Source organism: Chryseolinea lacunae (assembly GCF_016735595.1).
GTDB lineage: Bacteria > Bacteroidota > Bacteroidia > Cytophagales > Cyclobacteriaceae > Chryseolinea > Chryseolinea lacunae.
Genome location: NZ_JAERRB010000009.1, coordinates 1 through 57,671, shown reverse-complemented (window position 1 = coordinate 57,671; position 57,671 = coordinate 1). Strand labels below are relative to the sequence as shown.

Genomic DNA, 57,671 nt, shown 5'->3' with positions numbered 1-57,671 from the left:
AGTGAGGGGAGTGGTGGAGTAGTAAAGTTCAAAACGAATGGCGCGGCCATCGTCGCCGTCGGCGGGTACCGTCCACGTTAGTGTGGCAAGCTCTTGCGCCAGCGCAGTGATCTTCAGATCGCCAATGGTGGCGGGAGCAATTTTGCCGTCGTTCTGAATGGCGAGTTTAGCGTCGGTGAGGCCCGAGCCCAGCAAGCCTACAAAGTCAGGATTGTATTCTTCAATGTCGCGCACGCCGGTAACGATCTGATTGCGCAGCTCGTCGGCCGTCATCTGGTGCGTGCGGTTAGACAAGGCCAGTGCGGCAATACCCGACACGTGCGGGCAGGCCATGGATGTGCCTTGCATGTAGCCCACCTTGTTGTTGGGCAGCGTGCTCAACACACCGCTGGTGCCACCCAGGTCGGTGTTGCCACCCGTGGAGGTAATGTCTGTCCACACACCATAGTTGGAATAGTATGCTCGCTTATAGTCGGGACCAATCGAGTTCACGGCCACCACGCTGGGGTGGAAGGCCGGATAGAAAGGCTCGTCGGTGTTGCTGTTGCCCGAGGCAAAAATCACAAGGCCACCCCGCATGGGACTGCCGCTATAGTTTCCGGCTTCGGCAATGAAGTAGTCGATGGCATCGAGCACCGACTGATCGAAGGAACCGGGGTTGGTATAGCCCCAGCTGTTTTGCGAAATCACGGCACCGTTACTGGCCGCATACACATAGGAGTTTTCGAAGCTTCCGCCGCCCAGGGTCTGCATCGACATCACCTGCACGCCGTCGTTCTTGCCTGTGCCACCGGCCACGCCCGACACGGCAATGCCGTTGTTGTTCACCGCCGCGATGGTTCCCGCCACGTGTGTGCCGTGAAATTGCGGATCGATCTGGCCGTTGTTGTTGTCAAAGTTCCAGCCGTGAATGTCGTCCACATAGCCGTTGTTGTCGTCGTCCACTTTGGGCTTGCCGTTCAGCTCTGCCTCGTTGGTCCAGATGTTGGCCGCAAGGTCGTTGTGGGCCACGTCCACACCTTCGTCGTGAATAGACACAATCACACCGCGTTTGCCGGCCGTGATCTTCCAGGCTTCAAACAGGTTGATGTCCGAGCCGGGCGTGTAGCCCGACTGCCCGGTGTTGTTGTAGTGCCACTGCGAGGGCAGCATGGGGTCGTTGAAGGGCATTGTGCCACCCATAGGCGACACGGGGTTGCCCTTGAACTCCTGCACTTTGAAAGGGCTCACAATTTTGAGATGGTCGGTTTCCGCCAGCGTCACGCCGCTCACTTTTTTGTAGGCTGCCACCGCGTCGTTGGGGTCGGTGTTTTCGTCAAGCTCCACCACATACCAAAGGTCCAGCCCATGCTTGTGCAGCTTGGCTTCGATCTTGGGGTTGAAGGGAAACAGGCGATACATGTTTTTGGCACCCGTGCGCTTGGCCACGGCGTCGAGGGGCTGAATGCCCGTGCTCAGTTCTTTGCCGGGGCGCACACGCGCCTGGCTTAGGGTGGAGGCCATCTCCGCAGAGACTTTGACCTTTACCATACCCTTCCGGACGCTCTGCTGATACTCCTGCGCCCAGCCAGTGGCGGCACAGCAGAGGAGCATCCCCAGCAGGAGAATCCTTCTTTTCAGTGTTCGTAAATAATCAATCATAGAGTTTAGGTTAGTGATGTTCAGGTTAGCGTTTGTTTTTGTCGCCGCCGGTGAGGCGGTCCATGGCGCTCATAATTTTATGAAGGGCGTCCTGTTGCAGCTTGCGTTTGTTGATGAGGTCAAGAATGGCCTCGTCGTCGTGCGAAGACTGTGGCTCCGGGGCCGCGGGCGCGGCGTGGGGTTCTTCCGGAATTTTGTTCTTGCTCCGTTTCTTCATGGCGAAGGCGTTGGTTTAGGTTGGAGCAATTACGAATACAATGGTGGAAATGAAATGCGAGGCAATCGCTACAAAATCACTACAGGGGGCGATTTTTCATCCTAACAAAATCACTACAAGGCGAAAATGGCCGTTCTGAAACGGTTTTCGGAAGGGTGTGCGTTTGCACGTTTACTTTAAACGGACTTGTCTATTTGCGAAAGGAAGGTGACCAGGTTGTGTTCCGTGCCCGTCAGGTTCAACTTTTTGCGGAGCCGCGTGCGGGCCACGTCAATCGACTTGGCGTTCTGGTGGGTGATGGCCGAAATTTCTTTGGTGGTCATGTTCAGCTTCAGGAAGGCGCAGAGCCGGACTTCGTGCGGCGAGAGGTCGGGGAATTTTTCGTGCAATGTTTTATAGAACTGTTCGTGCACCTGCTGGAAGCGCACCTCAAATTCCTGCCACAGTTCAGGCTGGAGGTTGGATTGCAGGTCGAGCACCACCTTTTGCAACGGCCCTTGCAGGTCGGCCGCCACATGCTGTTTCAAGTCCAAAAGCTTTTCGGAAATGGCGTTGATGAGTTCGTTTTTGTTGAGCAGGTTCATGATGTTGGTGGTGAGCTCCTTGTCTTTGAGCACCAGGTCGTTTTGCAGGTTCACCTTTTCCAGCTTCAGGTGGGCCTGCTCCAGCTCCGACCGCCGCGTTTTGTTGCGCTGCAATATGAAGAGCAGCGACACAATCACCAGCAACAACACCAACCCGATCACGCCCGACCAAAAGTAGAGCTCCTTCTCTTTTTGACTGGCCTCCAGCTCGCGTTGTTGCTTGTCGAACTCAAACTGCATTTCCAGCTGGGCAATCTTGCGCGTGCTTTCTTCATTAAAAAGGCTGTCGCGCACCTGGCGGTGCAGCTCCAACGTTTCCAATGCTTCCTTGTATTTGCCGTGGCGTTTATACACACCATATAAAAGGTTAGACGAAGAGCTCACTACCTGCCACGCTGCAATGCTCTGCCCGATGGCGATGGCTTCTTTCAAATGGGGTTCGGCGTGGACATCGTCCTGATAGTGTTCGATATAAAAATTTCCGAGGTTGTTGTTGGAGCGGGCCAGGCCCAGCATGTCGTGGTTTTTCTTGCGTAGCTCAAGGGCTTCGTTGTAGCGCTTATAGGCCAGCGCGTTGTCGCCCTGGTCGCCGGCCAGGGTGCCCTGGTTGTTGAGCACGTTGGCCATCATTTCGAAGTCGTTCGTTTCTTTGCTGAGGGTATAGGCCTCGCTGTAGTAGCGGGTAGCCTTCTCGTATTCGCCGGTCTCGGAATAGATGATGCCGATGTTGTTGAGCAGGTTGCCCTTGTGCAAGGTCCGTTTGTCGTTGCCCGCCGACGTCATGGCAATGTATTGATCGAGCGACAACAAATAATATTTCAAAGCATTCTCATGATCGCGCTGGAAATAATAGACACTCCCCATGTTGCCATAGCCCACCGCCAGCCAATAAAGATCTTTACGCTCCCCCGCATCGTGAATCACCACCTGGTAGATTTCCAGCGCCCGCGAGTAGTTACCCAAATGCAAATAGGTTTTAGCCTGCGAAGAGTAGGCGGCAATAAGCGACGAATCGGCATTGAACTTCCTGGCCAGCCGCACCGCCTCCGCCGCATATTCCAACGCCTGAAACGGATCGCTGTTATAGATCTTATCTGCCAGCGCCAACGACACCCGCATGCGCTCCTCGTCACTTTTGGCATGCTGCAACGCCACACGCAGACTATCCGCCTGCGACGCGGCCTTCACCTGCAACGACAACAACAACAACAACAATAACAAAGCACAAACCAGCCGAACCATGAGGGCACCAAAGTTTATAGGAATGCCAAGTTGCGAAATATTTGGGATTTGTGAGAAGGAATTTGGGGAATCGTTGAGAGGGGTGAACCTGGGCGGTTGGGGGGTGTAGGATGTTTTTTTGTTTTTTGCAAGAGGTGTTGTAGGTGATTGGGAGATGGGTGTTTACAACGTTAAGGCTGTGCGCTGAGTGAGATAGAATGTTTATTGTGAGTGTTTTTTTTGTGCATTTCATAGCTCCGCTCATGGCCTCGCGGCCTCGGATCTAGCCCTGATGGGAACATGCGAGGCCAGCGGCCATGAGCGGCGGTATGAAATGTGAGCAACATTTCAATACACGTTCAGTATGAAAACACACAACACCCAGAATTTATTTTTCTCTCTATATTGCCCAACATGCTCACTTCTCCAACAAACACCACCATCAATCAACATCCACCAATACTATCTTGCCACGGCACGCGAAGGACAAAAAAATAAGCCTTCAGCTGTCCGACAATGGCGTAACGAAAGAGATTGATGTTGTTTCTATGCAAGCAGATGCAAGCATCGTTTGCCTTGAGTTTCCTGCCGAACCCGGATGCCTTGCAGGCTGCGATATTAAAAAGCTGGATTAGCAAGTGAGTTTGGCATGGCGTTATTCAGAGGCGATTGATTTCTTTGTTCCAATCGCATATATTCTGTCAACGTTAAATTCAAAATCATAGGGCTCACGAACATCAAACAAATCAACATCAAAATCATTATTCGAAAAGTAGTCCTTGATCTCATGCTCCATAAAATGCGTAAACTGAACCGGATTCCCTTCATACCACGCGTTATCAACAATGCCCTCATTCGTTCCCTTTTTCACAACAACCAACACTTTGCCACCGGGTTTTACCAACCGGTTAAATTCCGCGAAGATCTTGTCGACATAGTGTTTGGGCGTGTAGATGATCGAGTAGAAAGAAAGAATGGCGTCAAACGATTCGGCTTCAAATTCTGTCTTCATCATATCCATCACCCGAAACTCCATCTGTGGATTATAGGACGTGGCGATGCCAACACATCGTTCTGAAATGTCAATGCCCACAACGTTGTGTCCCTTATCTGCTAAATATTTTCCGATGTGTCCGCTGGGGCCGCAGCCGGCGTCGCAGATGCGGGAGGCGGGTGGGAGCAGGGCAGAGAACTTGTCAAGCAACAGTCTGTCGTATTCCTTTTGGGCTATTTCATTTTTGAAATGCTCATGATACTTATCGGCCGTTTTGTTGTAGGCAATTCTTGTTAATTCATTTATTTGTTCAAGGTTCATAAAATAAATCAGTCGGCCAATAAATGCAGTTGCGATCTATGCGACACCCGCACCAGTTTGTCGCGGCATCCAAAAATCAAAATCATTTCTTTCCACCAAATCCCACAAAAAACTCCATCGCCTCCGGGTTCCTCAACGCTCCTGCGTTCACCACATCCTTCACCTTCTTTCCCATCAGCACCTTCTTCACCGGCGTCTCCGTTTTCTTACCACTCATCGTATAAGGTATGTCCGGCACAGCAACAATTTCATCCGGCACATGCCGTGGACTGTAGTCCGTGCGAAGCGTCGTGTTGATTTTCTTTTTGATCTCGTCTGTGAGCGGCACACCCGGTTGCATCACCACAAACAAAGGCATCCAGAATTGGCCGCCGTCTTTCTCCAGGCAAATGATGAGGCTGTCTTTCACTTCGGCCACTTTGTCTACGGCGCGATAAATTTCGCTGGTGCCTATGCGCACGCCGCCACGGTTCAGGGTGGCGTCGCTGCGGCCGTAGATCACCACGCCCTGCCGCGGGGTGATGCGCACCCAGTCGCCGTGGCGCCACACACCGGGGTAGGTGTCGAAATAGCTTTCGGTGTAGCGTTTAAAGGTCTTGTCGTTCCAGAAAAAGATGGGCATGGAGGGCATGGGGGTGGTGATCACCATTTCGCCCACATCATCGTGCACAGGCTGCCCGTCTTCGTCGAAGGCCTGCAGGTTGCAGCCCAGCGCGCGACATTGAATCTCGCCGGCGTATACGGGCCACGTGGGGTTGCCACCCACAAAGGCGCTGCATACATCTGTGCCGCCACTCATCGACACCAGCCAGATGTCTTTTTTAAGTTTACCATACACCCACGCAAATCCCTCAGGTGGCAATGTGCTACCGGTGGAGCTTATGGAGCGCAGCGTAGACAACGAAAAATCTTTGCCGGGCGCGATGCCTTCTTTCAGGTTGGCCAGTATAAATCCCGCACTCGTGCCGAAGTGGTGTATGCCCGCGTCTTGCGCAAACTGCCACAGTGTTTTCAAATCGGGGTAGGCGGGGCTGCCGTCATAGAGCACCATGGTGGCACCGGCCAGCAGCGCGCCGTGTATGTAGTTCCACATCATCCAACCCGTGGTGGTGTACCAGAAGCAGCGCTCGCCCGCGTGGAAGTCGTTGTGAAAGGTGCCGTATTTCAATTGCTCCAACAAGATGCCGCCCTGCGAATGCACAATGGCTTTGGGCAACCCCGTTGTTCCAGACGAATACAACACCCACAACGGATGATTGAACGGCACCCGCCTGAACACCGGCGCATGCCCCTGCCGTTGCATCACCTCCTGCCACGACACAATGTTCACGGTGGGGTGGATAAAGGCCGTGTTCTTTTCCGAAATCACAATCACGGTTTCTACGGTGGGCAGCGCGCGTATCAGCTCTTGCACGGTGGTGGTTTTGTCAAACACTTTGCCGCCATAGCGATAGTGGTCCACGGCAATCAGCACCTTGGGTTCAATCTGGGCAAAGCGGTCAATCACGGCGGGGGTGCCAAAGTCGGGCGAGCAGCTCGACCACGTGGCGCCCAGTCCGCTGGCGGCCAGCAGGGCCACCGTGGCTTCGGGCACGCAGGGCAGGTAGGCCGCCACGCGGTCGCCCACGTTCAGGCCGCGTTCGAGCAAAAAGTTTTGCAGGGCGGCGGTTTGGTTCTTCAGTTCTTTCCAGCTCACCTCGCGCCCCAGGCCGGTCTCGTCTTTGAACACGATGGCCGGATAGACGGCGCTGGCCTTGCGAAAAATGTGTTCGGCATAGTTCAGGTGTGTGCCTTCAAACCAGCGTGTGTGGGGCATAGGCTCACCGTTGGTCACGGTGGCGAAGGTGCCGTCGTGCACAATGTCGAAATAGTGCCAGAGGTGTTCCCAGAATTCGTCGGGTTCGGTCACCGACCATTCCCACAGTTGGCCATAGTATTCAAAGTGCATGTGCTTCTTTTCGCGAAGCCATTGCATGAAGGCGGTCAGGTTGGTGTGGCGGTTCGCCGCAGCAGAAGGGGTCCAAAGGGGTGTGGGCTTCATAGGGCAGACGGTTCAGGGAACTTGCTATCGCAATATGTTCAAAGCTGCTACCTTATCAAGGTGCAGCTGCTGTTTTAATTCTTCCAGATCGTTGAACCGGATGTCGCCGCGGATGAGTTTGTGAAAGTGCACGGTGAGGGCTTCGCCATAGATGTCTTTTTGAAAATCGAAGAGGTTCACTTCAATTCTTCGCATCAGGCCGTTCACGGTGGGGCGGTTGCCAATGTAGAGCATGCCGTCGTAGCGTTGGTGTTCGTGGCTCACGGTGGCCGCATAAATGCCGTCGGCGGGAATGAGTTTGTAGGCCGTGTCCACTTCGATGTTGGCCGTGGGGTAGCCCAGCAGGCGGCCCAGTTTGTCGCCCATCACCACGCGGCCGGTCAGGCCATAGTAGCCGCCCAGAAAGTGGGTGGCCGTGTCGATGTCGCCTTCTTCGAGGGCCTTGCGTATTTTGGTGGAGCTCACGCCCACGTGGTCTATGTCCTGGCGCGGAATCTCTTCCACTTCAAAGCCATACTTGGGTCCGTTCAGCATCAGTTGCTCAAAGCTGCCTTCGCGGTTCTTGCCAAAGTGGTGGTCGTGGCCAATCACCAGCTTCTTGGTGCCAATGGTCTTCACGATAATTTCAGTGATGAATTCCTCGGAGGTGAGCTGCGAAAACTCTTTGGTAAACGGAATGCGCACCAGGTGGTCTATGCCCTGTGCCTTGAGCAACTCGGCTTTTTCTTCGAAGGTGTTGAGCAGCTTCAGGCTGGTGTCTTCGGGATGCAGCACCAGGCGGGGGTGAGGCCAAAAGGTGATCACCACCGTTTCGCCATTGCTCTTGGTTGCCGTTTCGCGCAGGCGCGACAGGATTTTCTGATGCCCCACGTGCACCCCGTCGAATGTTCCGCTTGTCACAACGGCGCAATCCAGCCGCGCAAAATCTTCAATCCCGTGATAAATCTTCATCCCATTCTGGTTTCGGCCCTAAAGGTATAAAAATTAGGAAATGGGAGGAGGGTCTGCGCTTGCCGCAAGGGTCTAACAATCGGCATGTCGGGAACCATCCATGCGGGCTGCCCGACGCGTCGGGGCACCGCGCTCTCCACTGCAAGTCCTCGCCCCACCCGCAATCCCCGCGGCTGTGGGCTTTCCGTTGCGATCGCTGCCCGGCCACGCACATGCCATCCGCAACCCAATTCCTTCAGGCCCCACATCGATGCACACCCTACAACAAAGACTAACTCAATCCATATAGTAATGACAGCCTTTTCAAACCGGCTTCGGCTTCGCTGAAAAAATATTTTCAAAAAAAACGGTGAGATCTCCCAAAGTGCCCCCTCTTAAGGCTTATTCACACCCAAACCGACCTTTACGACCTGTGATGAAGTATACTAATTTCTCGGTAAACGACTTTGTGACCGACGACTATTTCCACTATTGGGTGGCGCACCCGGGCGACCACAGCGCGCACGTGTTTTGGGAGGCCTGGCTCAAGCAGCATCCCGAAAAACGCGAAGACGTAGAAGAAGCCCGTGCCATCCTGGAAAGCATCCGGTTCTCGAACCACACGTTGTCAACCGAAGACCTGGCCCAGCTCTGGGACCGGGTGCGGCACATCGACACGGCCCGCGAGCAAGGCCGTTCGCTCATGGCCCCGGCCTACCGGTGGTATGGCGTGGCCGCAGCCGTCATCACCCTGCTGATGGTAACGGCCGTCTACTTCATGACCGGCACAAAACCCTGGAAGGAATACACCACCGCCTATGGCGAAACCAAAACCGTGGTGCTGCCCGACAATTCCAAAGTCATCCTCAACGCCAACTCCTCCCTCCGCATTCTGAACAACTGGACCGAAAAGCCCGAACGCGAAATCTGGCTCGAAGGCGAAGCGTTCTTCTCGGTGGTGCACACCAAAGATCACAAACCTTTCAAAGTCATGACCAGCGATGGCGTGAGCGTGGAAGTGTTGGGCACCACGTTCAACGTCTATAAGCGCACCCTCAAAACCACCGTCATCCTCAACTCGGGCCAGATTCGCCTCAACCTCCCGCTGGAAAAAACACGCGAAAAAATTCTGATGAAACCCGGCGACATGGTCGAGTTCAAAGGCAGCAAGTATAAGAAAGAAGAAGTGGACCCCAGGCTCTACACCGCGTGGACGCAAAACAAGATCATGCTCAACCACACCAGCCTCGGCGAAATGGTGCGCATGCTCACCGACAACTATGGACTCGATGTGAAGGTGACCGACACCACCTTGCTCGAACAAACCGTGTCGGGGTCCATGCCCCTGGGCGACGACGACGTGTTGCTGCAGCAGATGGCAAAAGCCTTTCAGCTGAAGATCACCCGCAACGGACAGACAATTTCAATTGAAGAATAAACAACGTATAGCCAAACCCGGATGCAGGGGCCTGCATCAGAAAACATGAAGACGTGAGACTGCCGATGTGATTTGTTTATTAACCCGGAAACGAACTACACAACTTAAAACCATAACCTATGAAAAATTGCTACCTACTACTCGGCTTGTTGCTGATGGTGCACGTTCAGGCAATGTCGCAACACGACCAAGTGTATGCGGCGGTGAGCCGACCCCTGCACGCACAGCAACGTTCCGGAGACGTGAGCTCTCTGAAGCAAGCGTTGAGTGAACTCGAGCGATCGTATTCCATCTCTATTGCCTACAAAGACGAATGGATTGAGAACAAGCAGGTTCACTTTTCGGCCGCCACCTTCAAAGGTGTGGAACAAGCCCTCGACAGTGTGTTGAAAGACACCGGCCTGTACTATGAAAAAGCCGGCGACAATTTTTATGTGATTTACAAAAAACAAATGCGCAGCGCCAACCAGCCCCAGAGCTCCACGCTCATGGTGCCTTCGCTGGCACTCGATAAAGCGGAAGACTTCAGCACGTTTGCAACCGCCGAACCCATTCAACGGGTTGATGTGCGCGCCGCCATTGCCGCCAAGACCATCACCGGTGTGGTGAAAGACGAATCGGGCGTGGGCTTCCCCGGTGTGAACGTGGTGGAAAAAGGAACGACTAACGGAACTACTACCGACTCCGATGGAAAGTTCTCCCTCACCGTGGCCGACGACAATGCCGTGCTGGTGTTCTCGTTCGTAGGCTATGCGTCACAGGAAACTCCTGTGGGCGGACGCACCGTAATAGACATTTCTTTAAACCCCGACCTGCAATCGTTGGATGAAGTAGTAGTGACGGCTTTGGGCATCGAGAAGTCGGCCAAGAGCTTGGGCTATGCCACATCGAAAGTAACCGGCGACCAGATCTCGGTGAACCGTGGTTCGAACGTGATGAGCACGTTGCAAGGCAAAGTGGCCGGTGTGAACGTGACGTCGCTGGGCACTGGCCCCGGTGGATCTTCAAAGATTCGTATCCGTGGCCAATCATCGTTTGGTGGTCAGAACACGCCGCTCATCGTGGTGAACGGTGTGCCCATTGACAACACCAGCTTCGGTACCAACCAAGGCAACACCGCCGGCGACAACTCGGTGGCCAACAAAGGCGGTGGAGCGTCGACCGACGGTGGCGACGGCTTGAACAGCATCAACCCCGACGACATCGAAAACATGACGGTGCTGAAAGGCGCCACAGCCGCAGCCCTCTACGGATCGCGTGCAAAAGACGGCGTGATCATGATCACCACCAAGTCGCGCACCATCGGCGCACGTGGCATCGGCGTGACCTACAACATGAACTACACCGACGAAAAGATTTTGGACTTCACCGACTATCAATACGAATATGGTCAGGGCGAAAACGGACTTGGCCCCGCGTCGGCAGGTGCACTTCCCAATCCCACCACAGGCCAATGGTCGTTTGGTCCCAAAATCGAGCCTGGCATGACACAGTTGTTATACAACAATGTGCAAGTGCCCTATGTGGCGCAGAAAGGCATCCTCAATAAATTTTATCGCCACGGTCAGAACTTCACCAATAGCGTGTCGCTTTCGGCCAACAGCGACAAGGGTGGCATGAACCTGTCGGTGTCCAACATGGACAGCAAGGGTGTTACGCCCAACAACTCCTACAAACGCAACACGCTTAACCTGGGCTTTAGCTACGACCTGTCGTCGAAATTCAGCTTCAAGGGCAACGTGAACTATGCCAACGAGGTCACGAAAAATCCTCCCGTAGTGTCGGACCAGGACAACTCCATTCCCACATCGCTCTATGCCATGGCCAACACCATGCCGTTGGAGTTGCTGCGTGCAAACGCCTACAATCCCGGCGGTGGCGAATATTTGTATTCGCGTTTCACCAACCGCACCAATCCCTATTGGGTGCTCGACCAGGTGAAGGGCAACATTCGCCGCGATCGCATCATGGGAAATCTCTCGGTGAAATATGATTTCACAAAATGGCTGTCGTTGCAAGTGCGCGGCGGTCAGGATTTCTGGACACGCGATTCTGACTACATCAACCTGCCTACCGGCAAAGCATCCATCAGCTCGGGTTCAGTGCTGGCAGCCGTTCCGGGATTCTTCAACGGCCTCTACACGCAGGAGGCACGCCGCTTCCGCGAAACCAACATAGACTTCCTGCTCACCTTCAACAAAGAGTTTGGTAACTTCGGATTGAATGTGACCGGCGGCGGAAACCAGATGCGCCGGCGCTTCGACTCCAACGTTGTGCAGGTAACAGACTTTGTGGTAAAAGATTTGTATACCGTGCAAAACGGTCGTGCAAAAGATCCTACCTACGATCTGGTTGAACGTGGTGTGAATTCACTTTATGGAACAGCCGAAGTAAACTACAAACAGTTTCTCTACCTCAATGCCACCGTCCGCAACGACTGGTTCAGCACACTGTCGCCCGGCAACCGCAGCATCCTGTATCCATCGGTGTCGGCCAGCTATGTGTTCACGCAAACCCTTGGCGACAATTTGAGCTGGCTCAACTTTGGAAAGGTGAGGGCAGCGTTTGCCAGCGTGGGTAGCGACTCGGATGTGCCGCCCTATGCCAACCAGCTTTTCTATTCGGTAAACGCCAACCAGTTTGGCGGTCAACCGGTGGGAACCTCTGCAACGCTTGTGCCCAACGCCAACCTTCGCCCCATGAAAGTGGACGAAACCGAATTGGGTTTGGAATTAAAAATGTTCGACAACCGCGTCAACGTCGACCTGGCTGTGTATAAGAAAATCACCACCGATCAGATCGTGCGTGCACAGGTGTCTGACGCTTCGGGCTACATCAACACGCTTATCAACAGCGGTAAGAGCCAGAACAAAGGCATCGAATTGATGGTGAACCTGGTGCCCGTGCGCACCGACAACTTCCAGTGGGACTTCACGTTCAACGGGGCCTACAACATCACCAAAGTGCTGAGCATCATCACCGACACACCGGGTGAAAACATCACCACGGGCACACACGTGTTCAACGGCTTTGTGCAGCAAATTGTGGGCGAAGAGCTGGGTCAGATCGTTGGCTTTGGCTATCGCAGAGACGACGGTTCTGTCAATCCCGATCACAAGGGCATGATTGTGTATGGCGCCAACGGTGTGGCCCTGCCCACTACCAAACTCATACCCTTTGGAAGCGCGTTGCCCAAGTGGGTAGGCGGGTTCACAAACGCTTTCAACTACAAAGGCATAACGGCTTCCGTCCTCATCGACTTCAAGCTGGGTGGCAAAGTGTTGTCCGGAACAAACTTCAATGCCTATCGCCACGGTTTGTCGAAAGAAACCCTGGTGGGCAGAGAAGGTGGCGTTGACCCTGTAACGGGCGCGCAAAAAGGCGCGGTGGTTGGCGTGGGCGTGAATGCCGCCAGCGAAATCAACAACGTGGCTGCCGTTGCCGAAGACTTCTATTCGGTGGTGCGGGGTTCAGGACTCATTGAGCCGGTCATCTACGACGCAGGCTATTGGAAGTTGCGCCAGATAACCGTGGGCTATGACTTCACGAAGTTTCTCAGCGCGTCGTTCCCGATCAAGGGGCTTCGCCTCAGCTTCGTGGCCAACAATGTGCTGATGCTGAAAAAATGGGTGCCCAACATCGACCCCGAAAGCTTCAGCTACGGTTCCGACAACGTGGTGGGACTGGAATCGCCCAGCGTGCCCACAACCCGCAGCATCGGCTTCAACTTGAATGTTAAATTTTAATCGCACATCGCATGAAAAAGATAATAAACCTCAGTTTTCTGATATGCGTGTTCAGCGTCATCACGTCATGTGAAAACAATTTTGATGAACTCAACACCAGCAAAACGGGCATCACCAATCTCGACCCTGCGCTGGTGCTCAACGACGCTGTCATCTTTTCGTCGTTTCCCGCAGGCTCCATGAACTATGAAGCCGGCATTGTGCAGCAGGTAATTTCTTCCAACACCGGCTTGCTGGTGGGCGCCAACTTCAACCAGGTGAACATCAACAACACCCCGGCCGTCTGGATCAACTACTACCAAAACGTGGTGAAGTATACCGCCGATGTGATTGTGCGCAACAGCACCAACACCACGCGGAGCAACCTCACCAACATGGCGCGCATCGTGCGGGCCAATGCGTTCATCGTGCTCACCGATACCTATGGCAGTGTGCCCTACACCAACGCAGGCAAAGGCTATTCCGACCAGGTGTTTTTTCCGGACTATCAAAAACAGGATGTCATCTACACCGATATCATTAAGGAGCTGACCGAAGCCACAGATGCCCTCGATGCTGCCGGAAAAGTGGAAACAACCGACGTGCTCTATGCCGGCAACATTGCCAAGTGGAAAAAGTTTGGCTACTCGCTGTTGCTGCGTGCCGGGATGCGCCTGAGTGCGGCAAATGCCACAGCAGCACAAGCCGCCGTGACCCACGCCTATGCAGGGGGTGTGATTCTGGTGAATGCAGACAACGCTGTGGTGAAACACGATGCTAACTTTGTGAGCCCGGTAGGCAACCTGCTGAACAGCACAGAAGCAGCAAACTATTACCTGGCCGCTCCCTTTGTAGACGCCCTGAAGAACAACAACGACCCGCGACTGTCGGCCATTGCCGTTCGCTATGTGGGTGCAACTTCCGGCCCCGGACAGGTAGCAGGTGTGGCCACTACGGCCATCGCCAACCAATACGGCATGCCTATGGGCAGCACCGATGGCACGGCCGATGTGTCGGCCGGTACTTTGCCCGGCGGTGGCGCACGCTATGCCTACAGCCAGGTGGATCGCACGCGCCTGGTGAAACGCACATCGCCCGTGTTTCTGGTCACGGCCGGACAGTCTAACCTGTTGCTGGCAGAAGCCCGCCTTAAAGGTTGGGTAACCGATGGCACAGCCGCCGACTTCTATTCGGCAGGCATCAAGGCACACATGGACCAGATGGCGTTGTATGACGTGAACTCAACGGTGGCCGGCGCAGATCGCGACACCTATGTGGGCGACATGCTCGACACGTTCGACGGCAACGAGCTGTCGCAAATTGGCTATGAATATTGGGTGGCTTCTTTCCTGAATGGACCCGAAGCATGGTCTAACTTCCGCCGCACAGGCTTCCCGGTGCTCGCCGTAAATCCTTTCCCCGGAAGAACGGTGGACTTCATTACGCGACTCACCTATCCTCCCTCCGAATTGCTGGTGAACAACGCGAAGGTGCAAGCGGCCATCACCGACCAGGGCCCCGACAACCTCGACACGAAAGTGTGGTGGGATAAATAATAAAATTTGAACGTCAGACACCGTGCGCCGAAAGCACGGACGCCGGTGTCTGACTTTTTTCTTTCAAAAAGGATTGTATTTCATTCATCTAAACACCGGGGACAACCTCGGCTGCTAAAACTTTTCCCTATGCGAACCAAGCAAAACGTTTTTCTGCTGCTCCTGCTCTTGTGTTGCACATCGCTGAGTGGCCTTGCGCAACAGATTTCGAAAGAAGAACTGCTTTTCCTGACACCCGAATGGAAAGGCGAACGCTTTGCCGACGGAAGACCCAAAGTGCCCGACGCCATTTTGAAACGCATGAAGCTGGTCACGCTCGAAGAAGCGTGGGCCGTGCTGAAAGGCGAGAACTACAAACACAACTACGACGACGGCTGGATGTGCATCAATCCCGACAGCGTGCTGGTAGGGCGGGCGTTGACCGCCACCTTCATGCCCGGCCGCCCCGACGTGCAACGCGTCATCGACAAAAAGGGACATGAACAGGATGGCCGCATCAAATCGCAAAACGCCTGGCCCATCGACATGCTGGTGAAGGGCGATGTGTATGTGGTGGATCAGTTTGGTGCCCATGAAGACGGCCCCACCATTGGCGACAACCTCGGCAACTCCATCTTCGCCAAGAGCGGCAACGGCATTGTCTACGACGGCGCCATCCGCGACATCGTGGGGCTAAAAGAAATTAAATCGTTCACATCTTTCTTCAGAACTTATCATCCGTCGCATCACCTCAACAATCCCGACGGCGACCTCAACACCACATTGGTGGGTATCAACCGCCCCACGCGCATCGGCAAAGCCATGGTGCTTCCCGGCGACGTGGTGCTGGGCCGCGACGGCGGTGTGATCTTCATTCCACCACACCTCGCCGAGAAAGTGGTGAAGACATCCGAGATCGTGCGCTTGCGCGACATGTTTGGCCACGAGCGCCTGCGTCAGCAGAAATACACACCGGGGCAGATCGATAACCGGTGGTCAGATGAAATTGAAAAAGACTTTTCGCAATGGCTCAATCAACACATCAACAAATTGCCCGTGCCCAAAGAACAGGTGCAGGAGTATCTGAAGACACGCACGTGGTAGTATCAATAAAAAAATAAAAACGCTTAACCTTCCGAACACACATGGCATATCAATCATCCCGTAGAAATTTTATTACCAAGAGCGCGCTGGCTGGTGCGTTAGGATTCACCTCGCTGGCTGGTTTTGGCAAAGGCCTTGAAACGGCAGTCGATCGCGCACCGAAGTTGTCGGCACCGGCCGATCTGAAAATCACCGACATCAAGTGTGGCTACATTCGCAATGGCCACAGTCTGTTTGTGAAGATACACACCAACCAGGGTATCTGGGGGTGTGGCGAAGGTGTGGACGCAACACCGGGCACCTATCACCTGGTGAAAATGTTTGGCGAACGCATCAAAGGCAAGAGTCCGCTCAACGTGAACCGGTTGTTCGAAGACATACGCAAGTCGGGCTTCTTTGAAGGCGCACAGTCGGGCATGTTTGTGGCCGTGTTGTCGGCCGTGGAAAGTGCGCTGTGGGACCTTGCCGGAAAAGCCCTGGGCGTGCCGGTATATCAATTGCTCGGCGGAAAATTCAGAGACCGCATCCGCGTCTATTGCGACACCGCCTTGTATCGCGCCGACTCACCACCCCCTGAGAAATTTGCCGAAGCCGCCGCGGAAGCCGTGAAGATGGGATTCACCGCCGTGAAGTTCGACATCGACGAAGCCAAAGACCCCAACAAATACGACGCCTACAACTGGACGGCCGGCCCTGCAGAATTGCAACGCATGTACGATCAGATCGCCGCCGTGCGCAAAGCTGTTGGTCCCAAGATCGACATCTGTGTTGACATGCACGGCCGCTACGACGCCGTGACAGGACAACAAATAGCCAAACGTTTCGAGCCGCTCAACCTCATGTGGCTGGAAGAACCCATCCCCGCCGAAAACGTGGAGGCCTATCGCAACATCACCGAATCGACCAGCACACCCATTTGCGCCGGCGAAAATCACTACCTCGCCTACGGCTTCCGCCGCATGCTGGAGCTGGGCGCAGTAGACATTGTGATGCCCGACTTGCAAAAAGCCGGTGGGCTGGGAGAGGGGCAACGCATTGCCAACATGGCCAATCTTTATTACGTGCCGTTTGCGCCGCATATGGTGGCTTCCTATCTCGGTGCCATGGCGTCGTGTCATGTGTGTGCCTCCGTGCCCAACTTCCTGATTCTGGAGTGGCAGATTTATTTTCACACCGATCCCATGTTCAAAGAAATCGTGACGTTCGACGGCCCCATGGTGAAGGACGGATTCATCACGCTGTCTGAGAAACCCGGCGTAGGGGTGGAGATCAACGAAGAAGGTATGCGCAAGTATGCCACGAAGGGCGTTCCGTTTTTTGAATAACACCTCGTTCGTACAGGAAAGAAACACGTCAAGTTTTCTTCCGCTGTGCGAAAGCACATTGAGTGTTTGCAGGAAACTAAAGAACAGATTTTTATGAAGAACCAAGAACGTAGACCGACACATCGCACACACGTTGTGACAATTGTTATTGCCTGGGAAAAATGGATACGCGGATGTTTCAACAACCATCAGGGACGCATACAGCTTGCGGTGGTGTGTGCGAAGACAAACATATTTCATAATGACCGTAACTGTAGCCTTATAACCCCTCTCGTAACAATGCACCGCATACGTTGATTATTCTTCCTAAATTTTTTGAAATCTAGATCCATCAAAAAAATGAAAGCTAACCAACTCATCCTCGTCGTTTTAATTTCACTGCTGTCGCTTCCCGCATGGGCACAAGTGGTCACCCTGTCGAAAGAACAAATCATCGCGCTCACGCCCGAATGGAAAGGCGACCGTTTGCCCGATGGTCGCCCCAATGTGTCGGACAAAATGCTGGAACGCCTCAAGGGTATTTCGCTGGAAGAAGCGTGGGGCATTTTGCGCAACGCGGGCTACAACAACCAGTTTGAAGGCGACTGGATGCTGCTGCGCTCCGAACAGGTGCTGACAGGCCGCGCGCTCACCGTGCAATACTGGCCGCGCCGCCCCGACTACGACAAGATCATCAAAGACAAAGGCAAAGCCGAAGGCCGCATCGGTGGCTTCAACTCGTGGCCCATCGATATGCTGAAACCCGGCGACGTGTATGTGGCCGACAGCTATGGTAAAATTGTGGACGGCACACTTATTGGCGACAACCTCGGCAATTCCATCTATGCCAAATCCAAAAACGGCGTCATCTTCTACGGCTCCGTGCGCGACACGGAGGGGCTGGAGAAAATTGAAGGCTTCAACGCCTGGATAAAAGGCTACGATCCTTCCTACATCCAGGAGATGATGTTGGGCGGCATTAACACCCCCATCCGCATTGGCCGTGTCACCGTGTTGCCCGGCGATGCCGTGCTGGCCAAGAAGGGCGGCATTGTGTTCATACCGGCCCACATGCTCGAAGAAGTGGTGATCAACGCCGAGTTCATCGCACTGCGCGATCAGTTCGGTCATCAGCGCCTGCGCGAAGGAAAATACACCCCTGGTCAGATCGACCAGCAGTGGACCGACGACATCAAGAAAGACTTTCTGAAATGGCTGGATCAAAACCCCGGCAAACTGCCCATGACCCGTCAGGAACTTGACGAGTTCATGAAGAAGAGATCGTGGTGATGCTCTGGCATCGCCCTTAAAAAAATTGTCAAACTAAACCTTCACTACCCCTAACTATGAAGACACCGTCACAAACTTTTCTGGAACGGCTCGGATTAAAAGATCCCGTGACCGAAGTGAATGCTGCACAAAACCCGGGCAACGACCGCCGCGACTTCCTGAAGAAAGTCGGTGCCGGTGGCCTTATGCTGGGTGGTTTCATGTTCAGTCCCATCGAAGACACCATCGCGCAAGCCACCTCCAAGGTGAACAAAGCGTCGTCGCCTTCCGATCTGAAGATAACCGACATGCGTTTTGCCGTGGTCATGAACGGCCACGCGCGCTGCCCCATCATCCGGATCGATACCAACCAGGGCATATCGGGCCTGGGTGAAGTGCGCGACGGTGCCAGCTGGCGCTATGCCATGTTTCTGAAAAGCCGCATCATGGGCATGAACCCGTGCAGCGTGGAGCAGATCTTTAAACGCATCAAACAATTTGGCTTTCACGGACGCCAGGGTGGCGGTGTGTGCGGGGTGGAAATGGCCCTGTGGGATCTGGCAGGCAAAGCCTATAACGTGCCGGCCTACCAGCTGCTGGGCGGACGATACAGAGACAAAGTGCGCCTCTATGCCGACACCCCCGAAGGGGAGAACGAAGCCGACTTCGCCAACAAGGTGAACGTGCGCATGGTGGAACAAGGATTTACCTTCATGAAAATGGACTTTGGCATTGAGCTCCTGAAAGGCACACCAGGCACAACGGTGAATAGCAACTACTGGGATATTGGCCGCCAGTGGACCAACGAACCCATGACCTATGGCGGCACGGAGCACCCGTTCACACAAGTACAGATCACCGACAAAGGCCTTGATCTCATGACACAGCGCATCGCGTTTGTGCGCGAAAAAATTGGCTACGAAATTCCGTTGGCATCCGACCACTACGGTCACTTCGATCACAACAACGCCATCCGCCTTGGCCGCGCCGTAGAAAAATACAGACTTGCTTGGCTGGAAGATCTTATCCCCTGGAAGTTCACCGACCAATGGCGCCAGATCACCGAAGCCATCGAAACACCAACGCTGACGGGTGAAGACATTTATCTGAAAGAAGAATTCATAAAGCTGATCGACGCACGCGCCGTAGACCTCGTGCATCCCGACCTGGCCACATCGGGCGGCCTGTTGGAAACCAAGAAGATCGGCGACTATGCGGAAGAGCGCGGCGTGGCCATGGCCATGCACTTTGCAGGCACACCCATTTCGTTTATGGCCAACGTGCACTGCGCTGCCGCCACCCAGAACTTTGTGGCCCTCGAACACCACTCGGTGGACGTGGACTACTGGACCAGCCTGGTGAAAACCAAAAAGCCGATGATCGAAAAAGGATACGCCAACGTTCCGGATTCGCCCGGCCTGGGCATCGAACTGAATGATGACGTGGTGAAGAAACACCTTGACCCCGAAATGCCGGGCTATTTCGCGTCGTCGGCCGAGTGGGACAAAGACCGTTCATGGGACAGGCTGTGGAGTTGATTTATTAAATTTCTTACATTACATCTTTGCGTCTTTCCTCTTCAACCGGATGAGTGATCACCGAAAAAGGAGGGAAGACGCAAAGTCTTTAAACAGCCAGTACACATGAACAATCTCTTTTCGTCGAAGACGTTTTTCTTTCTCGCCATTCTTTTCATCATCGGCTATGTCGCCACCACGCTGATGGACCTTCACCAGTATGCAGGCTTGCTGCTCATGGGATTTTTTGTGATGATTGCCCTGGGCTTCCGCGGCTATGCACTGCTGAAGGGCTATTCGTATACCATCATGATTTTTGCTGCGGTGAGCGTGGCCATGTATTACCCGCAGTACTTTGTGACCGTGGGCGGATTCAAACTTTCGAAACTCATCGTGCCCCTGTTGCAGCTCATCATGTTTGGCATGGGCACGGCGTTGAGCTGGAAAGACTTTGCACGCGTCATGCAAATGCCGAAGGGCGTTATCGTGGGCGTGCTCTGTCACTACACCATCATGCCGCTGGTAGGTTGGACGGTGACTCAAATCTTTTCGTTCCCGCCCGAGATCGCCGCCGGCATCATCCTCATCGGCAGTTGCCCCAACGGGTTGGCGTCGAATGTGATGTCGTATCTGGCGCGGGCCAACCTCGCGCTGTCCGTAACCCTCACGGCCATCTCCACACTGCTTGCGCCTCTCATCACCCCCATGTTCATGAACCTGCTGGCAGGCCAGTATGTTGAAATCGACTTCTGGGTTATGGTGTGGGACATCACCAAGATCATTATCCTGCCCATTGGCGGCGGGTTGTTGTTTAACCATTTCCTGCATGGAAAATTTGCATGGCTAGATGCCGTGATGCCGTTGGTGTCTATGATCAGCATCGCGCTCATCATTGTGGTGATCACCTCGGCGGGAAGAGATTCCTTGCTGGTGGTTGGCCCGCTGTTGATCGTGGCGGTGCTGATGCACAACATCTCGGGCTACCTGCTGGGCTATTGGATTAGCCGCGGCCTGCGCATGTCGGAAAAAGACTGTCGAACGCTGGCCCTGGAAGTGGGCTTGCAAAACGGAGGTCTGGCATCGGGCATAGCGCTCACCATGGGCAAGCTTTCCACGGTAGGCTTAGCCGCCGCCGTGTTTGGCCCCATGATGAACATCACCGGCTCGTCGCTGGCCCTGTGGTGGCGTGGACGAACGCCGCCCGAAGACCAGGAAACCGACGCACACCATCACGCCTAGGTACCATTTTCCCGACGTCGAGTGAAGAGCGCATGATTTTTTTTGGATCGCGCTTCACAGACGTCGGGAAAGTTGGTAAATAGCCGCATGGAAAATTCTGTAAAGCTCTACACCACCTCCACCGCTGTTGCTTTAGGCGAAAAAATCGCCGCCGTTCTGGGCCTTCCCCTGCACTGTGTGCAATCCGAAAAGTTCTCGGACGGCGAAATGTCGGTGCGCTTCAACGAAAGCATACGCGGCCAGATGGTGTTTCTCATTGCCAAAGTGAACATGCCCTACGAGCACTTTTTCGAAATGCTCATGACGGTTGACGCGGCCCGCAGGTCATCGGCAAAAGAAGTGGTGCTCATCCTTCCATACTTGCCCCACAGTCGCCAGGAGCGTCGCGACGGCCAACGTACATCCATCTCGTCGCGCATGGTGGCCGACATCATCCAGCTGATGGGCGCCGACCGAATCATCACCCTCGATCTGCACACAAACGCCATCGAAGGATTTTATAAGATACCCCTCGACCCGCTGTCGTCGCTTCGCCTGTTTGTGGACCACATAAAAAACTCAAACTTCGAACATCTGTGTTTGTGTAGCCCCGACTTCGGCGGCATCAAACGAATCCGCGAATACAAGAAACACCTCGATGCCGAAATGGTGGTGATTCACAAAGAGCGCCTCAAAGCCAACCAGATTGCCCACATGGAAATCATAGGAGAGGTGAAAGGCCGCAACATCATCATCGTCGACGACCTGGTGGATACCGCCGGAACACTCTGCAAAGCCGCCGACATTCTGATGGAACACGGCGCTTCGTCGGTGAGTGCCTATTGCACACACGGCGTGTTGAGCGGCCCCGCGTTGCAGAACATTCAGAACTCTTCGCTAAAGAAACTCTGTATTTCCGACACCGTTATTGAGAAAATTGAGCATCCCAAGATAGAAATCGTGAGTTGTGCCGATCTTCTGGCGCGTGCCATCGAACACTTAATCAGCAACAAGAGCCTGAGCACGCTTGACAAAGTGGTGTAAAGCCGTGTGAGATTTGTTAGAAAAAAACTGGCCCGGCGTCGACTGGGGTGGGTTGTTGTTGGGTATTTGACAAAGTGGGGGAAGAGCTTCAGTTTATCGATAGCCTGAACGTGTAATGGTTGATGCGTCACCAATTAGTTTAATCCTATCCAATTCTAATTTCTCAATTCTCTATACCATGTTGCGCTAATCTCATGCGCACATCAACACAACGAATGCTGCCGGTCATAAGAGCAAAACAAAAAAACACGAAAGCGGAACTTGTCGCACCGGGTTTCAGTTGAAGTAGTGTTCAGGAATTGAAACAGCACCCTAACGACTGTTTCGCTTTTGACGTCAGGATTCATCCCCGCTTCCAGGCGCCCAGGCCGGTTCACCAAGTATTTTCGAATCGAAGCATCCTAAGCCAGCGGTTTTCCGTTGAAAGCCCAATGTTCTGCAAATAAAACGTCCGATCATAATGTCCTCAAAAGTCGAAACCCTGCTGTATGCGCTGCATAGCGCCCTTTATCGTCTTTTCTTCAACCACAAACCAGCAGCGCTCCAGCCCGTGCGGGTGAGGGCCTGACGCGACACCAATTTAGAGACGGTTGAAAACTATTACCAAAACGACAAGCCGAATGACGATGTTGGAGCAGAGTGATGTGAGCGTATGGCAAGACATGTTCACGTCGATTATTGAGGATGCCGATTCGAATATACTTTTGATCGACGAAGAGTTTAAAGTGATCGGCCTCAACTCTGGTTTCTATTGGATCTTCTACGAAACCTATGGCATTGAACTGAAGAAGGGCAGCTCGCTGCTCAACGCCATGGAACCCAAGAACCCCAGGCTCACACACGAGTGGAAGGAGCGCTGCATGATTGCCCTCAGCGGAACACCCATCAAAGTAGAGGACGTTTTCGAAATCGATGGACGCAACTATTACTGGGAAATACATTTCAAGTCTAGCGCCCTGCCCGACGGTTCACAAGTCATCTCCGTGTTCAGCCGCGACATCACCGTGCGCAAGGCCTACCAGCGAAAAATCATCGAGAACGAAGCCAACCTTCGCTCCATTCTCAACACCATCGAAGACAGCATCTGGCTGATTAATGCCGATTATGAGCTGATCGATTTCAATAAAGAGTTCTATAAGAAATATAAGCTCGCCTTTGGCGTTAAGTTGGTGAAGGGCACCAGCATCCTCTCCTTGCTGCCCGACGACGCGCCCGAGCTGAAAGAAACCTGGCGGCAACGCTATGAAAGTGGATTGAAAGGAAGACCGGGAAAATATTATGATTCTATTCCGGTAGAGAACGAGTTGAGAAAGTATGAAATTAAAACGTACCCGATTGTGGAGAATGGAGAGGTAACAGGGCTGACCGTGTTTGCCCGTGACATTACGAATCAAACACGCGCCGAAGATCTGCTGAAAAAGCAGAACGAAGAATTAATCAAAATCAACTCAGAGCTCGACCGCTTTGTCTACAGCGCGTCGCACGACCTGCGCGCACCGCTCATGTCGGTAAAGGGCCTGCTGAACATGATCAAACGCGATCCGGACAAAGAGAACACCGAGCAATATCTCGAACTCATCGAGCGCAGTGTGAACAAGCTGGATCATTTCATTTCCGACATCATTCACTACTCACGCAATTCGCGTATGGAGATCATGCCCAAACGCATCGACTTCCACGAGCTGCTCGAAGAATCGATCGAGTCGCTCAAATTCATGGAAGGCGCCGAGCAGGTGAGGAGCATCAAAAACATCCAGGTGATGGCCCCGTTCTATTCGGACTACAGCCGCCTGCTGATGATCTTCAACAACATCATCGCCAACGCCGTGCGCTACAGAAACACGCGCACCGGGGCGGACTCCTTTTTGAAAATCGACATTTTTGCCAACGAAGAAACGGCGCTGATCCGTTTCACCGACAATGGCGTGGGCATCTCCGATGAGTATGTCGACAAGATCTTCAAGATGTTCTTTCGCGCCAACGCCGACAGCAAAGGCTCGGGCCTTGGCTTGTACATTGTGAAGGGAGCGATCGAAAAACTGGAGGGCACCATTCAGGTTCAGTCAAAGCTGGGCGAAGGCACGTCGTTCACCATTGAAGTGCCCAACGTGAAAATGACCGCCAGCACATCCGTTGCACCGGAACAATAGTCACAACAAAAACATTCAGGGGAATTATCCTCTGGGTTTTGACGTGCGCGTCTTCTGGCCGGGATAGCTCTTGGGCGTGAAGCGTTTGTGATTGCCCTTCAGGTTGCGCTTGCGTTCCTGGTCGCTTTTTTCGAAGTCGATGTAGCGTGAGATGCCGATGTTCAATTGAACAAACATGTCTCTCCGGCCTCCGGGCATGTCATAGAGGGTGGAGTTGCTGTTCAGTTTGGTGATGTAGGCGTCGGTGCGCGGGTCGAACAGACCATAGTTCACACGGCAATCGAACGACACGCGCCAGTGGTTCGATATGTCCCAGTCGGACCGGAAGCCCGCCGCGGCAAAAACCTGCAACGAACGGAAATCGGATTTGGCGCTGATCGGATAGTCTTTCACTTCGGGCACCATCACACCATCATACTGCACCGTGTATCCGGGTGGAAGGATGGAATACTTCTCTGTTGGAAAGTAGAGCTTTGTGTCTTTGTGGCTCACTATGTCCTTCCCGTCCATCAAAAACGCTCCGCTCAGCGACGCCAGGGCGCTGATCTTGAAAAATGAGAGGTTGAAAATGTGCACTTTGAAAGCTACCGGCACATTGAGATACTGAAGATTGATTTCGCGCAGGCCATCCTGCCCGCCCGATGTGTTAATAACGTAGAAATTTTGCCCCACATTGATAAGCCCCGGGCTCACCATGAAGCCAAAACGCTCATAGTCCATACCGAAATTGACCCCGATGGGTGCAAACTTCAATTCATAGCGGCCCTTGTAGCGGGGGTCGCGGTTAATGCCTTCGTCGTTGGTGAAGGCTGTGGTCATTCCCGTAAAAACTCCGAGTGACATGGAGTATTGCTGGGCCCACAGCGACGTGCTGCTGAGTACAAATACAATAGCGATACAAAACTTGCTCATTATGAACAGTTGTCATTAAAAAATGTGCTGAAAATACTCATTTAATCCCATTGTAAGGTAATGCACTTCCGTCCGTTGGTTTTTAACGCTGTTAATTGACAGTTAAAATTCTTTAAATTTTGCATTATTTCGCACAGCAATTTCAAGAGTCCACGCATGACAATACCCGATCGGAATTTTTTAGCCGGCTATGCCTGGCGAACCAACATCTACACCGCGCTCGCCCTTCGCCTTTTGCTTGTCATGTTCCTGCTGTCGTTGTGCCGGGTGGCCTTTTATATCTTCAATATAAATTTCTTTCCCGACATGACCATCGGAAAACTCGTGCCCCTGATGATGGGGGGCGTGCGGTTCGATCTGGTGACCATGCTCTACAGCAACCTCCTGTTCATCCTGCTGATGATTCTGCCGCTGAACCTGCGGTTCAACCGCTATTATCAATCCACGTTGAAATATGTTTTCTTCATCACCAATGGCATTGCCCTGGCCATGAACGTGGCCGATTTCATCTACTACCGCTTCACCCTGCGCCGCACTACTGCCGACGTGTTCCGGCAATTTGACAATGAAACAAACATGACCGGCCTGTGGATCCGCTTTGTGGTGGACTACTGGTATGCCACCGTTTTTCTCATTGCCCTTTTGGCGCTTATGGTTTTTTTATATAACCGCGTCAGCATTGCTGGCCCTCAGTTGAAGAACCGGGTTGCCAACTATGTGCTGGGAGGCCTGGCCGTTCCGCTCATCGCCTTGCTGGTGGTGGGAGGCATTCGCGGCGGGTTTGGCGAAAGCACACGGCCCATAACCCTGAGCAACGCCGGCGAGTATGTGAAGAACCCACGCGACATCAGCATCGTGCTCAACACACCTTTCGCGCTGATGCGCACCATGGGGCACACCAAACTGGTTCCCATCCGCTATTACGGCGACGCGGAACTGAAAGACATCTACACCCCGCTGCGCACACCCACCGACACGGCAGCCTTCCGCCCCGACAACGTGGTGGTGATCATCATCGAAAGTTTTTCGAAAGAATTTTTTGGCGTGTTCAATGCCGACAAGGAAGGCGGACGCTACAAAGGCTACACACCGTTTCTCGACTCGCTCATTCTGCACAGCCGCTCCTATGAATATTCGTTTGCCAATGGCCGCAAGTCCATCGATGGTCTGCCGTCGGTGGTGGCCAGCATCCCGTCGTTGGGCGTTCCCTACTTCCTGTCGCCCTATTCGGGAAACCGGATCAACAGCCTGGCGTCGTTGCTGAAGGAAAAACAGTATCACACCTCTTTCTTCCACGGCGCGCCCAACGGCTCCATGGGGTTTCAGGCGTTTATGAACCTGGCCGGGGTAGATGAATATTATGGCAAAACAGAATACAACAACGACGACGACTACGACGGCATCTGGGGAATCTGGGACGCCAAGTTTTTGCAGTTCTATGCCGACAAGCTGAACACGTTTCGGCAACCGTTCATGTCGTCGCTGTTCACGGTGTCGTCGCACCATCCGTTCAAAATTCCGGAAGAATATGAGGGACGTTTCAAGGGTGGTCCCCTGGTGATTCACAAGTGTGTGGAGTATACCGACTTTGCGTTGCGCGAGTTTTTTAAGAAAGTGTCGGCCATGCCGTTCTATAAGAACACGCTGTTTGTGATAACCGCCGATCATACCTCATCCGAAATCGAATTTGACGACGGTCGCACCGACCTGGGGTTCTATAAAATACCCATCATCTTCTTCAAACCCGACAACAGCCTGGCACAATACGACAAAGAGACTATTGTGGAGCAGATCGACATCATGCCCACCGTGCTGGGCTATCTCCACTACGACAAACCGTATGTGGCTTTTGGAAGAGATGCGTTTGCCCATGTCGGCGAACCTTTTGCTTTCAACTACAAAGACAATGCATACCAGCTGGTGGAAGGCGACTACTTGTTTCAATACGATGGCAACACGGCCATTGGCTTGTTCAGGTTCAAGACCGACGAGTTGTTGAAAGAGAACCTGGTGGCGCAGCATCTTCCGGTGCAGGATTCGCTGGAGCGAAAGATGAAGGCCATATTGCAGCAATACAACAACCGCATGATCGGCGACAGCCTCACGGTGAATGCAAAAATGAAATTGATCCCGCAGTAGGGCAGTGGCGAATCAGGCGAGGTTGTGATAGACGTTTTGCACGTCGTCGTCGGCCTCCAGCGCTTCCACACATTTCAGCACTTCGTCCTGTTGTTCTTCGGGAAGTTCTTTTGTGGTGTTGGGGATGTATTGGAGCTCGGAGCTTTTGGCTTCCAGTCCTTTCGATTCCAGGAATTTGAGCATGTGGCCAAACTCCGTGAACTTGGTGTAGATAATCAATTCCTCTTCACCTTTTTCGATGTCTTCGGCGCCCGCGTCAATGAGGTCGAGTTCGTATTCGTCGAGGTTCAGTTTGGAAGGGTCGAATTTGAACACGCCTTTGCGCTCGAACAAAAACGCCACAGAGCCAGAGTTGCCCATGGCCCCGTCGTTCTTGGAGAAATGAAGCCTGATGTTGGCCACAGTGCGCGTAGGGTTGTCGGTGGCACATTCCACCACGATGGGCACACCGTGAGGGCCATAGCCTTCGTAAACAACTTCCTGAAAGTCTTTCTCTTCTTTGGACGACGCCCGGCGGATGGCGGCTTCCACACGATCTTTGGGCATGTTCACACCCCGCGCATTCTGGATGCACATTCTGAGCTTTGGATTGTTTTCAGGCAGCGGTCCGCTTTGCTTCACGGCAATGGCAATGTCTTTGCCGATGCGGGAAAAAGCTTTGGCCATCCGGTCAAAGCGGGCAAACATCTTGTGCTTTCGTTTTTCAAATACTCGACCCATGCGAAACGTGTTTTTTAAAGGACAGGCAAAATTATAGGAGAACGGCAATTAGTCAAGGATTGCGTCAAGTTATTGGGAAATAAGGCGCCGCTAAAGTCAGCATCAACCCGGTCGGTAGCCCCATAGGTCAGAAGAATTTGCGGCTTTCGCGATACCAGCACCCCTCACTTTCCGAGTTTCTTGAGAAAAATGAAAAAATCATTTTTCCGGCGCAATCCTACATTAAAGGCCGGTAGTTGGGTTGTTTGGTTCAAAAGAATCCAAGGGATGCCTAAAATATTGTTTTTGAGCCTATAATGCCTGAAAACAGGAAGTTACCTTTAAAGAACGGATCGCATACAGTTCAGAAATTTCTTTACTTTTGTCGGTCTATAGTTTGCTAATATGCGTTTTCGACGCCAAATCTTACTTTCTTTCTTGCTTTGCGTTCTGTCGGGTTTCAACTACGGACAGATCGTGCCGGTTATTACTGGCCAAACCCCCGATCCCATAACGGTGGACGAAGATCAGCCCCTGGCCCTCGACATCACCAACATCGTGGTGGATGATGCCGACAGCGCCTTCCCGGAAGATTTTTCGTTGTCGGTGACCGAAGGACCGAACTACACAGTGGAAGGCACCACCATTATGCCCACCACAAACTTCAACGGCGCCCTGCCCGTGACCGTGGAAGTGAACGACGGCACCTCCGAAAGCAGTCCCTTCAACCTTAATGTGGTGGTGAACGCCGTAGATGATCCCCCGGAGATTGTCGGGCAAAGCAGCCTCACCACGCCCGAAGAAACGGCCATCAACATCAACGTTTCCGACCTGGTCATTACCGATCCCGATGCCGACATCAATTTCACCGTCGTTATTTCGCAGGGCGACGACTATACTTTTTCGGGTACCATCGTAACACCCAATCAGGATTTTACCGGACTGCTGAGTGTGAACGTGCAGGTTTCGGATGGAACAAGCCTTAGCGCTACCTATCCGTTGAAAATCAGCGTGACCCCGGTGAACGATGTGCCGGCCATTACAGGACAAAACACGGTGACGACGCTGGAAAATTTGCCACGCGCCATCCAGCCCACCGATCTTATTATATCCGATCCCGACGATTCTTATCCTGCCGGATTTTCCGTAGTAATATTATCCAATCCGAACTACAGTTTTCTGGGCAACATTGTGACACCCGCGCTGGGATTTTCCGGACCGCTCACCGTGCGTGTGCAGGTGAACGATGGCGATGCTCTTAGCAATATTTATAACCTCACCATGGACGTGACCGGCCTGAACGATCCACCGGTCATCATCGGGCAAAACACGGTGACGATGACCGAAGATCAGCCCCGGACGTTTGTGGTCACCGACGTGCTCATCCTCGATCTGGACGACACATACCCGGGTGGATTTACACTGACCGTGCTTCCGGGTACAAACTACAATTTTGTGAACAACACGGTGACACCCACCTCGAATTACAGCGGACCCCTCACGGTGAATGTGAAGGTGAACGATGGCGACAACGACAGCAACACCTTTGGTGTGGGCGTCACGGTGAATCCCGTCAACGATCCTCCCGCCATCAATGGTCAGAACCCCGTAAGTACGAATGAGGGGCAAGCCCGCGCGATTCAGTTCAGCGACCTTCTAGTGTCTGACATAGACAATTCCTATCCCACCGGATTCTCGTTGACAGTGCAGGGCGGAGCGAACTATACCGTGTCGGGCACCACCATCACACCCATCGGCGCTTTCAGCGGTACCCTAACTGTGAATGTGCAGGTGAACGATGGCGGACTGTCCAGCAACGTGTTTCCGCTCCAGGTAACGGTGGTGCCGGTGAACGATCCCCCCGTCATTTCAGGACAGAACGTTGTGTCGATGGCCGAAGATCAAACCCGCACGATCGCCGTCACGGACGTGTTGATCACCGATCCGGACGATACCTATCCCGGCGATTTCACACTAACGGTGCTTGACGGCACCAACTATACTCATGCGGGCAACGCCATCACCCCGGTATTGAATTTCACGGGCGCGCTCACCGTGAACGTGAGAGTAAACGATGGCCAGGTCGATAGCCCACCCGTGGGAATATCCGTAACCGTGACACCCGTGAACGACCCGCCGTCCATCACAGGCCAGGTGGCCGTGAGTACAAACGAAGATGTGGCCAAGGCGATTGTGATCGGGAACGTGGTTGTTTCTGATCCTGACAACACCACCTTCACACTCGTTGTGGAGGCGGGCACAGGCTATGCATTTTCCGGAAACACCATTACGCCCGCATCAAATTTTAATGGAATATTATCGGTGAACGTGCACGTGAACGACGGCGCATTGAACAGCCCCTCGTTTCCCCTGCAAGTGACCGTGGTTGCCGTGAACGACGCGCCGATCATTGCCAGCCAGGTGGCCTTGTCGACACCGGAAGAACAAGCCATCACGCTCGACTTTTCCGATCTGAACGTGACCGATGTGGACAACACCTACCCAACGGGTTTTACACTGACACCCACTGCCGGATCGAACTATTCGCTTTCCGGAAAAACCGTTACGCCTGCTGCCAACTTCACCGGTGTGCTCACCGTGAACACGACGGTGAATGACGGTTCGGCCAACAGCAACGTCTTTGCCGTGAAGATCACGGTCAATGCGGTGAACGATCCGCCCGTCATCAACAGCCAGTCGACACTGACGGTGGCCGAAGACAACTCCATACAACTCCAGCTCTCTCACTTCTCCGTGACCGATCCGGACAACACGTTCCCGACCGGATTTTCTCTCAGCGTTGGATCGGGGGCGAACTACCAGGTGTCGGGCACCACGGTGACGCCGGCAGCAAACTTCACAGGCACCTTGACCGTGCCCGTCACCATAAGCGACGGCAACGCATCCAGCGCGCCGTTCATGGCCACCATCACTGTCACGCCCGTGAACGATGCGCCAGAGATCACCGGGCAGTCTACACTCACCATTGCCGAAGTGCAACCTATTTCATTAACCCTTTCGCAACTGACGGTGTTTGATCCGGACAATACTTTTCCATCGGGCTTCACGCTCTTTGTGCTGGCGGGCGCAAACTATTCCGTTACGAACAATGTGGTGACGCCGGTGGCAAACTTCAGCGGCACCTTGCTGGTGAAAGTGTTTGTGAACGACGGTGCCTTGAACAGCCCCATCTACAACCTGCAGATCTCGGTGAATTCCACAAACGACCCGCCGCAGATCACCGGCCAGCAAACTTTATCGGTGAACGAAGATTCGCCCATCACCATTCAGCTGTCGAACGTCACCATTGTGGACCCCGACAATTCGCCAGGAGATTTTACACTCTCCGTACTGGCAGGCACGGGCTATACCTTCACCACCGCAAACGTCGTGACGCCGGCGCTCAACTTCAACGGTCAGCTTACCGTGAAAGTGAAAGTGAACGATGGCACGGTAGACAGCGCGCCCTTTAACCTGCTGGTGACCGTGAACCCCGTGAACGATCCGCCATCCATAACCAACCAGGTGGCGTTGTCGACTAACGAAGACACCCCGTTGACGCTTGCCGTTTCAAACTTCACCATCGTCGATCCCGACAACACATCGGGCTTTACGTTGAGCGTGGGCAATGGAACGAACTATGCCGTTTCGGGAAACATCATCACACCGGCGCAGAATTTTTCAGGCACACTCACCGTGCCGGTCACGGTGAACGATGGTTCGGCCAGCAGCGCCGTGTTTAACGCAACAGTAACCGTGAAGCCGGTAAATGACGGGCCAACCATCACAGGTCAGCTGGCCTTGTTCACGATAGAAGATACCCCCATCACGTTGCAGTTCACCGACCTCACGGTGACGGACGTAGACAATGCATATCCCACAGGCTTCTCACTTACGGTGCAACCCGGAACAAACTACACGTTCAGTGGCCGAACAGTCACACCGGCGGTCGATTTCAACGGCGTCATCAACGTGAATGTGGTGGTGCACGATGGAACAGTAGCCAGCCCGGTGTTTCAGGTGAAGATCACGGTGACGAACGATGCCGATGCACCAACCATCACGGGCCAAAACGCAGTGTCGGTGAATGAAGATGCAACCCGCGCCATCGAAGTAGCGGACCTTGTCATTAGTGATGCCGACAGCGGTCCGGGCGATTTCACGCTCACCGTCTTGCAAGGCACCAACTATGCAGTTACCGGAAACGTGATCACGCCCACGGCCAACTTCTTTGGAATCATCACCGTGAATGTTCGTGTCAACGACGGCACAGCGAACAGCAACACTTTCCCCTTGAAGGTGACGGTGGTGTCTGTGAACGACGCACCAACCTTCGATCCGCTGGCCGACATCGCACTGGCCGAAGACGCGCCGCCGCAGACGTTCACGATCAAAAACATTTCGCCGGGCCCACTGGAAACAGGACAGCAGGTTTCGGTCACCGTGGTGTCTGACAACACAGCATTAATACCTCAGCCTACTATTTCGGGATCTGCACCAACCATCACGGTGTCGTTCACGCCCCAGCCCAACGCATTTGGCACCGCCACCATCACGGTGAAAGTGCTGGACACGGACTTTGCCGAACTCACCAGAACGTTTACCATCACGGTGTCGCCGGTAAACGACGCGCCAACGCTCAATGCGATTGCCTACGGCCCCATACAGGAAGACACCGACTTGCAGGTGATTCCGCTGGAAGGAATATCGGCAGGAGCAGGAGAGGATCAGACTCTGGTGGTGACAGTCGTTACCAATAAGCCAGAGTTGTTTGATGTGTTTGAAGTGGTGTATGCCAGCCCGCAATCCACAGGCTCGCTGCGCGTGAAGCCAAAAGCCGACGCCAACGGCACGGCCCAGATCACGGTGCGTGTAGAAGACAATGGCGTATCCACGCCGGCGCCCAACGTCAACTTTATCACACGGGTATTCAACCTCGTGATCCAGCCTGTAAACGATCCACCGGTGTTCAACTCCCAACCGGTCATCCTCACAGAAGCCGGCAAGCCGTATGAATACATTGTCGAAGTGAGCGATGTGGAAGGTGATGCGATCACCATCACAGCTCCCATTAAACCCGCGTGGATGGTCTTCACGGCGCTGGGCAATGGAAAAGCCAGACTGTCGGGCACTCCCCCGCTAACGGCGTCGGGTCCGGTGGCGGTGAAACTGCAGGCTAAGGATGCTTCCAGTACGCTGGTGGATCAGGCGTATACCCTGGTCGTGAACTCGCGCCCTGTAATACAATCGTTCGCCATCAGCACACAGGAAGATACGCCCTATGCGTTCACCACGGGTCAGTTTGCCGCGGTGTTTGCCGATGCAGACGGTAACATTCTCAGCGAGGTGCAGATCACAAAAGTTCCATCGAGAGGAAACCTTACGGTGAAAAATGCCATTGTTTCGGAAGGCGATCGAATCACAGCGGCAGACCTGTCGACATTGAAATATGTGCCCGAGCAGGACTCCACCGGTGCGGACACGTTGCGTTGGGCGGCAAGCGATGGATTTTTGTACAGTCTTGCGGATGCTTATGTCGCCATTAAAGTGATCGGCGTAAACGATGCCCCCATCATCACACGCCTGGAATCGGATAGCTTGAAGTATGAACTGGGCAGTGAAATTCCCGTGTTCCTCACGCCAACCTTTGATGCTTACGATCCAGACAAGGACGACATTACCAGTGCAGAGATCGGCTTCCGCCAGGAGAACTACCGGCTGGCGAATGAGAAACTTATTTTCAACAACACCGCCAACATCAAGGGAACCTTCAATCCTAACTCGGGTGTGTTGAACCTCACGGGCAACGCCACGGCAAAGGAGTACGTGGAGGCTATACGCTCGATACGATACAACTATACCGAAGCCACCGACCTCACACTCGATTCGCGTAGCGTATACTTTACGTTGAGTGATGGCAAGAGCTTTAGTGAAACGAAAGACCGGGTCATCACCCTCATCTACACCTTCCGCGACCTCGACATCCCCACCACGTTCACCCCCAACGGCGATCTGGCAAACGAGACCTGGAACATCTATTCGCCCAATGGCACGGGGCAATATCAGGAGGCGCTCATTCGCATCTACAACAAGAAGGGAACCCTCTTGTTCGAAACAAAAGGACTCGACACCCCGTGGAACGGCATGTACAACGGCGAAGTGCTGCCGGTGGACACCTACTTCTACACCATCGATTTGAAATACAACAAGGTTCGTTACAGAGGAACTGTTACCATTTTACGATAAGGGCCCATGGGAAAATTTCTACGGATATTATTTTTGTGCATCACGGCGTCTACGGCAACGCTGGCGCAATACGTGCCCACCAGTGGTCAGCCGTTTCAGTTTGCACCCATCTACAATCCTGCGTTTGCCGGTGTGGAGGGGTACAAAGATTTGAAGTTTGCCTACCGTTATCAGTGGACAGCGTTTGGAAAGAACGCGCCCAAGTTCATCAACCTGTCGTATACCATTCGCCTGAAGGAACCGTTTGACCTGAACATGAATTCGGCCCGCACGGGAACCGACGATCAGGAAAAGAAAAACGAAGAGGTTCCCAACATCAAAAAAACCATTCACGGCTTCAGCATCAACGTGTTCAACGAAAGCTTTGGTGTGCTGAAGCGCCTCGGCGGCGGACTGACCTATGCGTTTCATTACCCGGTAGGAAAAAAAGCAAGACTCTCCACGGGCCTCAGCGTTTTGCTCGACAACACCCGCATCGATGTGAACAAACTTTACCTCGGCATAAACGCCCAACCCGATCCATTCTATGAAAGCATGGTGGCGAGCGGCGTGAGCCACACCAACCTCAACGTGCGCGCAGGCGTTTTACTTTATTCGCCCCGCTACTACGTGGGTGTGTCGTACCTGCCGCTGGTGAACAAAGATCTTAAAACGTCAGAAGCGGCGTTCAGCGACACGTTCTACACGGGTTCGTTGCAGGCGGGTGTTTCGTTTCCCGCCAGCGCCGTGGTGGACGTGAAGCCCAGCGTGCTTGCGCTGCTGCAAGAGAACAACAAACTCGTTATCGACTACAGTGTGAAAATCTACCTCGAACAAAAGCTCTGGTTTGGGGTGACCTATCGCGATGTGAAGAGCGCGGTGGGCATGGTGGGCTTTAACCTGAGCGAGCGTTTGGCAGCTTCCTATTCCTACGAATTCTCGTCGGGAGGCATGCAGCAATTCAGCAGTGGAAGCCACGACCTGGTGCTGGCCCTTCGCCTGAACAACCTGAAGCGACTCAGTCCACAGATCTGGTAATTTGCCGACGATTACCTTGGCTGTGTAAGGTGGATTCAGGGTGGAACATCTATATTTGCGTCCCGTATGACAAAAGAAAAAGTGTGGCTTTCCTCCCCTCACATGGGCGGGGAAGAAGCCAAGTTTGTGACCGAAGCGTTTGATACCAATTGGGTTTCGCCGGTCGGTCCGCACATCGTTGCGTTCGAAGAAGTATTATCCACTTACAACAGCATTGGTCATTGCGCGGCGCTCAGCTCAGGCACAGCGGCCATTCACTTGGCGCTGATTATTTTGGGCGTGAAACAGGGCGACGAAGTGATTTGCTCTTCGTTCACTTTTTCCGGATCGTGCAACCCGATTGCCTACCAGCTTGCTACCCCCGTTTTTGTCGACTCTGACACCAGCACCTGGAACATGGACCCGGACCTGCTGGAACAAGCCATCCAGGATCGCCTGAAGAAAACAGGCAAAAAGCCCAAGGCCATCATCATCGTTCACCTCTACGGCACGCCTGCGCGCATAGAAGCTATTATGGACATCGCGAAGCGGCACAACATTCCCGTTATTGAAGACGCCGCCGAGGCACTTGGCGCGACGTATAAAGGAAAAAAACTAGGAACGTTTGGCGACCTGGGCGTCTATTCGTTCAACGGCAACAAGATCATCACCACGTCGGGTGGCGGTGCACTGGTGTCGGAAAATGAAGCGTGGATAAAGAAGGCCCGGTTTCTGGCAACGCAAGCTCGCGACGCAGCGCCCCACTACCTCCACAGCGAGATTGGCTACAACTATAGACTCAGCAACATTTGCGCAGGCATTGGCCGTGGGCAGATGATGGTGCTGGATGAACGCGTGCGTCAGCGCCGCGATAATTTTGAATTCTACACCCGCGAACTCGGAACGTTGCCGGGTGTCTATTTCCTGCCGGAACCCGAACACAGCTTCAGCAACCGTTGGCTCACCACATTGCTGATCGATCCAGCACAAACAGGAGGTGTGACCCGCGAAGATATCCGTCTGGCATTGGAGGCCGCCAACATCGAGAGCCGCCCGTTGTGGAAGCCGATGCATACACAACCGGTGTTCAAAGATGCGCCCTCGTATGTGAACGGTGTGTCTGAAAAACTTTTTGATCAGGGCTTGTGTCTGCCTTCGGGCTCCAACTTGCCAACAGCCGACCGAAGCCAGGTGGTGGAGATCATCAAGAAGGTGTTAAAGAAGTAAGCTGCAATTTTTTTTAGGCCTCCGGATCGGCCACGGGCTGGGGAAGGGGGCCAATTTCTTCTACCGTCAGCGCATCCGTTAATCTGAATTCGCCAATGCGTGTGCGGCACAGTTCGGCCAGGTAAGCACCGGTTTGCAGGGCTTCGCCAAAATCGCGGGCAATGCTGCGGATGTACGTGCCCTTGGAACACACAATTCTGAATCCTACTGCCGGCAGTTGCACATGCGTGATGTCGAACGCCTTGATTTCAATTTCGCGGGGTGTCAGTTCAATAGACTTGCCGGCCCGGGCAAATTCATAGGCCCGCTTTCCGCCGATGCGTATTGCAGAATGTTGTGGAGGCAGTTGTTGAATCTTTCCCAGGAAGCTGCGCGCGGTGTCGTGTATGCGATCCGTTGTGATGGCGCTAATGTCTTTTTTTTCGGAGACTTCGGTTTCCAGGTCGAACGATGGTGTGGTTTGGCCGATAACAAACGTGCCCGTATATTCTTTCTCTTGCGCCATGAACTCTTCGATGCGCTTGGTCATTCTGCCTACGCACACAATGAGTAGCCCGGTGGCCAGCGGGTCCAGCGTTCCGGCATGACCTACTTTTTTTGTTTTGAGTTTATAGCGCAGCTTGTTCACCACATCGAACGACGTCCAGCGAAGGGGCTTGTTCACCAGCAGCACACGGCCCGGATCGGTAGGTTGAGTGCTCATAAAAATATCACACGATGGTAAGCCCCACGCCCAGGTAGTACAACACCAGAATGGCTACGCCTACGATAATGCGATAATAGCCAAACACCTTGAAACCGTTGCGCGTGAGAAAGCTGATGAAAGATTTGATGGCCAATATGGCGACGATAAACGCCACGATATTGCCCACGGCCAGTAACGTGATTTCGTGCGACCCGAACGATCCTCCTTCGCCATAGAACTTATACATTTTATAGAGCGTAGCAGCAAACATGGTAGGCACAGCGAGGAAGAACGAGAATTCTGCCGCAGTCTTCTTGGTGAGTTTTTGCGTGAGCCCGCCAATGATGGTAGCGGCCGAACGCGACACGCCGGGAATCATGGCAATGGTTTGAAACACGCCGATCTTCAGCGCCGTCGGAAAGGTGACGGTTTCTGTGCCGTTGGTTTCATTGGCATGGAAAATCTGATCGAGGAATAAAAAGAAAATACCTCCGGCCACAAGCATATACCCCACAACATCGACACGTTCAAGAAGGGCATCGATGTAGTCGTTGAGCAACAGTCCGGCGACGGCTGCAGGAAGAAAGGCGACCAGCAGTTTGAGATAAAAGAACAAGGTGTCTTTGAACGACTTGGCGTCAGGCAAAAAACGTTTCCAGTAGAGCACGATCACCGATAGAATGGCGCCGAATTGAATGGCCACGGTAAACATTTTGGTGAACGGATCGGAGGCAATGCCCATCAGCGATGAACCAATGATCATGTGCCCGGTAGAAGACACAGGCAGAAATTCGGTGATGCCTTCAATGATGGCCAGCACAATGGCTTGAAAAATAGACATGGCACGTTAAAAGGTTGGTGCGTTGAAAGTCAGCAGAAGGAGCGGCGCGCGATGAGCAACCCGCGCGATATTATTTCGAAGGCTTGTGCAGAATGGCCACGATCTCGATCACAAAGCCGGCCATCACAATGATGGGGCCAAGCGTCAATCCAAGAAGTCCGAAGCCGTGTTGCTCCTTGTCGAGGCTCATCACAATGAAGCCAAACACCAGGGTCAGCACCCCGATGATCATCAGTTGGTAATTTTTCTTTCCGAAGGGAAGTTTGCTTTGCATGTGCGGTATCGGTTATCAGTAAAGTTCGTCTAAAGACATTCTCAAGTAGCGGCGAATGGAGAAGAAGGTGCTCAGCACGGCCACAATCATGCCGATCACCAGCAGCGCACCCAGCAGCGCCATAAACTGCGTTCCATTGTGAAGAATGGAAAGGTCTGCGATTTTCGACTGTGCATAGTTCGACAGGCTCCAAAGCATGGCTGCCGACATCAATCCCGCCAGCAAGCCATAGCCCGCCGCGCGCAACAAAAACGGGCGGAGAATGAACCACTTGCGTGCCCCCACCAGTTGCATGCTGCGAATGAGGAAACGCTGCGAGAACAACGCGATGCGCAGGGTGTTGTTGATGAGCAGCACCACTGTGAGCAATAACACCGAAATGAGCCCCAACAGAATCAATCCGATTTTAGTGACGTTGCTGTTCACCGAATCGATCAGCGCTTCCACATAGAACACCTGAAAGACGCCGTTCATTTTCTGAATGTCGCCTTTAATCTTTTCCATTTCCGGCAGCGAATGAAAGTTGCGGTCAATGCTCACCATGTAGGCATCGTGCAGCGGGTTGTCGCCAATGAATTTGATGAAGTCTTCGCCGGTTTCGGCAATGAATTTTTTGGCGGCCTCGTCTTTCGAAACATACTCCACGCCACGTCCGCCTTCCTTGTTCACATATTCCTGCGACAGCAGTTTGTTTTCAATCTGAAGCCGTTGTGTTTCCGTGAGATTGGATTTGAGATAGACCTGCATGCGGATGTTAAGGCGCACCTGCTCTTCGAGCTCTTTCGAGTACAGAATGAGCACGCCAAACACCCCGATCACCAGCAGGGCCAATGTGATGCTGATCACCACACCGGTGGCCGGGTAGCCACCCAATTTCTTTTTATGCCTTGGTTTCTCCATGCGAAGGCGTAAAGGTAGAAGAAAATCTTGAATCGTGCGAAGCGTTGACAGGGCCTGACGGCCTGGAAAGCGACAAACGGCGGCTTTGCAATGTGAACTGAAAGCAAAAGCCCCGCCCCGACATGTCGGGGCGGGGCTTCCGGGTTTGGGTTGTTTAATGCTTGCGGTATTCCTTCAGCTTCTTCAGCAACTCGGGGTCTTTGATGGGGGTCAGCGACCGGATCTTGTCGCCCTCGTCGTTCAGCTGGTAGTAGTTGCTGTTGTAGAAGAGGAATGTGGTGCGTTTGTTATCAGTAAAGAACTCCAGGATCTCGTAGAGGTTCTGTTCGAACGGCCCGTAGAGCATCAGTTTGTTTTCTTTCAACTGATAGTGGAAGGTATACTTCTTGTTGTTGGTGTCGGTTTCCACCACGATGCGCGATTTGCTCGATACCACAGCAGGGGCTGCGTCGTCGGTTTTAGCGGGCGAGGTGTTTTCGGCGGTCTCCGAAGGATCGAATGGTTCGAGGGCCTTGCGCTCTTCGGGTTTAACGTCGGCTTGTTGTGTCTTTGCAGCGGGCTTCTCATCGGCCTTGCGAAGGGTGGCGGCGGGTACTTCTGCCGGCACGGTCACTTCTTCGGGCTTGGGTTGTGCTTCGGGGGCCACGGCATCCTGCTTCATCTCTATGGGGGCCGTCACGGTGGCGGTCTCTGCAGAGGCCACGGTGTTCTCGCTAGGGCGGAGGTAGAAGTAAAGTCCGGTTGCCACAACGCCTGCGGCAACGGTCCAAAGACCCACGCGCACCAGCAATGAAGGTCCTGCTGAGGGCAGCGACGACAGGGGAACGTTTTTCAACAGCTGTTTCAGTTCGGCCGCACGCGCCGTGCGAAGGCCTTCGGCGATCTGCTGCTGCACGTTCAACTCCTTCCGGAGCGCTGCATCATCGGCAAGCTTTTGTTCAAAAGCGGCTTTGTCTGCGGCGTTCAGGCGGTTGCCCACATAGTGGTCCAATGCTTCAAAATCTTTCTCTGATACCATATTCCCTAATCTAAAAAGTCTTGCTCCGAATACTGGGCTTTGACAAGTTCATCTAATTTCTTTTTACACTTATATTTTTTCGTTTTCGCCGTGTCGGTGTTGGCGAACCCGAGTTTGTCTGCTATGTCCTGCATCGACATCTCCTCGAAGTAGTAATACATCAAAACCTTTTTACAGGTGTCTCCAAGTTGGTCGATGCAACGCGCCATAATCTTTTCGCGTTCGGCCGTGTCTGTATCTAACGTTACGGCAGCATCTTTTTCTTCATTGGAGAGGCGTTTTTTTCGATCGAGCTCCTTCCGCCACAAATTCTGACAGATGCTGTAGATGTATGTGCTCATCTTCGAGGTCAACACCAGGTTGCCCGAAGTAGCTTTTTGCCAGAACACAATCAGGGCGTCCTGATACACGTCGCGCGCCTCTTCCTCTGTGCCACTGTTGGAAATGACCAGCTTGGTCATCATCCGGTAATATTTCTGATACAAGAACTCAAGAGCCTTTTCATCGCCTTTGCAAATGCGTTCGAAGATCTCCTTTTCGTTCATGCTTGAGTTCGACCTGAATACCATAATTTAATGGCTTAGTAACCCTACGTATGCTGTTTTTTTAGAATTTGCCCCGTGCCGGGACGGCCTCAGGAGCCTTTGACCCAGGTTTGGGTGCGGTACAGGAAGCCCCAATATCCTCTGACTTTCAAGTCTTTACCGTCCACCCAAAGTTTGCACCGATACACTTTTCCGTCTTCGGGATCCAGAATGGTGCCTTCTGAAAATTCCCCATCCTTTTCCTTGAGATTCTGGATGATTTCCATGCCAATGATCTTCTTGCGATAGCGCGGGTCTCCTTCATCACATTTCTCGCAGATGGGGTCAGGGTCCTGCTCGTTAAAGATCTTCACCACTTTTCCATAAAACGCTCCCTCGCGCTCATAGATCTCCACCACCGAGCGCGTTTCGCCGGTGCCGTCGTCAATCGTCTTCCATTTTCCGACAATGGTGGTTTGTGCGTGGCCGGCAAAGGCGATGAAGAATAGCGGCAGCAGTAATTTCATGCTTGAAAATAATGAATTACGACGCAGAAAGAAAAGCCACCGGAGCGGGAACCCCAGGAGTGGGGAGGGACAATGAATCATGTGGCGTCTAGGGGTTTGTAGCGGTGGAAAACAAAGAGGCCGTCTTTATGTAAAGACGGCCTCCTGTATAAAGTTCTTTCAGCTTACGGCGCTACAGTAGTTGTCACTTGCTCTACCACTGGCTTAACGTCTACAGCCTTAGCGGCAGCGTGGTCGTGTGTAGAGATGTGGGGAGCAATGATCAAGGCCACGATCGAAGTCAGTTTGATGAGGATGTTCATCGAAGGACCCGACGTGTCTTTGAATGGATCGCCCACGGTGTCGCCCGTTACAGACGCTTTGTGTGGCTCTGATTTTTTGTAGTAGATCTGGCCGTTGATTTCAACACCTTTCTCGAACGACTTCTTGGCGTTGTCCCATGCACCACCGGCGTTGGATTGGAACATGCCCATGAGCACGCCCGACACGGTAACACCGGCAAGCACACCACCCAAAACCTCAGGTCCGAAGGTGAAGCCAACAAGAACAGGCACCACCAGCGCGATGGCGCCGGGGGCGATCATTTCGCGGATCGATGCCTCTGTGGAGATGGCAACGCACTTTTCGTACTCAGGCTTGGCTTTGTATTCCATGATGCCCGGAATTTCGCGGAACTGACGACGCACTTCATTCACCATGTCCATGGCTGCACGACCCACGGCAGCGATCGCCAGCGACGAGAAGATGAATGGAATCATACCCCCCACAAACAGACCGGCCAATACCGGCGCTTTGTAGATGTCGATGGCCGTGATGCCCGACACACCCACAAAGGCGGCGAACAAGGCCAGGGAAGTCAGGGCAGCAGAAGCAATGGCAAAACCTTTACCAGTTGCTGCTGTAGTGTTTCCAACAGCGTCCAGGTTGTCGGTGCGATGACGAACTTCTTCGGGAAGCTGGCTCATTTCAGCAATACCACCCGCGTTGTCGGCAATAGGGCCGAATGCGTCGATGGCCAACTGCATGGCTGTGGTAGCCATCATGCCGGCAGCGGCAATGGCCACACCATACAATCCAGCAAAATAGTGCGAGCAAATGATACCGGCAGCCAACACAAAGGTGGGCAACACCGTCGATTCCATACCTACCGAAAGACCACCGATGATGTTGGTGGCGTGACCGGTTCCGGATTGGCGAATGATAGAGAGCACAGGGCGCTTGCCCATGGCGGTATAATATTCAGTGATGATGCTCATCAACGTTCCCACAACCAAGCCCACTACGATGGCCCAGAACACATCGTTCGAGGTGAAGGTGATGCCGCGGTGGACAAGTGTTTCGGGAAGCAAAAATTTAACGGCGAAGTAAGAAGCGATTGCCGTCATAACGATAGACGACCAGTTGCCGATGTTCAAGGCGTTTTGAACGCTGTCGGTTTCATTCTTGATGCGCACAAACCAGGTTGCCACAATCGAGAAGATGAGGCCGAGACCGGCAATCATCATGGGCAACAGGATAGGCGAGAGGCCACCGAACTTGTCGGCCGAGGCATCGATTTCCTGACCCAACACCATGGTGGCAAGAATAGTGGCCACGTAAGATCCAAAAAGATCGGCGCCCATACCGGCAACGTCACCTACGTTATCGCCTACGTTGTCGGCAATGGTGGCAGGGTTGCGAACATCGTCTTCGGGAATGCCGGCTTCTACTTTACCTACGAGGTCGGCACCAACGTCGGCTGCTTTGGTATAGATACCGCCGCCTACGCGGGCGAACAGGGCAATGGATTCAGCACCCAGCGAGAAACCCGCCAGCACTTCAATGGCACGCTTCATTTCCAGGCCGTTGATGGCGGCGCCTTCGGGAACGAAAATTTGATAGAGCACAATAAACAGTCCTCCTAATCCAAGCACGGCCAGACCCGCCACACCGATGCCCATCACAGAGCCGCCGGTGAACGATACTTTAAGCGCTTGTGCCAGGCTTGTGCGGGCCGCTTGTGTGGTGCGCACGTTGGCTTTGGTGGCGATCTTCATGCCCACATATCCCGCGAAAGCGGAAAGCACGGCGCCAAACAGAAACGACACGGCAATCAACGGAGAAGAGTCTGCCACCAGTGTGCCCGACCATCCCAAGAGAATGGCAGTGATCACAGCAAAGTAGCCCAGGATTTTCCATTCGGCTCTCAGAAAAGCCATGGCACCGTCGGCGATGTAGCCGGCCAGTTCTTGCATTTTAGGACTTCCTGCATCTTGCTTGGTGACCCAGGCAGATTTTATGGCCATAACGATGAGCCCAACAACGCCAAAGGCCGGGATGAGATATAGAATACTGTTCATGTTTATAATTTAGGATGTAGTTTACTTCTTAAAGATCAAGCTTTTAGCGGCTATGTCATTCCAAAAGAACCGCAAATATAGGAGAAGGATCTAAACACGCAAAAGGCGGGAGTGGCATGCCGGCTGCTTTATAGCGCAAACTTATCCACAAAACATCGCGCACAACCAAAAATCGCGAAACACACCGGGTCACACACCAAACATCTGACGCAAGGCCAGCCACAGGATCTTCTTCTTGGCGTCGTCAAGGCTGCTCAGGCTTTCGCCTGCCACGACCGACACGCCTTCAACGGTCACGTTTTTATAGAGCTCCGGCGAGCCGGCAAAAGTGGCACCCAACGCCACCACTTTGGTGGGGGCATAGGCCGCTATGTCGGTAAGGCTGAACTGATTGCGGGTGATGATGCGCACCGAAGCAAGACTGAGTCGCAGCGCCACAATCATTTTGGTGAGCGTGGTCTTGTCGGCATCGGCAATGGTTTCCCAGGGTTGGTTCAGGATGAACAATACCGGTGAGGGAAGGCTGTAGAGCTCTTCCTGATACAGGCTTTCGAGGGGCGATGACGACGCGGGTACACTCATGATTCGCGAATATCGAAAATGGATCTCAGTTCTTTTGCTTCCGAAGGCTTCATTCTTCCGGAAAGTATCAGGCGCAGCTGGCGACGACGCAGGGCGCCTTCATACAAGGCCTGCTCTTCTTCGTTTTCGGGTTCCACTTCGGGCACGTCCACCGTTTTGCCGGCGGCGTCCAGAGCCACAAAGGTGAAGTAGGCCGAGTTGCTTTCGAACTTGTTGGCGTTGGGAACATCTTCCGCTTCCACATCGATGCGCACCTCCATAGACGAGTTGAAGGCACGGGTAACTTTGGCTTTCAGGGTCACCACGTTGCCCAGGCGGATGGGATGCTTGAACGAAATGTTGTCGACCGATGCCGTGACTACGATGTTGTTGGAATGTTTTTGTGCCGAGATGGCCGAGACGATGTCCATCCAATGCATGAGGCGTCCACCCATTAGGTTGTTGAGGGTGTTGGTGTCGTTGGGAAGCACGAGCTCGGTCATGCTGACAAAAGATTCTCTGGGAAATTTTTTCTTACGCGACATTTTCTGGGTAAACCAAGGATGAGGCCAGCAGCAAGTTCTGGAAGCGTTCCAAAATCGTGGTTGTCAAAACGCACCAACAACTTTCAAATCTGTCGTTTCAAACGTTGCCAACGCACTACTAACCGTTAGTTCGTGCAAAAATCATAAAAAATACTTTGCAATCAAGTTTATCATTTCATTATTTCGGTGCGTCAAATACATGCAAGCAACATTCACCATACCTTTCTGCGGATCCTTTATCACAAAGGCTGCTGTGGCTTGCCCCTTCATTATCACCATTTCTATTATTACCATCATTACGGGGTGACCCGTGCGTGATTCCATACCCCAGCCATGCCCGATTAGTGTCCGCCTCCAGGAGTTGGACAAACTGATCACCCCAGTCACATTCAAAACCATTCAATCCTTAACATACCTCTTCTCATGAAGATCCTGAAATTCGGTGGCTCATCGGTAGCCACCCCGGCACGGATACAGTCTGTAATCGACATTGTAAAACCCCTGCTCGCCACCGACGTGGCCGTAGTGTTCTCTGCCTTTGGCGGCGTCACCGACAGCCTCATCACCATGAGCACACTGGCCCTCCAAGGCAACCTCGAATACAAGACCAAGCTGAACGAAATGGAGAAGCGCCACCTCGAAGCGGTGCGCGAACTCATCAACATTCAGCGCCAAAGCGGCATCCTGGCCCAGGTAAAGTTCATGGTGAACGAACTCGAAGACGTGCTTCATGGCGTCTATCTCGTGAAAGAACGTACACCCCGCACGTTAGACTATGTGATGAGCTTTGGCGAACGCCTGTCGGCCTACATCATTGCCGAAGCGTTCAAAGACCGCGGTCACGCAGCCGAATTTCTCGACGCCCGTAAAGTGATCCGCACCGACAGCCACTTCGGCTATGCGAAGGTGGATTTTGAAGTGACCAACAAACTGATCGGCGAATATTTCAAGCACCATCCCGAAGTGCAGATCATTACGGGCTTTGTGGCTACATCAGAGGGAGGGGAAACCACCACACTGGGACGCAGCGGCTCTGACTACACCGCCGCTATTTTTGCAGGCGCCCTGCGTGCCACCGATCTTGAAATATGGACCGATGTGGACGGCATGATGACGGCCGATCCGCGCAAAGTGAAGAAAGCCTTCACGGTGCCACAGATGAGCTACGAAGAAGCGATGGAGCTTTCGCACTTTGGTGCCAAGGTGATCTTCCCGGCCACCATGCAACCCGCCATGGTGAACAAGATTCCCATCTGGATAAAAAACACTTTCAACCCCACGTTCGAAGGAACGGTGATCCATGCCGAATCGAAAAACGGCAAGATGATCAAAGGTATATCGAGTATGAACGGTGTGAGCCTGCTGAGCCTTCAGGGCAGCGGCCTGCTGGGCGTGGTGGGTGCGTCTATGCGATTGTTTGCCACGCTGGCACGCGAGAACGTGAACGTGATCCTGATCAGCCAGGCATCGTCCGAACACTCCATTTGTTTCGCGGTAGAAAATGCGTCAGCAGCACGCGCCAAAGCTGCCATCGAAAAAGAATTTCAATACGAGATACGCAACGAGGAGATCGACGAAATGCCGTGCGACAACGATCTCTCTATTGTAGCGGTGGTGGGCGACGGCATGAAGCACAGCCCCGGCACCAGTGGTCGTATGTTCAGTGCCCTCGGAAAGAACGGCGTGAACGTGGTGGCCATCGCACAAGGATCGTCCGAACGAAACATCTCGGCCGTGATTCCGCAAGTGGATGCCGCAAAGGCTCTCAACGCCTTGCACGAAGCGTTCTTCCTGTCTGACAGAAAAGTATTGAACGTGTTTCTCGTGGGCACAGGGCTCATCGGAAAAGCGCTGGTGGCCATGGTGAACGAACAGTTTGCCAAGCTGGCCAAAGAAAATCGTTTGGAGGTGAATGTTGTGGCTGTGGCCAACAGCCGCAAGATGTTGTTTAACGAAGATGGCCTTCCGCTGACTACGGCGATCGATTCGCTGGTGAAAGAAGGGGAGGACATGAGCATGCAGGCTTTCTACGACAAGATGTTGTCGCTGAATTTGCCCAATAGCATTTTTGTGGACTGCACTTCGAGCCCCGATGTGACGGCGTTTTATGAAGCCATCCTTTCGGCCAACATCTCGATTGTGACACCGAACAAGAAAGCAAACTCGTCGTCGATGGAAGACTACCGTCGTTTGAAGGCTACGGCGTTTCAACGTGGCGCGAAGTTTCTCTATGAAACCAACGTGGGCGCAGGCCTGCCGGTGATCAACACCATGAACGATTTGCTGCTGAGCGGCGACAAGGTGTTGCGCATCGAAGCGGTGTTGAGCGGAACGTTGAACTACATCTTTAGCTCGTTTGAAGCGGGACGGAAATTCAGCGACGTGGTGAAGGAAGCAAAAGCCAAAGGCTATACCGAACCCGACCCGCGCGACGACCTCAACGGCATGGACGTGGCCCGCAAAATCCTTATCCTCTCGCGCGAAGCGGGCCTGGACATGGAGCTTAGCGACATCGTGGTAGAGAACCTCGTGCCGGCCACATGCCAGGGCGACATCTCCATCGACGAATTTATGACACGCCTCGAAAAACACGACGCCGACTTTGAAGCCTTGCGCAAGCAGGCCGCCGACAAAAACGAGAAGCTTCGCTACATGGCCGTGCTCGACGGCGGTGTGGTGAAAATTCAACTCGGTTCTGTGGAGGGCAAGCACCCGTTCTATTCCCTGTCGGGAAGCGACAACATCATCCTGCTCACCACCGAACGTTATCACGACAGACCCATGGTGATCCGTGGCCCTGGTGCAGGCGCTGAAGTGACGGCCGCCGGTGTGTTTGCCGACGTGATCCGCATCGGTCACTATGCCAAATAGAAACGCGCATTGAACAGAAAAAAATAACCCTTACGGAGCGACAGCAAGTATTCATGAAATCCATAAAAGCACTAGCACCCGCCACTGTGGCCAACGTATCCTGTGGATTCGACATCTTCGGCTTTGCCGTGGAGGCCCCGGCCGACGAAGTCATCATCACCCTCAGCGACGAGCCCGGCGTGGTCATTAAACAAATCACCGGCGACGGCGGCCGTCTTCCCCTGGAAGCAAGCCGGAACACGGCAGGCGTGTGTCTGGAAGCATTCCTGCAGTCTATTGGAAGCGAGAAAGGAGCGGAGGTTGTTCTTCACAAGAAACTTCCCCTGGGCAGTGGCATGGGCTCCAGCGCCGCGAGTTCTGCCGCAGCGCTTGTTGCCATCAACCATCTTTATGACAACCCGCTGTCGCGCGAACAGCTGCTGCCATTTGCCATGGAGGCCGAACGCATTGCCTGTGGTTCGGCGCATGCCGACAACGTGGCGCCTTCATTGTTGGGAGGCTTTGTGTTGATTCGCGGTTACGCTCCGCTGGACGTGACCCGCATTCCAACACCACCCAACCTCTACTGCACCTTGGTTCATCCACACCTCGAATTGAAAACGGAAGACTCGCGTCGTGTGCTCAAAGCATCTATTCCAATGAAAGATGCCATCACCCAATGGGGCAACATTGCGGGTCTTGTGGTGGGCTTGATGAAACCTGACTATGGTTTGATTATGCGCTCGCTGCACGATGTGGTGGCTGAGCCTATACGCTCCACGCTCATTCCCGGGTTCGAAGTCATCAAAGCCGAGTCGCTAAAGAACGGCGCGCTGGGGTGTGGCATCTCGGGCTCCGGGCCAACCATCTTTTCGCTCAGCACGGAATATTCCATTGCCGAGCAGGTGGGTAAGGCCATACAGGCTCAGTTCACATCGATGAAACTTGAAAGCGACGTGTTCGTGTCGAAGATCAACGACGTGGGCGCGAGGATTGTGAACAACTAAGTATTTAAGCATCGGGACCAGCCCCATCAAAAAAAACTACACCACACGGGAGATGAAATTTTATAGCACCAACAACCCCAGTCTGAAAGTCGACCTTCGTCAGGCGGTTACGCAAGGTCTTGCGCCCGACAACGGGCTCTATATGCCGGAACAGATTCCGGTTCTGTCAAAGACGTTCTTCGAAGCCTTACCAACGATGTCGTTCGAAGACATGGCCTTTGCCGTGGCCCACAACATCATTGGCGACGACATTCCCGCCGAAGAGCTGAAGCGCATTGTGAAGCACACCTTGCAGTTTGACACACCGGTGGTGAAGGTGGAGGACGATGTGTATGCCTTGGAACTGTTTCATGGCCCTACGCTGGCGTTCAAAGATTTTGGCGCACGCTTCATGTCGCAACTGCTGGGCTATTTTGCAAAGCAGCAGGATCAGGAAATCGTGATCCTCGCGGCCACCTCGGGCGACACAGGAAGCGCCGTAGCCAACGGCTTTCTGGGTGTGCCCGGCACGCGCGTGGTGGTGTTGTATCCGTCGGGCAAAGTGAGCGAGATTCAGGAGAAACAATTCACCACGTTAGAGAAAAACATCACCGCGCTGGAAGTGGACGGCACGTTCGACGATTGCCAGCGCCTGGTGAAGGAAGCCTTTTTGGATCAGGACCTGAAGAAGAAGTTCTTCCTCACGTCGGCCAACTCCATCAACATTGCGCGGCTCATACCCCAGTCGTTCTACTACTTCTATTCCTACGCGCGCCTGCAACATCTGGGCAAGCCGGTGGTGTATTGCATACCCAGCGGAAACTTTGGGAACATCACGGGCGGTCTGTTTGCGCAGCGCATGGGTCTTCCCATACATCACTTTGTGGCGGCCACCAACAGCAACGATGTGGTGCCAGTCTATCTCAAAACAAAACAATTCCAACCCAGGCCGTCGCAGCAAACCATCAGCAACGCCATGGATGTGGGCAACCCCAGCAACTTCGTGCGCATGCTCGAACTGTTCGGTAAAGATTTCGACGCACTCGCCAAAGACATCACAGGCTACTCATTCACCGACGACGAAACGCGCACTGCGATGCGCGATGTGTTTTCACAAAAGCACTACGTCATGGATCCGCACGGCGCCATTGGCTACCTGGGGTTGAAGAAATACCAGAAAGAAATCAGCAACAATGTGACGGGCGTGTTCCTCGAAACCGCGCACCCAGCAAAGTTCAAGGAAGTGGTAGACGAAACACTGGCCACCAGCATAGACATTCCCGAGCCGCTTCAGAAATTTATGGCCGGCAAAAAAACAACCATTCCCGCCACCACAGACTTTGGTGCGTTCAAGAAATTTTTGTTAGAGAAGTTTTAGAGAAGGCATTTTGATTCACGTGTTGATGTTCACTTGATGAAATGAAACATCAACACGTGATGATGCAATGATCGCATCACTTCCAACCCTGCTCGCCCAACAGCGGCACAAACGCAAAGTTTGCAAACTCTTCTTTTATCAGCTTCCCGTTCTTTTTGCGGATGCGCAACATCGATTGCTTTTCGCGATCGCCAACGGGAATAACCAGAATGCCATCTTCGGCGAGTTGCTCGGTGAGCGCAGTGGGCACAACGGGTGCGCCGGCGGTCACAATGATTTTGTTGAAGGGTGCTTTTTGCGGCAACCCTTTTGAACCGTCGCCGTGAAAAAAGTAAGGTTTGTAGCCCATGGCCGGCAGCACTTCGCGCACGGTTTCGTAGAGCTTCCGGTTGTATTCGATGGTGTAAACTTTGGCCTTCAATTCCAGCAACACACAGGCCTGATAGCCCGACCCGGTTCCGATTTCCAGCACCTTGTCGCCAGGCTTTATTTCGAGCTTCTCGGTTTGAAACGCGACGGTGTAAGGTTGCGAAATGGTCTGCCCTTCGCCGATCGGAAAAGCCTTGTCCTGGTAGGCATGATCGAGCAGTGCATTCTCAAAAAAAACGTGTCTTGGAACCCGGTTTATGGCGGCCAAAACACCCTCATCTTTGATGCCTTTTTCGGCCAGTTTTTTGACCAATTTTTGACGTAATCCACGGTGCTTGTAACTGTCTTCGATCATGCTTCAGAAAAAAAAATTGGATTGTGGATGGAATGTGGATAACAATTCAAAGATCTGTAGATCAGTTGATTGCGTAAAAAAAGTGGCTTTTTCGAAATGAAGAAATGTCATGCTTTCTAAAATATGCGCTCGCAAAAAAGCCATTTTTTCAGGGTTAACAAAGTTTCAGAAATTCTTTAGGAAAAGTCGAACTTATACCCTTACTTTAAAGTTCTCTCCACACAGTGAAAAAGCTTTTTGCCATAGCGTTCACATGTGTTTATCTGCACCGTACAGTAGTTGTGTTAATCGCACTAACTACTGTACGAGCAGAATAAAAAAAGTCCCCCTTTTTCAGAACCCAATCAGCACAAACGGAGCCCAATAATACGGCGATTTGAAGCGTTCGCTTTTCAGCAAATCGAGCTTCGCCTGGCGCAGGTTTTGGCTGTAGGTTGATCCCGGGTTTTCCAGCATCGTGCCATAAAAGTCTTTCATCAATTCGGCCGTCGATTCGTCGGCCACACTCCAGAACGATACGATTATGTTTTTAGCTCCCGCATACACCAATGCGCGCGACAAGCCGATCACACCTTCGCCCTGCGATATTTTTCCAAGCCCGGTTTGACACGCCGACAACGTGACCAGGTTGGCGTTGAGTTGAAGGTTATAAATCTCGCCCGTGAAAAGATTGCCGTCTTCGGCGTTCGTTGTGGCATTCAAAAAAATGCGCGACAATTCAGGATTGGCTTCGTCCACAATGCCGTGCGTGGCAAAGTGCAGATAGCTGAAGTTTTTCAAAGCATCCGATTTTGCCAGCTGTTCGTCGGCCTTGTCGCGTGTATACACGGCGTTGCGAAAGTGGCGTGTGGTGAAGAGCTGCGAGATTTCGTTCACCTCTGATTCCGTGCCCGGCAGTTCATTCAGATTCTCTTTGGGATCGAACACCACCGGCGCACACAAAAAGATGGAAGCCTCTGCCGGCGATTTTGTTTTTGATTTCTGAAGGATGAGCGACGCCGAGAATTCGTAGCGCACGCTGTACTGCCTGAGCAGGTAGGGCAGCGTTGCAAAACTGGCCTCGCGTTTCACCTTGCCCGACAGCAACGTTTCGAACGGCACAATGCTGAGGCGCCCAGTAGGCAGGATCACAAGGTCTTTCACGGCATGGGGCAGGTGGTCGGGTATCAACAGGGCCGACAGGTTTTCGGCTGCGCGGCGATAGGTGTTGATTTCGTTAAAGTACAAACTGTTGCGCAGGCCGGTAATGTATTTGTCGAACGATGGGGGCAGCGCGTGGTCAACGATGCTGAAGTGTTTCTTGGTCACCACAAAGATGTAGAGGTGGTTGTTCTTGTCGTCGGTGAAGTAGCTGAGCACGGCGGTGTGGTCGTCCATGCGGGCCTGCAATTCGGGAATGGACGGCGAGGCGGTGTTGTATTTCAGGTTGAAGTATTCGGGAAATTTTGTTTCGAGCTGGCGTGTGAAGTTCTCGTAGCTGCGGTTCAGGTTGAAGGCGGTTTCGCGGAGGTAGCGCTCTTCCTGCTCCGAGGGCTTTTGTGCGAGTTGCTGGGCGGTGAGGGCAATCATGGCCTTCAGGCTCTTCTCTTCTTCCAGCAACGCGGCGGGGATGCCGGCAAACGATTTGGCGTTCACGTCAGAGATGGCCTCCAGCAACACGGCCGACTTGCTCTTCTCGGCAAAGTAGAACGACAGTGCACGCCACGGTCTCTTGTGCAACGCCACCTGGGCAATCTCGTGCGTCATGCGAACACCGTTGGCGTAGATTTCGTTGGCGATGGCGCCCAGAGCGATCTTGTCTGTTTCGTTGGTGATTTGTTGCCGCAGCCGGTCTATGAGCGTGTCGGCCACCTGAAGCGTTTTCACGGCCAGTTCCAGTTCGGGCAACTTCAGGGTCTTTCCGAAGTAGCGCGACTCCAGGGCCTGCGCCTTGTTCAGCAGGGAATAGAGCAGCGTGTTGCCGTTATAGAAATCTTTTAGCACCGGGTTCACCGTCAGGTCGTCGCTTTCGAATGAGCGCACGTTTGCCTGCAGGGCGTATTGATAGTCTTTCAACGCCTCGTTAAAATTTCCTTCCGACAGTTTGAGGTTGCCAATGGCATTCCACACCGAAGCCCGCTCCGGATGTTTTTTGCCGTAGGCGCTTTCATACATGGCGAGCGCGCGGTCATAATACCCGAGGGCGGCTTTCTTGTCGCCCATTTTCAAATACGTTTCTCCCAGGCTGAACAGCACAAACGCTTTGGTGGGGTGGGGCTGGGCATAGATTTTTTCCCACGTCTTCAACGCCGATTCAAAGTTGTTCACGGCGTCGCCATACAATTCCATCTGGCGGTAGATGAACCCGGTGTTGGTGTTGGCCAACGCAATCTTAGGGTGGTCTTTGCCGTGCAGGGTTTCATAGATGGCCTGGGCTTTCTCGTAATAGGTGAGGGCCTTGTCGGGATCGGTGGCGCTGTAGACCAGTCCGAGGTCGTTATAGGATGCGGCTATCCATTCGTTGTTGTCTTTGAAAAACTTCTGGCGGATGGCCAGGGCGCGGGTCAGTTGTTCTTCGGCCTGCGCATACTTTCCCGTGGAGCGATAGAGGTTGCCAAGGTGCGCGATGGCCTGGGCGGCTTCGGGGCTGTTTTCCTTGCCATCTTTTTCGAAGTTCTGTAACGCATTTTGAAGGGCCTCCAGCGAGCGATCGTTCCGACCCTGGTAAAGGTACAGCAAGCCGTAGTTCGTTTGTGTAATGGCCTGCTGAAAGGCCGTTTGGCTTTGCGCCGAAATGTCTTTCAGTTGTTGCTCGGCGTCGTTGAATTTTCCGCCGCGAATCAGGGCTTCTGCCTTTTTGTTTTGGAGTATAGCGCGCGCGTTGCCGTCGCTCGTTTTTTTCAGGGCGGCGTCAATCACCGTCAACACCTGGTCGTATTGCGAATCGAAAAACAGGGCATCGATGGTGCTCAGGTCCTGGCTGTGCACGATCCCGGCAGACAGCAACAGGACGGCAAAAAATAGAATACTTTTCATGAATCAGAAGCGGTAGTAGTAGCCGAGGGTGGAAACAAATTCGCGGGTGAGACCGTCGGGATTGAATTCGCGGTTGCGAATTTTATGGGCCAGCAACAGTTTCACACCCGAGCGCACGTTAAAACTGTAGCCGGTGGTGAAGGTGCCCGACAACGCCAGGCCCATGGCACCGTCGGGCCGCACGCGCTCGCCGGTTTTGTCGGTGATCTCATCGTGATAGACCCTGAAGATGGGCAGTAGCCCCACCGTGAAGTTGAGGCGCGAAAACCGGAAGTTGCGTTCAATGCGCAACATCACGTCGGCGCCGCGTTTCAGTTCTTTGGAGTTTGCATATTTCTGCACATAGTCCAGTTCGTCCTGATCTTTCCATTCCGTCCACAGAAACTGGTTGCCGTTCCGGTTCAGGGGAAGTTGCACGCCGGTGGCAAACATCCAGTTGCGGCTGATCAGTGAAACGCCGGCAATGAGATCGTACGTGCCCAGGCTGGTCTGGTAATACATGGGCAACGCGTTGCCTTCGGCGTCGTGTTTGTTCGAATTGTTGGAGGGCAGCTTGCCGCCAAACGAGAAGTTGATATCATATTTCTCTGTGGAGCGGATGTTGCGTGTGAGGCAAAGCGAAATGTCGCCCAGGCTCGAGGTGTTGCCCAGTTGGCCGCGGGCCATCTGGTAGGGGAGCTTCACCTGGAAAGAGGTCTTGGCATTCAACCCGAAGTTGAGGTCGGCGGTGGCCACATAGATCACCGGCGTGAGGGTGGTGGTGCCGCGATAGAAGCTGATCTCCATGGAGCGCAGCTTCAATGCGATTTTTTTATTGAACGGCTGGTCGGGCTTCATGGCGCCCATGGTGCAAAAGCCTGCGTCGCTGCAGCCTTGTGCGCGCGTGGTGTGAGAATGAAAAGCAAAAAGGATGAGCAACAGGAAACTCCGACAGAAAAACCTGAACATAGACAAGGGTTTAGGATGAACGAAGGTAGGCTAAAAAAAGAAAACCCGGAGCGATTTGCGCTCCGGGTTTCCATTCTGTGTGTGACAAAAAATTGGTTACATGCCCAGCGATTGGTTTTCGATGGAGGCCAGCTCCAGCACCTTCTCGTATTCGGCAGCAGAAAGATCGTTGTAGAAGTAGTGAACGGGATCGACTTGTGATCCTTTGATGAGCACTTCATAGTGCAAGTGCGGGGCGGTAGACAAGCCTGTGTTGCCCACGTAGCCAATAAGGTCGCCGCGTTTCACGTTCTGGCCGGCGCGCACGGCGAAGTCGTGCATGTGTGCATAGCGGGTGCGGTAGCCGAAGCCGTGATCCACTTCCACCGATTTGCCATAGCCGCTAAACTGCACTTTCACTTCGGCCACGGTGCCGTCGGCAGTGGCGTAGATGGGTGTGCCAATGGAGGCGGCGAAATCGATGCCCGTGTGCATCTTCTTCACTTTATAGATGGGGTGCGTGCGCCATCCGAAACCGGAGGCGAGGGCCACCAGCTGTTTGTTGGAGATGGGCTGTATGGCCGGGATGGCCGCATAGAGTTTTTCTTTCTTTTCGGCCAGCGTCACCACTTCGTCCTGCGATTTGGATTCGATGTAGAGCTTGCGGCGGAGGAGGTCTACCTTTTCGCTGAGGCTCACCACCATGTCTTTGCGCGAGAAGGATTTTTCCTTGATGTCGGCATAGCGGTCAACACCGCCCACGCCGGCATGGCGAATGGATTTTTCGATGGGTTCGGCTCCCAGCACCACGCGATAGATGTTGTCGTCGCGGTGTTCTACGTTGTCGAGGATGGCGCTAAGCGATTGCACTTCCTTCGTCATTTTTTCGTAGTAGAATTCGAGCTCCTTCACTTCGTTCTGGAGGATGAGCTCTTTGGGAGATTCAAAATAGTTGCTGTAGAGGATGAGCAAGCCCACGGCCATGGCCACAGTGAGGGAAAGCAATCCCAGGGCGTTTAAAACCACATCGCTGGTCCGGGTTTTCACCCGCTCATACTTACACGTTTCCGTGTCGTAGTAGTACTTGATACGTGCCATAAACTCGCAATTTAGTTACTGAGGCCTGAAGACTTTTACGACCTGATCGTTACACTCGATAAACGGTCCTTCCAGCAGGTCGATGCAATATGGTATCGCCGGAAAGACGGCATCCAGGCATTGCCGGATGGCCTTTGGTTTCCCTGGCAAATTTACGATTAAAGTTTGGTTCCTGATGCCGGCCGTCTGCCGCGAAAGGATAGCTGTTGGCACGTATGTAAGACTTTTTGCACGCATCAGCTCCCCAAAACCAGGCAAAAGCTTGTTGCAAACGGCTTCCGTGGCCTCCGGGGTCACGTCGCGCAGGGCCGGGCCAGTTCCTCCGGATGTAATAATAAGACAGCAATTGCGCCGGTCGGCCATGTCTTTCAGGGTGTTTTCGATTAAATCCTGCTCGTCGGGGATGACGGCGTACTCCTTTTCCCAGGGGCTGGTCAGGTATTCGCTCAGTGTCTCCACGATGGCTTTGCCGGGGATGTCTTCATAAATGCCTTTGCTGGCGCGGTCAGAGACGTTGATGATGCCGATGCGGATGGGTTTGGTTGTTTTTTGGGGTTCCATGTGAGGGGTTAAAGTAAGGATAATTTTGGGTTTGTTTTTTTTGAAGTGTTGGTGATGTTTTGATGGCAGGGGCGTGTGGTGGTCTGGCTTGAGAGTTGAGCATGATAGTCGCTTTTTCTGTTTCGGTTTTCTCGCATTTCATAGCCCCGCTCCTGGGCCGCGGAGGCCCCGCATGTCCCCATCTGGGCTAGACCCGACCCGCGCATGCCATGACCAGGCCAAAGGTCGGCTCAGGCCCAGATGGGAACATGCTGGAGGTTGGGTGTGGGTGCGTGGTGTGGGAGTGCGGGTTGGGGCAGGTGTGTGATGCTTGCTGATAAGACGATGTGGTGTTCACCACAGGGCAATATCCTTTTGGTATGCTCACGATTTATTTTCCCCGTCCAATCGTCGGGTTCCACCCGACGATTCAAAAAGGGCACCACCCTTCCTTGGTGCCACAGCACAAACTTCATAGATCTTCACATTGTATTGGCACTCGAAGTGCGCGTTGAATCGCAGTGCTGTACTTTTTATAAGCTAATGTCTATTCTCTAACCACTTTGTTTGCTCGGCTGTGTCGGGAACGCTAAGTCCACGAATGTTGCTGATGTGGAAGAGAATATTTTTGGGATTTTGCATTGTTTTTAACATGACCGCACCCGCAATGATTGACGAACGTCCGATTCCCATGCGACAATGAATTACGATGGATTGTCCTAGTTCCAATCTCTGCTGGACGCTTCTTATTAAATCCTCTGTCTTGTTTCCGATAGCCGGAACACCTCTGTCGGGTATTGGGAAATTGAAGTAGGTGATGTCATACTGTGAGCAAAGGTGTTCTTCTTGCTGAAGTCCAAGTTCGCGAACCTCGTGCAGCTCCAGCAAGGTTATCAGGACCTTTACATTCTGCTTCTTGAGATTGTTAATTTCTGTGTCGAGCCAATCATTGCCCCGGGGGCGCGCCATGATGCCAAGCTTTGCACCATGAGCATAGGTGTGCAGCCAGTAGATTTTTGTGTGCATTGGTATGATAGTTATGGGTTACTTTTAGGAATGAATTTGAAGGCGTTTTTCTTGTTGGTTTTCGTTGGCAGCATGCATCAGGGTTTTGCCCAAAAAAAGAAACCGATTGATTTGTATGTCATTAGCTTAACAGAGCACCTGTCATATTTGAAATCGGTTCAAAGCCCGATAGTGGGCTATGTGGAGAAGACCAATGAGACTGAAGGTCTTCCAAGTCAGATAGGCGATATTCAACTTGAATATCTGACAAAATCAGAGATAAGAGCCAAAACGCGTGGGGGGAAGCAAATTTTCCTACTGGTCATTCGACCTGTTCAGGTGTAGTAGTTCCGACTTAATCTGACAGTTGGGTTAACTTAGAAGTGCAAACTATCTAAAGTCAAACCCTTTAAACTGTCAGAAAAATGAGAACAGAATCTAAGTTAATCAAAACGAAATTAG

At 53.1% G+C, this 57,671-nt stretch carries 42 protein-coding genes (1 of these 42 running past the window's edge); 18 read left to right on the top strand and 24 right to left on the bottom strand.

Annotated elements, in window-relative coordinates; genetic code table 11:
- The 6 genes from JI741_RS22315 to JI741_RS22290 form a co-directional block, all read right to left on the bottom strand.
- A protein-coding gene (locus JI741_RS22315; RefSeq protein WP_202013644.1) for a S8 family serine peptidase crosses the window boundary here: on the bottom strand, positions 1-1,641 show its beginning. 5,841 nt of this gene lie to the left of the window's left edge; the window shows 1,641 of its 7,482 coding nt (coding positions 1-1,641); it begins with the start codon at positions 1,639-1,641; its stop codon lies beyond the left edge, outside the window.
- Positions 1,642-1,666: 25 nt separating this feature from the next.
- On the bottom strand, positions 1,667-1,858 hold the full coding sequence (locus tag JI741_RS22310; RefSeq protein ID WP_202013642.1) for a hypothetical protein: 192 nt from the start codon (positions 1,856-1,858) through the stop codon (positions 1,667-1,669).
- Between the two features lie 176 nt (positions 1,859-2,034).
- On the bottom strand, positions 2,035-3,684 hold the full coding sequence (locus JI741_RS22305) for a tetratricopeptide repeat protein (protein WP_202013640.1): 1,650 nt from the start codon (positions 3,682-3,684) through the stop codon (positions 2,035-2,037).
- Positions 3,685-4,318: 634 nt separating this feature from the next.
- Entirely contained in the window at positions 4,319-4,978 is a 660-nt protein-coding gene (locus tag JI741_RS22300) for a class I SAM-dependent methyltransferase (protein ID WP_202013638.1), read from the bottom strand.
- Positions 4,979-5,060: 82 nt separating this feature from the next.
- Complete coding sequence (locus tag JI741_RS22295) at positions 5,061-7,019, bottom strand: acetoacetate--CoA ligase (RefSeq protein WP_202013637.1); 1,959 nt, start codon at positions 7,017-7,019, stop codon at positions 5,061-5,063.
- 24 nt (positions 7,020-7,043) lie between these two features.
- A complete protein-coding gene (locus JI741_RS22290) occupies positions 7,044-7,970 on the bottom strand; it encodes a bifunctional riboflavin kinase/FAD synthetase (RefSeq protein WP_202013636.1) in 927 nt (308 codons plus the stop codon).
- Between the two features lie 415 nt (positions 7,971-8,385).
- On the opposite strand from JI741_RS22290, the gene JI741_RS22285 reads away from it, so the two are divergent.
- The 10 genes from JI741_RS22285 to JI741_RS22240 all read left to right on the top strand — a co-directional run bounded on the left by JI741_RS22285 (position 8,386) and on the right by JI741_RS22240 (position 24,253).
- Positions 8,386-9,387 (top strand): FecR domain-containing protein, encoded by a 1,002-nt coding sequence (locus JI741_RS22285; protein WP_236676243.1) that lies wholly within the window; start codon positions 8,386-8,388, stop codon positions 9,385-9,387.
- A gap of 119 nt (positions 9,388-9,506) precedes the next feature.
- Positions 9,507-13,133, top strand: coding sequence for a SusC/RagA family TonB-linked outer membrane protein (locus JI741_RS22280; RefSeq protein WP_236676222.1), 3,627 nt, complete (start codon positions 9,507-9,509; stop codon positions 13,131-13,133).
- Between the two features lie 11 nt (positions 13,134-13,144).
- Positions 13,145-14,668, top strand: coding sequence for a SusD/RagB family nutrient-binding outer membrane lipoprotein (locus tag JI741_RS22275; RefSeq protein WP_202013634.1), 1,524 nt, complete (start codon positions 13,145-13,147; stop codon positions 14,666-14,668).
- A gap of 129 nt (positions 14,669-14,797) precedes the next feature.
- On the top strand, positions 14,798-15,751 hold the full coding sequence (locus JI741_RS22270) for an RraA family protein (protein ID WP_202013633.1): 954 nt from the start codon (positions 14,798-14,800) through the stop codon (positions 15,749-15,751).
- 41 nt (positions 15,752-15,792) lie between these two features.
- The gene (locus JI741_RS22265) at positions 15,793-17,076 is read left to right on the top strand and encodes a mandelate racemase/muconate lactonizing enzyme family protein (protein WP_202013632.1); all 1,284 of its coding nucleotides are present in this window, start codon (positions 15,793-15,795) and stop codon (positions 17,074-17,076) included.
- A 339-nt stretch (positions 17,077-17,415) separates the two neighbouring features.
- On the top strand, positions 17,416-18,345 hold the full coding sequence (locus JI741_RS22260) for an RraA family protein (protein WP_202013630.1): 930 nt from the start codon (positions 17,416-17,418) through the stop codon (positions 18,343-18,345).
- Positions 18,346-18,401: 56 nt separating this feature from the next.
- A complete protein-coding gene (locus JI741_RS22255; protein ID WP_202013628.1) occupies positions 18,402-19,862 on the top strand; it encodes a mandelate racemase/muconate lactonizing enzyme family protein in 1,461 nt (486 codons plus the stop codon).
- A gap of 105 nt (positions 19,863-19,967) precedes the next feature.
- The gene (locus JI741_RS22250) at positions 19,968-21,080 is read left to right on the top strand and encodes a bile acid:sodium symporter family protein (protein ID WP_439647554.1); all 1,113 of its coding nucleotides are present in this window, start codon (positions 19,968-19,970) and stop codon (positions 21,078-21,080) included.
- Positions 21,081-21,167: 87 nt separating this feature from the next.
- A complete protein-coding gene (locus JI741_RS22245; RefSeq protein WP_202013626.1) occupies positions 21,168-22,103 on the top strand; it encodes a ribose-phosphate diphosphokinase in 936 nt (311 codons plus the stop codon).
- Between the two features lie 620 nt (positions 22,104-22,723).
- Complete coding sequence (locus tag JI741_RS22240) at positions 22,724-24,253, top strand: sensor histidine kinase (protein WP_202013624.1); 1,530 nt, start codon at positions 22,724-22,726, stop codon at positions 24,251-24,253.
- Between the two features lie 24 nt (positions 24,254-24,277).
- On the opposite strand, the gene JI741_RS22235 is transcribed toward JI741_RS22240, so the two are convergent.
- Positions 24,278-25,165: an outer membrane beta-barrel protein gene (locus tag JI741_RS22235; protein WP_202013622.1), complete on the bottom strand. Its 888-nt coding sequence runs from the start codon at positions 25,163-25,165 to the stop codon at positions 24,278-24,280.
- Between the two features lie 156 nt (positions 25,166-25,321).
- Here JI741_RS22235 and JI741_RS22230 point away from each other — a divergent pair, with 156 nt between their 5' ends.
- Entirely contained in the window at positions 25,322-27,304 is a 1,983-nt protein-coding gene (locus JI741_RS22230) for an LTA synthase family protein (protein WP_202013620.1), read from the top strand.
- A gap of 12 nt (positions 27,305-27,316) precedes the next feature.
- Here JI741_RS22230 and JI741_RS22225 read toward each other — a convergent pair whose 3' ends face one another.
- Positions 27,317-28,024 carry a YebC/PmpR family DNA-binding transcriptional regulator gene (locus JI741_RS22225; RefSeq protein ID WP_202013618.1) on the bottom strand — a complete coding sequence of 236 codons (708 nt, stop codon included), beginning with the start codon at positions 28,022-28,024 and terminating at the stop codon, positions 27,317-27,319.
- A 456-nt stretch (positions 28,025-28,480) separates the two neighbouring features.
- On the opposite strand from JI741_RS22225, the gene JI741_RS22220 reads away from it, so the two are divergent.
- The 3 genes from JI741_RS22220 to JI741_RS22210 all read left to right on the top strand — a co-directional run bounded on the left by JI741_RS22220 (position 28,481) and on the right by JI741_RS22210 (position 36,472).
- A complete protein-coding gene (locus JI741_RS22220; RefSeq protein ID WP_369411840.1) occupies positions 28,481-34,249 on the top strand; it encodes a tandem-95 repeat protein in 5,769 nt (1,922 codons plus the stop codon).
- Positions 34,250-34,255: 6 nt separating this feature from the next.
- Complete coding sequence (locus tag JI741_RS22215; RefSeq protein ID WP_202013614.1) at positions 34,256-35,266, top strand: PorP/SprF family type IX secretion system membrane protein; 1,011 nt, start codon at positions 34,256-34,258, stop codon at positions 35,264-35,266.
- Between the two features lie 66 nt (positions 35,267-35,332).
- Complete coding sequence (locus JI741_RS22210) at positions 35,333-36,472, top strand: DegT/DnrJ/EryC1/StrS family aminotransferase (protein ID WP_202013612.1); 1,140 nt, start codon at positions 35,333-35,335, stop codon at positions 36,470-36,472.
- 13 nt (positions 36,473-36,485) lie between these two features.
- Here the strand turns inward: JI741_RS22210 and truB are convergent, their stop codons facing one another.
- The 10 genes from truB to JI741_RS22160 all read right to left on the bottom strand — a co-directional run bounded on the left by truB (position 36,486) and on the right by JI741_RS22160 (position 44,686).
- Positions 36,486-37,175 carry a tRNA pseudouridine(55) synthase TruB gene (gene truB / locus JI741_RS22205; RefSeq protein ID WP_202013610.1) on the bottom strand — a complete coding sequence of 230 codons (690 nt, stop codon included), beginning with the start codon at positions 37,173-37,175 and terminating at the stop codon, positions 36,486-36,488.
- A 7-nt stretch (positions 37,176-37,182) separates the two neighbouring features.
- Positions 37,183-37,998, bottom strand: coding sequence for an undecaprenyl-diphosphate phosphatase (locus tag JI741_RS22200; RefSeq protein ID WP_202013609.1), 816 nt, complete (start codon positions 37,996-37,998; stop codon positions 37,183-37,185).
- A gap of 70 nt (positions 37,999-38,068) precedes the next feature.
- Positions 38,069-38,272, bottom strand: coding sequence for a DUF3098 domain-containing protein (locus JI741_RS22195; protein ID WP_202013607.1), 204 nt, complete (start codon positions 38,270-38,272; stop codon positions 38,069-38,071).
- A 15-nt stretch (positions 38,273-38,287) separates the two neighbouring features.
- Positions 38,288-39,172, bottom strand: a complete 885-nt coding sequence (locus tag JI741_RS22190; RefSeq protein ID WP_202013605.1) for a cell division protein FtsX — start codon at positions 39,170-39,172, stop codon at positions 38,288-38,290.
- 154 nt (positions 39,173-39,326) lie between these two features.
- Entirely contained in the window at positions 39,327-40,190 is an 864-nt protein-coding gene (locus tag JI741_RS22185; RefSeq protein WP_202013603.1) for a hypothetical protein, read from the bottom strand.
- Positions 40,191-40,195: 5 nt separating this feature from the next.
- Positions 40,196-40,735, bottom strand: coding sequence for an RNA polymerase sigma factor (locus tag JI741_RS22180; protein WP_202013602.1), 540 nt, complete (start codon positions 40,733-40,735; stop codon positions 40,196-40,198).
- A gap of 89 nt (positions 40,736-40,824) precedes the next feature.
- Complete coding sequence (locus JI741_RS22175) at positions 40,825-41,241, bottom strand: DUF2147 domain-containing protein (protein ID WP_202013601.1); 417 nt, start codon at positions 41,239-41,241, stop codon at positions 40,825-40,827.
- A 164-nt stretch (positions 41,242-41,405) separates the two neighbouring features.
- Positions 41,406-43,580, bottom strand: a complete 2,175-nt coding sequence (locus tag JI741_RS22170; protein ID WP_202013600.1) for a sodium-translocating pyrophosphatase — start codon at positions 43,578-43,580, stop codon at positions 41,406-41,408.
- Between the two features lie 189 nt (positions 43,581-43,769).
- On the bottom strand, positions 43,770-44,162 hold the full coding sequence (locus JI741_RS22165) for a hypothetical protein (protein ID WP_202013599.1): 393 nt from the start codon (positions 44,160-44,162) through the stop codon (positions 43,770-43,772).
- Entirely contained in the window at positions 44,159-44,686 is a 528-nt protein-coding gene (locus tag JI741_RS22160; protein ID WP_202013598.1) for an acyl-CoA thioesterase, read from the bottom strand. Before JI741_RS22160 ends, JI741_RS22165 begins: the two co-directional genes overlap by 4 nt.
- Before the next feature lie 423 nt (positions 44,687-45,109).
- On the opposite strand from JI741_RS22160, the gene thrA reads away from it, so the two are divergent.
- Genes thrA through thrC form a run of 3 tightly spaced genes read left to right on the top strand, consistent with a single transcriptional unit; the run spans position 45,110 to position 49,900 of the window.
- Entirely contained in the window at positions 45,110-47,557 is a 2,448-nt protein-coding gene (gene thrA / locus JI741_RS22155; RefSeq protein WP_202013597.1) for a bifunctional aspartate kinase/homoserine dehydrogenase I, read from the top strand.
- Between the two features lie 53 nt (positions 47,558-47,610).
- Positions 47,611-48,543 (top strand): homoserine kinase, encoded by a 933-nt coding sequence (locus JI741_RS22150; protein WP_202013596.1) that lies wholly within the window; start codon positions 47,611-47,613, stop codon positions 48,541-48,543.
- A gap of 52 nt (positions 48,544-48,595) precedes the next feature.
- Complete coding sequence (gene thrC, locus JI741_RS22145) at positions 48,596-49,900, top strand: threonine synthase (RefSeq protein WP_202013594.1); 1,305 nt, start codon at positions 48,596-48,598, stop codon at positions 49,898-49,900.
- A gap of 76 nt (positions 49,901-49,976) precedes the next feature.
- Here thrC and JI741_RS22140 read toward each other — a convergent pair whose 3' ends face one another.
- The 6 genes from JI741_RS22140 to JI741_RS22115 all read right to left on the bottom strand — a co-directional run bounded on the left by JI741_RS22140 (position 49,977) and on the right by JI741_RS22115 (position 57,230).
- A complete protein-coding gene (locus JI741_RS22140; RefSeq protein ID WP_202013592.1) occupies positions 49,977-50,624 on the bottom strand; it encodes a protein-L-isoaspartate(D-aspartate) O-methyltransferase in 648 nt (215 codons plus the stop codon).
- A gap of 333 nt (positions 50,625-50,957) precedes the next feature.
- Complete coding sequence (locus JI741_RS22135) at positions 50,958-53,639, bottom strand: CHAT domain-containing protein (RefSeq protein WP_202013590.1); 2,682 nt, start codon at positions 53,637-53,639, stop codon at positions 50,958-50,960.
- A gap of 3 nt (positions 53,640-53,642) precedes the next feature.
- On the bottom strand, positions 53,643-54,587 hold the full coding sequence (locus tag JI741_RS22130) for a hypothetical protein (RefSeq protein WP_202013588.1): 945 nt from the start codon (positions 54,585-54,587) through the stop codon (positions 53,643-53,645).
- Between the two features lie 96 nt (positions 54,588-54,683).
- Complete coding sequence (locus JI741_RS22125; protein ID WP_202013586.1) at positions 54,684-55,664, bottom strand: M23 family metallopeptidase; 981 nt, start codon at positions 55,662-55,664, stop codon at positions 54,684-54,686.
- 15 nt (positions 55,665-55,679) lie between these two features.
- On the bottom strand, positions 55,680-56,225 hold the full coding sequence (mog, locus tag JI741_RS22120; RefSeq protein WP_202013584.1) for a molybdopterin adenylyltransferase: 546 nt from the start codon (positions 56,223-56,225) through the stop codon (positions 55,680-55,682).
- Between the two features lie 519 nt (positions 56,226-56,744).
- Positions 56,745-57,230, bottom strand: a complete 486-nt coding sequence (locus tag JI741_RS22115) for a phosphatase domain-containing putative toxin (RefSeq protein ID WP_202013583.1) — start codon at positions 57,228-57,230, stop codon at positions 56,745-56,747.
- 30 nt (positions 57,231-57,260) lie between these two features.
- Here JI741_RS22115 and JI741_RS22110 point away from each other — a divergent pair, with 30 nt between their 5' ends.
- Entirely contained in the window at positions 57,261-57,554 is a 294-nt protein-coding gene (locus tag JI741_RS22110; RefSeq protein ID WP_202013580.1) for a hypothetical protein, read from the top strand.
- Positions 57,555-57,671 lie beyond the last annotated feature (117 nt).

Coding starts and splice junctions, on each gene's coding strand:
- JI741_RS22310 (WP_202013642.1), bottom strand. CDS start 1,858: ATGAAGAAACGGAGCAAGAACAAAATTCCGGAAGAACCCCACGCCGCG.
- JI741_RS22305 (WP_202013640.1), bottom strand. CDS start 3,684: ATGGTTCGGCTGGTTTGTGCTTTGTTATTGTTGTTGTTGTTGTTGTCG.
- JI741_RS22300 (WP_202013638.1), bottom strand. CDS start 4,978: ATGAACCTTGAACAAATAAATGAATTAACAAGAATTGCCTACAACAAA.
- JI741_RS22295 (WP_202013637.1), bottom strand. CDS start 7,019: ATGAAGCCCACACCCCTTTGGACCCCTTCTGCTGCGGCGAACCGCCAC.
- JI741_RS22290 (WP_202013636.1), bottom strand. CDS start 7,970: ATGAAGATTTATCACGGGATTGAAGATTTTGCGCGGCTGGATTGCGCC.
- JI741_RS22285 (WP_236676243.1), top strand. CDS start 8,386: ATGAAGTATACTAATTTCTCGGTAAACGACTTTGTGACCGACGACTAT.
- JI741_RS22280 (WP_236676222.1), top strand. CDS start 9,507: ATGAAAAATTGCTACCTACTACTCGGCTTGTTGCTGATGGTGCACGTT.
- JI741_RS22275 (WP_202013634.1), top strand. CDS start 13,145: ATGAAAAAGATAATAAACCTCAGTTTTCTGATATGCGTGTTCAGCGTC.
- JI741_RS22270 (WP_202013633.1), top strand. CDS start 14,798: ATGCGAACCAAGCAAAACGTTTTTCTGCTGCTCCTGCTCTTGTGTTGC.
- JI741_RS22265 (WP_202013632.1), top strand. CDS start 15,793: ATGGCATATCAATCATCCCGTAGAAATTTTATTACCAAGAGCGCGCTG.
- JI741_RS22260 (WP_202013630.1), top strand. CDS start 17,416: ATGAAAGCTAACCAACTCATCCTCGTCGTTTTAATTTCACTGCTGTCG.
- JI741_RS22255 (WP_202013628.1), top strand. CDS start 18,402: ATGAAGACACCGTCACAAACTTTTCTGGAACGGCTCGGATTAAAAGAT.
- JI741_RS22250 (WP_439647554.1), top strand. CDS start 19,968: ATGAACAATCTCTTTTCGTCGAAGACGTTTTTCTTTCTCGCCATTCTT.
- JI741_RS22245 (WP_202013626.1), top strand. CDS start 21,168: ATGGAAAATTCTGTAAAGCTCTACACCACCTCCACCGCTGTTGCTTTA.
- JI741_RS22240 (WP_202013624.1), top strand. CDS start 22,724: ATGACGATGTTGGAGCAGAGTGATGTGAGCGTATGGCAAGACATGTTC.
- JI741_RS22235 (WP_202013622.1), bottom strand. CDS start 25,165: ATGAGCAAGTTTTGTATCGCTATTGTATTTGTACTCAGCAGCACGTCG.
- JI741_RS22230 (WP_202013620.1), top strand. CDS start 25,322: ATGACAATACCCGATCGGAATTTTTTAGCCGGCTATGCCTGGCGAACC.
- JI741_RS22225 (WP_202013618.1), bottom strand. CDS start 28,024: ATGGGTCGAGTATTTGAAAAACGAAAGCACAAGATGTTTGCCCGCTTT.
- JI741_RS22215 (WP_202013614.1), top strand. CDS start 34,256: ATGGGAAAATTTCTACGGATATTATTTTTGTGCATCACGGCGTCTACG.
- JI741_RS22210 (WP_202013612.1), top strand. CDS start 35,333: ATGACAAAAGAAAAAGTGTGGCTTTCCTCCCCTCACATGGGCGGGGAA.
- truB (WP_202013610.1), bottom strand. CDS start 37,175: ATGAGCACTCAACCTACCGATCCGGGCCGTGTGCTGCTGGTGAACAAG.
- JI741_RS22200 (WP_202013609.1), bottom strand. CDS start 37,998: ATGTCTATTTTTCAAGCCATTGTGCTGGCCATCATTGAAGGCATCACC.
- JI741_RS22195 (WP_202013607.1), bottom strand. CDS start 38,272: ATGCAAAGCAAACTTCCCTTCGGAAAGAAAAATTACCAACTGATGATC.
- JI741_RS22190 (WP_202013605.1), bottom strand. CDS start 39,172: ATGGAGAAACCAAGGCATAAAAAGAAATTGGGTGGCTACCCGGCCACC.
- JI741_RS22185 (WP_202013603.1), bottom strand. CDS start 40,190: ATGGTATCAGAGAAAGATTTTGAAGCATTGGACCACTATGTGGGCAAC.
- JI741_RS22180 (WP_202013602.1), bottom strand. CDS start 40,735: ATGAACGAAAAGGAGATCTTCGAACGCATTTGCAAAGGCGATGAAAAG.
- JI741_RS22175 (WP_202013601.1), bottom strand. CDS start 41,241: ATGAAATTACTGCTGCCGCTATTCTTCATCGCCTTTGCCGGCCACGCA.
- JI741_RS22170 (WP_202013600.1), bottom strand. CDS start 43,580: ATGAACAGTATTCTATATCTCATCCCGGCCTTTGGCGTTGTTGGGCTC.
- JI741_RS22165 (WP_202013599.1), bottom strand. CDS start 44,162: ATGAGTGTACCCGCGTCGTCATCGCCCCTCGAAAGCCTGTATCAGGAA.
- JI741_RS22160 (WP_202013598.1), bottom strand. CDS start 44,686: ATGTCGCGTAAGAAAAAATTTCCCAGAGAATCTTTTGTCAGCATGACC.
- thrA (WP_202013597.1), top strand. CDS start 45,110: ATGAAGATCCTGAAATTCGGTGGCTCATCGGTAGCCACCCCGGCACGG.
- JI741_RS22150 (WP_202013596.1), top strand. CDS start 47,611: ATGAAATCCATAAAAGCACTAGCACCCGCCACTGTGGCCAACGTATCC.
- thrC (WP_202013594.1), top strand. CDS start 48,596: ATGAAATTTTATAGCACCAACAACCCCAGTCTGAAAGTCGACCTTCGT.
- JI741_RS22140 (WP_202013592.1), bottom strand. CDS start 50,624: ATGATCGAAGACAGTTACAAGCACCGTGGATTACGTCAAAAATTGGTC.
- JI741_RS22135 (WP_202013590.1), bottom strand. CDS start 53,639: ATGAAAAGTATTCTATTTTTTGCCGTCCTGTTGCTGTCTGCCGGGATC.
- JI741_RS22130 (WP_202013588.1), bottom strand. CDS start 54,587: ATGTTCAGGTTTTTCTGTCGGAGTTTCCTGTTGCTCATCCTTTTTGCT.
- JI741_RS22125 (WP_202013586.1), bottom strand. CDS start 55,664: ATGGCACGTATCAAGTACTACTACGACACGGAAACGTGTAAGTATGAG.
- mog (WP_202013584.1), bottom strand. CDS start 56,225: ATGGAACCCCAAAAAACAACCAAACCCATCCGCATCGGCATCATCAAC.
- JI741_RS22115 (WP_202013583.1), bottom strand. CDS start 57,230: ATGCACACAAAAATCTACTGGCTGCACACCTATGCTCATGGTGCAAAG.
- JI741_RS22110 (WP_202013580.1), top strand. CDS start 57,261: ATGAATTTGAAGGCGTTTTTCTTGTTGGTTTTCGTTGGCAGCATGCAT.